Source organism: Echinimonas agarilytica (assembly GCF_023703465.1).
GTDB lineage: Bacteria > Pseudomonadota > Gammaproteobacteria > Enterobacterales > Neiellaceae > Echinimonas > Echinimonas agarilytica.
Genome location: NZ_JAMQGP010000008.1, coordinates 1 through 56,074, shown reverse-complemented (window position 1 = coordinate 56,074; position 56,074 = coordinate 1). Strand labels below are relative to the sequence as shown.

Here is a 56,074-nt window from a genome sequence, read left to right as displayed (position 1 = left end):
GTTGCTCGCAAACACGTGATGTACAAAGAAGGCAAAATCAAGTAAATCTTGATTCAGCTTTCGATTCAAAAACCCGGCTTCGGCCGGGTTTTTTATTGTCTAAAAAAGCTCTAAGCTGTAGCTCTTGTCAATTCATAGTTGAATACTGATGGCCATTCGTTTGTCTCGTAAAGGTTGGAATAATGTGTTGATGCTGGCTGTAGCAGCATTCATTGTGATTATTCAATTCTCACACCAACAACTGTTCACGACCCAAGACTCTCACGCACCACTTATTATGGAGGAGGCGGTAGTGATGGACGTGAAAGTCGCGAATCTCCATCTTCAACGCGTCGGGAATGGTTGGCGGGCCAGTGATCAAACTTGGTCGCCTGAGCGTATCGAAACTTGGATCAAGCTTTGGCAGCAGCCTTACGCGGTTCATCATCAAGCTGATTTGCCTGTGTCGAACCACTTTGTAAGCCTTCACCTATTGGCGAAAGCGCGCGCGGATGTGTACTTTTTTGATGCAGAGCAGCAGATAATTTATCGCAGAGATTTGCAACAGGTTTGGCAAATACCCTCCGCCGACTTAAAAAAAATATTAGAACCCATGACTACTGAAGTTGAATAAATAGCATGCCAGAACTCCCTGAAGTTGAAGTCAGCCGTCAAGGCATTTCACCGTACATGATGAATGAAGTCATTGAGCAAATTGTGGTGCGCGACAGCCGTTTGCGTTGGCCCATACCGGATACAATTCAAACGCTAAAAGGTCAGCGCATTGAAAATATTCGTCGACGAGCCAAATATCTACTGATTGATACTCAGATTGGCAGCGCTATTTTGCATTTAGGAATGTCGGGAAGTTTGCGCGTTATTCCCATTGGTACTCCGGCTCAAAAGCACGATCATGTCGACATTCATTTGAGTAATGGCCAAATGTTGCGTTTAAACGACCCGCGCCGCTTTGGTTGCCTGTTATTCAGTGAAGAGCCTCTATTCCATGATTTGCTGGCTAAGCTTGGCCCAGAGCCTCTCACTGAGGAATTTACTGGGCAATGGTTATATGAACGCTCACGAGGTAAAACGTCTGCGGTAAAAACCTTCGTGATGGATAACCGCAATGTTGTGGGAGTAGGGAATATCTATGCCAATGAGAGTTTGTTTCGTTCAGGCATTAGCCCAACTCGTGAAGCGGGCAAGGTGAGCAAAGCTCGCTATATAGAACTGGCAAGCATGATCAAGCAGGTATTGGCTGCGGCTATTGAACAAGGTGGCACGACGCTAAAAGATTTTGCACAAGTCGATGGCACGCCTGGCTACTTCGCACAAACATTGTTTGTTTATGGCCGTGGCGGTAAGCCTTGTTTTAAGTGCGACCGAGAACTCAAGGAAATACGTTTAGGGCAACGCAGCACTGTGTATTGCACGCAGTGCCAGCGATAAATGGAGATTAAGTGGCGTCGGCTTTGAGTCGAAGCGCTTTAGCTACAGCGGGGCACACGAATTGGCTCACATCGCCTTTGTGTAATGCGACTTCGCGAACAAGCGTTGACGAAATAAAGCTATTTTCTTCTGCCGGCGTTAAAAATACGGTTTCCAGATCGGCCATGAGTCGACGATTCATGTTGGCTAACTGAAATTCATATTCAAAATCAGACACCGCACGTAAACCGCGAATCAATACCGTGGCGTCGTATTGTTTTGCAAAATCAACCAATAAGCCCTGAAAGCCTACGACCTCTACGTTGCTTAATCCGGCTAACGCTTCTTTTGCCATCGCCACTCGTTGCTCAACGGTGAACCATGGCTTTTTGCTGGGGCTACCTGCAATGCCTACGATGACATGATCAAATAACATGGATGCGCGTGACACCAAATCGGTGTGGCCATTGGTGATGGGATCAAAGGTGCCGGGATAAATGACGCGAGTGCTCATAGCGATATGACTTTAGTTAAGTTAAAGCGAGTGTATGGGGATTGCGATATAGGTACAAGTCTGCAATCCCCATTTCGTTAGAATCGGTAACTTAAAAATAAGTTACCAGCGTAAATATTGGCCATGGTACTGGTTTGGCCGGGTTTGTAATCAGGTGGTGGATCGCCATCTAGCAAACGATCTCGTTCCAAACTGTCTTCAAAGCGGAACTCCAAGCTGAGATCAACATTTGGCCATAAGTCGATGTAACTCACGCCGCCTCCAAAGTGGTAACCGGTTTGTGAAGCTCCAGTGCGCCAACTCACAGCGCCAATAAATGCACCAACGCGCCAGTTGTGATCTAATGAATATTGATAATCAATAGCTCGGAGCGCGAACATGAAGTCGTCGCCCATTTCGTCAATTTCAATACGGCTGCCTACAAAGTGACGGCCACTTTCGCCAAATTGTTTACGTGCGCCAGCACCAAAGTGATAGCTTACGCCTGTTTCATTAGACGGGTTGTCGAGTGCTGCTGTACCTGTGTTTAAGTCGATCAAGTGGTAGTTAATACCGGCATCAACAAACAACTCTAAATCATCCAACGAGACCGCGGAAGCGGTTGCGGGAGTGAACCATATACAGAGCGCGGTGATGAATGTAAGTGACTTGCGAAGTGTTACCATCTGAGAAATCCTGTTGCTTGAAGAAATGAATCACCGAACACGTCTTTACCGGCAAACATTTGGGCGCCCGCTAAGAATTGAGCGAAACCGTGGGTGTATTCAACGCCCAATTCGTAGCCATTGTCATAATCAGTAGACGTAGATGAATAGCTTTCATTCAAAGTGACACGAGCTGTGGTGGTAATAATTTGGTGGTCACTATATTCCCAAATGAGTTTGCCCATATGTGTGGTTGCACCCACTGCGTCTTCAAATTTACGATTGTTGCCACCCCAGTGGCCAATCACAGAACCTTCGTTGCGTAGCCCATCGCCATAGTTGCTATTCACATACCATGCGTTTTGCCAGTCAGCGAACTCATAGGTGAGATTCAATGTGTCGGTGAGTTTTGGCATGTGAACACCCAACATCAGTGAGGTATTGCCTAAGCGATGTGAGCCGCGGCCGGTGTCTTCGCCGGCATACTCCATATAAACCGCCATCGGAAATTCGCCGGGGAGGGTCAGGCGGCTGGTGACCGATGAGACTTGGTTACCAAAATCGACGCCCTTTTCACCAATGTTGTCTTGCCCTGAAGGGTCGAAAAAGGCTTTGATTAAATCTTTGAAGCTCTCATCGCGATCGCCCCCGCCATATTGCATGAGGCGGTTGAGGCCAATGGCGAAGCCATCTACGGGTTCAAAACTCATGTGAAAGCCAAATAATTTAGGCTTACCGTTCATGCGAACATCACGATCCTGACTGAGAATGAGATCGGACTCAGACATTTCACCCCAGAAAATCTCGTAATTGATGCCAAAGTCGGTCAGTGGCGTCACGTTCGAAAATGTAATCGTCGGTTGTGTTTGAGCATTGGTAGTGATGAGCATATCGCTGTCTTGAAAAGGCCCAAACCAATGCGCTCTAAACCCCAAGTCGACTTGCAAATAATCTTGGCCGAATGACAAAAAACTGCCTTCCAAGGTCGCTTCATCGTCATAGGCATAGCCGCCTAAGTTAACAATTGCCCAATCGGTTGCTGCCCAATATGCAGAACCAGACACTTCGTAGTAACTATCGGTGGTGCGGCCGCGTTTGTTGGCAAGGTATTGGCCATTATCATCCGCGTTACTGACCGAAAGACTGGCATGGGTTAGGCCGGCATCGCCTTTGAAGCGTTCTAAGTACATGCGCACCGAACGGCTTAAGGCTGGATCGGAATCCCCTATTTTATTGAGCGCAGTGTACACTTGGCTAATGGGAATAGGGCGTTTGATAATCGCTTGATTGGCCTGAATAAATAGCCGTTCAATTTTGTATTCAATTTCGGGTGACATTTGTAGCGGGAGGTATGGAGAAACTCCATTTGCCCAACTTAGTCCTGAGATGCACATAAGAGTAAGCGTCAGACTGAGCTGGCGCATTACTTTTGAGGGAAACCGCAACATGAGGGGTAATCCTTTGAGTAGACACAATTTTCCGTATACGAAATGACCGCTTTGTTACCACGAATCTCCGCAATAGCAGCGATTATAAAACGATTTTTGTCATCTGTCAGATTGTGACGCCCTCCAAATTAAAAGCGATCGTTTGGGCGAGACGCCTCATACTCAGTTATATTTAGCGGCTCAAATAGAAAAATCAATAAATACAGGGCGTAGCAGTAGTCTATGAAAACCAAGGATCGAATTATACAAGCCAGCATTGAGCTCTTTAATGAGTTTGGTGAAAGAGCGATTACGACCAATCATATTGCTGCACATTTAGGAATTAGTCCGGGCAATCTGTATTATCACTTCCGCAATAAGGAAGACATCATCAACTCAATTTTTATTGAGTATATTGCCCACATCGACGCGTCATTTCGCCCCACAGAAGGACCAATGACGGTGGCTGATTTGGCACATTATTGTGACGAGGCATTTACCAGCATTTGGCGTTTTCGATTCTTTTATTCCAGTTTGCCTGGAATTTTATTGCGGGATGAATCGTTGCAGCAAAAGTACTTAGCCGTTCAAGAGCAAATTTCAGAACGGACCGGTGTGATCCTAAAAGCCTTTAGAGACTGTGATGTGATTGATATTGATGATGCCTCCATTGTCGATTTAGTGCAGCTGATCAAAATGGTTGTGGCATTTTGGATTAGTTATCAGATGTGTCAATCCAGCGATGTGAAAATTGAAGTTCCAGCAGTGTATGACGGTGTGGTGAAGTTAATTGCTTTGGTGAAACCTTACGCGACAGAAAGTGCCTTGGCTGATTTTGATGCATTGCAAGATACCTACCGAGCCCGAAGTGACTTGTAAGCGTTAGTTTCCATATCCGAAAATGTTATCTGGGCGCAGAACGCGCTCAGAAATTCTTGAAAATGTATCTAACAGGCTAGAATACACCTGACTACTTATTGGTTTGGTGACCTCATGACACAGCCCTTCTATCAATCCCTTGGTGCGCAGTTAAACGAGCTTAAAGAGCTTGGCCTGTATAAATCCGAGCATTTTATTCGTTCAGCGCAAGATGCTGAAATTGACGTTCAGGACCAACAGAAGGTTGTGAACTTCTGTGCCAATAATTATTTAGGACTGGCAAACCACCCTGAATTAATCCAAGCGGCAAAGCGCGGTTTGGAGAAATATGGTTTTGGGATGGCGTCTGTTCGCTTTATTTGTGGCACTCAAGATCAACATAAAGAGCTTGAGTTGAAGTTATCTGACTTTCTGGGCACTGAAGACACCATTTTGTATTCATCATGCTTTGATGCCAATGCAGGCTTGTTCGAGACCATATTAGGGCCAGATGACGCTATTATTTCTGATGCACTCAACCATGCATCCATTATCGACGGTGTAAGGCTGTGTAAAGCCAAGCGATTCCGTTACAAAAACAATGATATGAGCGACCTCGAAACGCAACTCAAAGCGGCCGATGCAGCAGGCGCTCGATATAAATTGATTGCAACAGATGGCGTGTTTTCCATGGACGGTATTATTGCAAACCTGCCTGGTATTTGTGACTTGGCAGAGCAATACAACGCCTTGGTCATGGTGGATGACAGTCACGCGGTAGGGTTTGTTGGAGCGTCTGGTCGAGGGAGTCATGAGCATCATCAAGTGATGGAGCGTGTTGATATCATTACCGGCACGCTAGGCAAAGCCATGGGAGGAGCATCGGGTGGCTTTACCTCGGGCAAAAAAGAGGTCATTGATTGGCTTCGCCAGCGCTCGCGGCCCTATTTGTTTTCAAATTCGTTGGCACCTTCAATCGTCAGCGCTTCTATTCGAGTACTTGAGTTACTTCAACAAGGCGATGCGTTGCGACATCTGTTGAAGCAAAACTCCCGTTATTTTCGTGAGCAAATGACCGCTGCAGGTTTTACATTAAGCGGAGCTGATCATGCCATTATCCCAGTCATGCTGGGCGATGCGAAACTGGCCGGAGAAATGGCCAAGCGCATGATGCAGCGCGGCGTTTACGTCGTTGGCTTTTCGTTTCCTGTAGTGCCACAGGGCCAAGCGCGTATTCGCACACAAATGTCTGCGGCACACTCTCAAGCACAGCTTGATCATGCAATTTCAGCATTTATCGAAGTGGGTCAAGAGCTCGGAGTTATTCCATCATGAGCCAAACCATGAAAGCTCTCGCTAAGTTAAAATCTGAGCCTGGCATTTGGATGACGGAAGTGCCCATTCCCGAAGTGGGTCACAATGATTTACTGATCAAAATCCATAAAACTGCGATTTGTGGTACCGACTTGCACATTTATAAGTGGGACGAGTGGTCTCAAAACACCATTCCTGTTCCTATGGTTGTGGGGCATGAATATGCCGGTGAGGTGGTGGCTATGGGTCAAGAGGTTGCAGGCTTTTCTGTCGGGGATCGTGTTTCAGGTGAAGGCCATATTACTTGTGGGCATTGTCGAAATTGTCGCGCAGGACGCAGACATTTGTGCCGAAATACATACGGTGTAGGTGTAAATCGCGCGGGCGCCTTTGCCGAATATTTGGTGATCCCGGCATACAACGCTTTTAAATTACCAGACGACGTTAGTGATGATTTGGCGTCGATTTTTGACCCCTTTGGCAATGCAGTGCACACCGCTTTATCGTTCGATTTAGTGGGAGAGGATGTGTTAATCACCGGTGCAGGTCCAATTGGTATTATGGCCGCAGCAGTGGCTCGCCATTGTGGGGCCCGCTATGTGGTGATCACCGATGTGAATCAATACCGCTTGGATTTGGCTCTGGCGATGGGGGCGACTAGAGCGGTAAACATTGGCGAACAGGCACTTGACGATGTGATGACCGACCTTGGCATGACGGAGGGGTTTGATGTGGGAATGGAAATGTCGGGTGTGCCGAGTGCATTCAGTGACATGCTCGACAAAATGAACCATGGCGGAAAGATCGCGCTGTTGGGTATTCCACCTTCAACCATGGCGATAGATTGGAATCAGGTGATCTTTAAAGGCTTAGTGATTAAAGGCATTTATGGCCGAGAAATGTTTGAAACCTGGTATAAAATGGCCAGTCTGGTTCAGTCGGGGCTGGATCTGGAGCCAATGCTGACCCATGAATATGCCGTGCACGACTTTCAAAAAGGCTTTGATGCCATGCTGAGTGGCCAGTGCGGTAAAGTTATTTTGAATTGGACGTCATAAATTCACCATGTAAGTGTCATGGTGATGTCTTAATCTGTCGCTACGCTTGGGCGCTTAACTCAATACTGACGGAGTGTCGAGATGGAAGTGTGTCCTGAGTGCGATGGAGCCGGTTCGCTTGTATTAGTTGGAGCAAACGGTCACCAATCTTATCGAGAAGCTTATACATGCTCGCTGTGTCGTGGCAGCGGCAGCGTAGTGAGCCAACAGCAAGTGGTGTTCGACTACATCACTGACAACCTTCAAGAAGCACGCGCAATACAGTCATAATCGCCTGTCTTCCTCAAGGCTGATACAATTACTCTATTAACGCATAGGAGTTTTTGATGTCAGCCTTTCAACACATTTCACCGGCAGATGCTTGCCAACTTATGAAAGACCATGAAGTGCAGATCGCAGATATTCGTGATCCGAAAAGTTTTAGTACAGCCCGAATGCAAGGAGCACAGTCATTAAATAACGATAACGTGTCTGACTTTGTCTTAAATGGCGAATTCGAAAACCCGCTGATCGTGTGCTGTTACCATGGTATTTCAAGCCAGCCCGCCGCTGAGTTTTTGGCCTCCCAAGGGTTTGAGCAGGTCTATAGTTTAGATGGTGGTTTTGACGCTTGGTCTCAACAATTCCCTGAACTGATGGATACTGATGCATGAACCTTGTCGGTCGACTCAATGACCCCAGAATAGCGCAATCTTTCGTAGATTATATGGCGTTAAAAAATGTGCAATGCCATATCGCTACGCAAGATCAGTACTTTGTTATCGGCGTTGAAAATAACTCAGATTTGGACGCTGCACGGGCTGAATTTGAAATGTTTGCTGAAAACCCAAGTCATGCGCGTTACCGAAGTGCTTCGTGGGAGCGAACAGACTCCAGTCGAGTACAATTTAATTATGGCAGCTCGGGTACACCGCTATTGCATCAGCTTTGGGTGCAGGCTGGCCCTGTCACCTTAGTCATTCTTGCCGTGACTCTGATCATCGGATTGCTGAGCCAGATTGGTTTGGCTCAAGATCTGTTTTCGATGTTGCACTTTCCGGCACCATTTGATCAACAGGTGAGCCAGATCTGGCGACTTTTTACGCCTGCAATTATGCATTTTGCGTTAGCGCACTTGCTGTTCAATTTAGTGTGGTGGTGGTATTTGGGCGGCCGAATTGAACGCGAAGTCGGGGCGGGCAAGCTGATAACTTTGTTTTTGGCGGGCGCATTGTTGAGCAACGGTTTGCAAGGTGTTGTTGTGGGCCCTAACTTTCTCGGCTTGAGCGGCGTGGTTTATGCTTTATTGGGGTATGTTGCCGTGGCGCATCGGCGTTATCCTGCACTGGCACTGCCACCCGCATACATCGGCTTTATGTTGGTGTGGCTTGGCTTGGGATTCGCAGGATTATTAGGCAGTCATATCGCCAACTTTGCGCATTTGGGCGGGCTGTTAGTTGGAGCTGTGCAAGGTTTTATCGACACGCGACAAAAGCAATCTTGAACAACTCCTGAGCCTTAATGATAGAGATATTTGGTAAACAGGAGATCGGCAGCGAGTGGCCGGCCGGTTTCTTGTTCTAATAAATCATTAATAGCTTGTAGGCATTGACGACGAATCTCTTCACGGCCGGCAATCGATTTCACTTTTTCTTCGGCTTGTCGGCCAAAAATTTCAACCACGGCGGCACGCAGCAACGGCGCATGATGTTCAATAATTTCCAGGTTGGAATTGCCATCAACCATGATTTCAGCGGTTAATCTGATGTACCCTAAATCACTGCCTTTACGAATGTAATTAGTCACAATGTCCGGTTCAAAGCCATAGTAAGCCAAGTCTCCAGCGGCTTGTGCAGGTGCACTGTGCATGGTTGAAACTAAGGCTATTACGCTCAATAAAGCGACATTAATACTGTGTCGTAAATGGGTCCACATGGGGCAAATAAATTCGTTTGATGACATGATGTTGCTAAGTGTACTTAGTTGAGTTTAACTTTGCCACGTGAAAGCAGATAATTACCCATATAGCGACGTAATTGCATGATCGAGCTCAGGTTGTTCAAATAGTGATATGACTGATAATTTAAAAATAATAAAAAAAACGCACAATATTTCGTTAATACAGGGGCTTATCGAGTTGTGTAGACTCGATAAGCCGGTGGGCATCTTGCTCTTAATGTGGCCTACATTGTGGGCGCTGTGGGATGCAGCCATGGGGGTTCCGCCGATGTGGATTCTGACAGTATTTGTATTGGGTGTAGTACTAATGCGGTCGGCGGGATGTGTGATTAACGATTATGCGGATCGCCACTGGGATGGTGCGGTGGAACGTACCCAAAACAGGCCTCTGGTGACAGGGCAAGTCACTGAAAAACAAGCTCTGTGGCTCTTTGCTGGTTTGTGTGCAGTCGCATTTGGTTTAGTGCTGACATTGAATGTACTCACAATTCAACTGTCATTTGCTGCACTGGCACTGGCGACTGTTTATCCGTTTACCAAGCGAGTGACGCATCTACCTCAGTTCGTTTTAGGTGCCGCTTTTAGCTTTGCGATTCCTATGGCTTATGCAGCGATACTCGGCGATGTACCAATGCAAGCTTGGATACTTTTTGGCGCCAACCTAGCTTGGACAGTCGCATACGATACCGAATACGCCATGGTCGACCGAGCTGATGATGTTGAGGTGGGCATTAAGTCTACCGCCATTCTTTTTGGCCGATTTGATATCGCTATGATCGCATTGTTGCAAACTATCACGTTGGCATTGCTCGCGACTTTTTGTTTCGTGCTCGACTATATGTGGTTCGCCTCGGTGGTGTTGATCTTGGTGGGGTTGATGTTCATTCATCAATTGTGGCGGATCAGAAACCGCGACAGAGCGCATTGCTTTGCCGCGTTTCGAGCCAATAATCGTGTAGGTATGGTGATAACGGTTGGTTTTATTGCATCGATTTATTGGTCTTGATTCAGTAGTTGCACAATCGACTGGTACACCTCGGTGCTCACCAATTCAGAGGTGAGCTGACGTAAACCTTGCAGTCCTTGGCGTGCCTCTTCGGTTTGTTCCAATAGCTCCATGTTTTTTAGCTTAATACAAAGGCTGGCAAACAATTGCTTATCGAAAAATTCCGGCGCGCGTATACCGTGTAAACGACCGAGTTGCTCAGCAACTGCTCGGCTTAGTTTTTCGAGCTGATTACGACTTAAGTCGGGATTACGCGTTAATAGCTCAAGTACCACGGAGTAGCGTTGAATGGTCTCGGCCGATATTTGCCCTAAATGCCTTAACTGTACGCGCTTTTCGCTGCGTTTTTCTGGGGGCGTGATGAGTCCCTCCGCAGACATTTCAACCAACTGTTGGCGCGCTAAATCTTGAAGGATTGCGTCCACATACTCGGTTAGCGTCATTGCGTTTTTACCTAAAAATAACTCGGCTTTTAGCAATGGGTACAATTGCTTAACGCAGAACAGCAGATCGTGCTTGCTAGTGCTGTCGCGCGCATCGATTAGCGCAGCAACCAGTGAAGGAATGATAAATACATGGATGATGTTATTGCGGTAATAAGTCATTACCACTTGACCATATTTATCCAGACTCACAACGTTGCCAAAGGTGTCTTTGGTCACGGTGAGTTTTTCTAGAGCGAGAGTTTGTTCTAGTAACTGCTGCCCCGTTTGCACTGGCACTGTGGTATTTTCGTGGTAAGGCGCATTGCGCGCTAGGCTTAAACATACATCCATAAATGTTGCGAGGCTTTGTTCGCTCAGCGCTCTTTTCTCGCAGCTCAGTAAGCTCAATGTGCTTAAAGTCAGGCCGTTGACGGCGGCCGAGTTGTTGATTTCGGTCATCACATTCTCAGCCAATGAGTTGACCGCTTGGGACATCCATTTGGGCCGGTCCTCCATACGTTCCTGGCGCCACTGCGGGGCGATTTTGGTGAGGTGTTCGTCGAGTGATACAGGCGTACCAAAATTGACAAAACCTTGTCCATAATTGCGCAGTTTGCCAATAATCTTCAGGCTGTTCCAAAGGCTTTCTTTTTCTTTATCTTCGCCTTTTAATTCCTTCAAATAGGTGGTGACTTCCATGACGTGCTCATACCCTAAATAGATAGGCACAAATACAATCGGCCGAGATTCAGAAACCAATTGGCTTTGAACTGTCATGGCGAACATACCGGTTTTAGGCGACAGCAATCTGCCCGTGCGGCTGCGACCCCCTTCGGTAAAATATTCGACAGGAAAGCCTTCTTTAATCAACCAACTCAAATACTCCCGAAACACGGTTGAATACAACTTGTTACCCCGGAATGAACGGCGAATAAAGAATGCTCCTCCGCGGCGAAATATTGGACCTGCCGGCCAGAAATTTAAGTTAATACCGGCTGCAATATGAGGGGGAACCAAGCCTTGTTGATAAATCACATAACTAAGCAGCATGTAATCCATATGGCTTCGGTGGCAAGGTACGTAGACGATTTCCTTCCCGGATTCAGCGAGTTGGCGTACCTGTTCCATGTTGTTGATGTTGATGCCGCCATAAATGCGGTTCCATAACCACGTCATGAAGCGATCTAATATCACCACCAAAGTATTAGAATACGTAGCAGCAATCTCCTTCATATACACTTGAGCTTGTGCGCGCATCTGCTCTTGTTTGCCCGGATCTGCATCGGTGATTTGCGCAATTGCTGGGTTTTTCGACAGCTCTTTAAACATGCGCTTATGATTCGGTAAACGAGGACCCGTAGAGGCCAAACGTTGACGATAAAAATGGGCGCGGGCCAAACGGGCAATACGGTGAGCACTTTTGTCATTGTCGCCAAAGCGCTCGGCAAATTCGTGTAATGATACAGGTGTGGCTAAACGCACGAAATGAGAGCGTCCAAGAAACAGAACCGTCCACGCTTTACGGAGCCAACCCGGGGTTGGGCGTTCGGCCAACCAAGACAATAATCCAGCTTTTGTCTTGCCGGGATTTCTCCCCCAAAAGTGCTGCACCGGCAGCAGCTGAATATCGAGTTCGGGGGAAGCCTTGTGAGCTTCCAACAAGGCGCGAAGCGCTTTTTTCAATCTAGTTTGGTGAGTCCTACCAAATCGCTTACCACTAATAAATAAAACAGACGGATGTGCGCTGTGACTATATGGACTGGGAAGGCCAGCTTTGGAGGTAATCTCAGCAAGCATCATGGTATCAACGGCAGAATCGTTCTCCATGACATAAACCACGGGCTGTTTGGTTTCAGCCAGCGTTTCAATCGCGTCAGAACAAATTGGACGCGTATGAACCAATAGTTTCAATGGCCACTTCATAATAGAGGCGAAGAACTTGGAGTGATGAATCATTTTTGAAGCTGCAAAGTAGGTACAAGAACCGCAATTATAACAAAGCTTGAAAACAATATTCTGTTGTTATTTTGTGTTGCGATCATGGCAATACTGTATTACTGTACAGTGGTACTGTATAAAACAACAGGCATAAAGATGCGACCTTTAACCCCAAGACAAGCTGAAATTTTTCAACTGATTAAAGACACAATTGATGCGACAGGCATGCCTCCAACACGAGCTGAAATTGCTCGCCAGTTGGGCTTTCGTAGCGCGAATGCTGCTGAAGAGCATCTAAAAGCCCTGGCACGAAAAGGCGTTATTGAAATACTTGCAGGTACCTCGCGAGGGATTCGAATTCTCGGCGAAGAAGCATCGAATGATGAGTCTGGCTTGCCGCTTATTGGTCAAGTTGCAGCAGGGGAGCCAATCTTAGCTCAAGAGCATGTTGAGTCACATTACGCAGTAGACCCATCGATGTTTAGTCCCAAGGCTGATTTTTTGTTACGTGTTCACGGCGATAGCATGAAAGACATTGGCATTCTTGATGGTGATTTGTTGGCCGTACATCGCACTCAAGTCGCACGAAATGGGCAAGTAGTAGTTGCCAGAGTTGAAGACGATGTCACGGTAAAGCGTTTACAACAAAAAGGGCATCACGTGACCTTGCTGGCAGAAAACGAAGACTTTGCACCAATCGAAGTCGATTTGAGAACGCAACCTTTTAATATTGAAGGGTTGGCCGTTGGTGTGATTCGTAATGGGAATTGGTTATGAAACATTTACTGCAGACAAAGATTAAACACCCGGGTGTTTGGCACCCAAATGGACTTAATACTGTTAAAACAGTGACATCTGGTCATGCATTTATTGATAGCGAGCTACCTAATGGTGGGTGGCAAAGTGGTCATATTTATGAAGTGTTGGCAGGCCAACACAGTGCCGTATTCTCACTGCTAAAACTGACTCTCAAAGCGTTAAGTCAGCAACGCCGGTGGTTGGTGTTACTCAATCCGCCTAAATGGGTTTTAGATGAAATCTCAGAGATGAAGGGCTTGCGACCTGAGCATTTACTGATTGTTCATGGCCGCCGCGAATCAGATACGCTTTGGGCCACTGAACAAGCGATGCGAAATGACAATGCAGCATGTATATTGGCATGGCCTGATTCTTTAGATGAGCGGGATATCAAGCGGCTAAAGCTTGCTTCTAAAGGAAAAAACGCATTGAGTTTTGTATTTCCTATGGAAGATACCACTGCAAGCTGCGGCTCTCAGTTAAAAATCATTGCTCATCAGCATAGTTCTGATGCCCAAAAAATAGTGCTTCCATGTTTGGAAAACAATCAGTTAGACGCAAGTAACGATAATCTGCATTAAATCTGCGTTTACTCTTGCTCAGAAAGAAGTCGAGCAAGAGAAGTAGATCACCTTTCTAACAATTAGTTTTTATCCATTGTTAAAAATATTTAACAATCGAATAAAAAACAACCAATTCAAAAACAGCTAGTTAGCTAAATTCCAGCAATAGAGCTTCTGCTCTATCTAATTGAATCTTAAGTTTGAAATACGGTTCTGCTAGAGAGATCTCTAGACTAAACCTAAGATTTACTTAATTCTTTAAATGTAACCAATAACGTTTTTATGTCTTCGGCATAATGCTGTCTACGTTATCTGATACCGCTCGTTTATCACGTGCTGGATGGAGGAATTAACGTGAGCGTTGTACGAAAAGGACTGTCTGCGGTTGTAGCCTTACTGATTCAAAGTAAAGTTATGGCAGAAGATATGCCGTTAAACCTGACCAAAGGCGTTACCGAAGTAAGCGGCCGTGTGTATGACCTACATATGACCATTTTTTACATTTGTTGTGTGATTGGCTTCATTGTGTTTGGCGCAATGTTTTACGCCATCATTAAACATCGTAAATCTAGAGGCGCTGTTGCCGCCAATTTCCATGAAAGCACCAAAATAGAAATATTGTGGACAGCAATTCCGCTTGTGATCCTCGTGGGTATGGCCATCCCAGCGACGAGCACGCTCATTGCAATGGAAAATACTGATGATGCCGATGTCACCATTCAAGTTACAGGAAGCCAGTGGAAGTGGCATTACCGTTATTTTGAGGATGACCTAGAATACTTCAGTGTACTGGCGACACCTCGCCAACAGATCGATAATAAACTCGAAAAAAGTGAGAATTACTTACTTGAAGTCGATCGGCCCCTCGTTATTCCCATCAACAAAAAAGTGCGTTTTTTAATGACCTCAGATGATGTGATTCATTCTTGGTGGGTCCCTGAATTTGCAGTTAAAAAAGACGCTAACCCCGGCTTTATTAATGAGGCTTGGACTAATGTACCCAAGCCCGGTATTTACCGAGGTCAATGTGCCGAGCTATGCGGCAAAGACCACGGGTTTATGCCCATCGTTGTGATTGCAAAAGAGCAAGCGGATTACGACCAGTGGATGGCTGAGCAAAAAGCTGAACAAGCCGCGGTTGCCGAAGAAGAGCAACGTTTGCTAGCGCTACAAATGAGCGAGCAAGAGCTGATGGAGTTGGGTGAGCAAGTCTACCTAGCGTCATGTGCAGCATGTCATCAACCAAATGGGCAAGGGCTGCCGGGAATGTTTCCGGCGTTGAGAGGAAGTCCAATGGTGCTTGAAGATAAGGTCGCTCATATCGATATTGTGCTCCATGGTAAGGCTGGCACTGCCATGCCTCCGTTTGGTAAACAGCTTGCACTTAAAGAGTTGGCCGCCGTGGTGACATACGAACGTAACGCTTGGGGTAACGACACCGGTGAACTCATTCAAGCGTCTGACATTCAATCTCGCCGAAACGCGTCAAATTAAGGGAGTTAATCGTGACGACACTGACCGAATCAAACACGACCGATGACCAGCACGCTGGTGAGCATGAGCACCACGGTGCACCCAAAGGCATTATGCGGTGGGTATTGACCACTAATCACAAAGATATTGGCACTCTATATTTGTTGTTTGCCTTTGCCATGTTTTTACTTGGCGGCGCGATGGCCATGATCATTCGCGCTGAGCTATTTCAGCCCGGCCTACAACTCGTAGAACCCAATTTCTTCAACCAAATGACCACTGTTCACGGCCTCATTATGGTGTTTGGTGCGGTAATGCCAGCATTTACCGGATTGGCCAATTGGATGATTCCAATGATGATCGGAGCACCTGATATGGCGCTACCGAGAATGAATAACTGGAGCTTTTGGATACTACCGTTTGCATTCACCATGCTTGTGGCTTCGTTGTTCATGGAAGGCGGTGGGCCAAACTTTGGTTGGACTTTTTACGCGCCTTTATCGACAACCTACTCGCCTGACAGCACCGCGTTATTCGTATTCGCTGTTCACATCATGGGTATCTCATCGATCATGGGGGCCATCAACGTCATAGTGACCATTGTGAACCTTCGCGCTCCAGGCATGAATTGGATGAAGTTACCCTTGTTTGTTTGGACGTGGCTCATCACCGCATTTTTGCTGATTGCGGTGATGCCGGTGTTGGCTGGGGTCGTCACCATGGTGCTCACCGATAAATATTTTGGCACCAGTTTCTTTGATGCTGCTGGCGGAGGCGATCCTGTTATGTTCCAGCATATCTTTTGGTTCTTTGGGCACCCAGAAGTTTACATTATGATTTTGCCCTCATTTGGCATTGTCTCTGCAATCATTCCCGCTTTTGCCCGCAAACCCCTGTTTGGTTATGCATCAATGGTGTATGCCACCGCTTCAATTGCAGGGTTGAGTTTCATTGTGTGGGCACACCATATGTTTACCACTGGAATGCCCTTATTTGGCGAGCTCTTCTTTATGTACTGCACCATGCTCATTGCGGTTCCAACCGGTGTGAAGGTTTTCAACTGGGTGGCAACCATGTGGCGGGGTTCAATGACGTTTGAAGTGCCCATGCTGTTTGCATTGGCCTTTGTTGTGTTATTCACCATTGGTGGTTTTAGTGGCTTAATGTTGGCCATCACGCCGGTTGACTTCCAATATCACGATACCTATTTCGTGGTCGCTCACTTCCACTATGTACTGGTGACAGGTGCAATCTTTTCTATCTTTGCTGCGGCGTACTATTGGTTGCCCAAATGGACTGGACATATGTATCACGAAGGGTTGGCTCAGGCGCACTTCTGGTGTTCATTAATTTCAGTCAATGTGCTGTTTTTTCCGATGCATTTTCTGGGGCTTGCTGGTATGCCAAGACGTATCCCTGACTACGCCTTACAGTTTGCGGATGTGAATCAGATTGTTTCGATTGGTGGATTCGCATTTGGAGTATCTCAATTCATCTTTTTAGCGGTCATTATCAAAGCGGCAAAAGGGGGCGAAAAATCACCTGCGAAAACGTGGGAAGGAGCAGAAGGACTTGAATGGGACGTGCCTTCTCCTGCGCCATATCACACCTTTGAAACGCCGCCAGAGATTAAATAATGACAGAGCATTCGAATGGTCAGTCACACGCGTCGCTGGTAAAGCGTTTGCTTGGGGTGGTGATTGGAATGTTTGCATTTGGTTTTGCGTTGGTGCCGCTATATGACGTGTTGTGTGATGTCACTGGCATTAACGGAAAAACCAACACCACAGCTGCGAGTTTGCCCATACAAGAAAGCCAAAGCACGCGGGAAATACGGGTTCAGTTTTTAACACGAACATCAAGCGGATTGAGCTGGCCGTTTTTAGCGCTAACACGTTCAGTGACGGTTACACCTGGCAAGTTAACGCGTGTCGATTTTGTTGTCGAAAATCCCAAGGATGTACCGGTCGTTGCGCAAGCTATTCCGTCGGTATCGCCGGGGTTGGGCGCTAAATATTTACATAAACTCGAATGCTTCTGCTTTAACCAGCAGCCACTGGCGCCGGGTGAGCGAAAAGTCATGCCGATGCAGTTTTACGTTGATGAAACCTTGCCTGACGACATTGGCACATTAACGTTGGCATACACGTTATATGACATCAGCGACCGTTTGCAGGAAAGCACTGCAGCGGTTGTTGAGACAAAGAGGACCACGGAATGAGTCAAGAATATCAACGTTACTATGTTCCCGCACAAAGCGTTTGGCCGATTATAGGTGCCGTTGCTTTATTCATGATTGCAGTGGGGGCTGGCACAACGGTACAGCAAATGGATGAAGGGGGTGGTTACGGTCAGTGGATTTTACTGGGGGGCGCGACTCTGCTTATTTTCATGCTCTTTGGTTGGTTTGGAAATGTCATTAATGAATCTATGAGTGGCATGTATAGCGAGCAAATGGATCGTTCATTCCGGCAGGGCATGAGTTGGTTCATTTTTTCTGAAGTGATGTTCTTTGCTGCTTTTTTTGGGGCTCTATTTTACGCCCGAATGATTGCTTTACCTTGGTTAGAAGGCGGCTCAAATAATGCCATGACACATGCGGTGCTTTGGCCAGAGTTTGAAGCGCATTGGCCTCTTATCAAAACTCCCAGCGGCACTGAAACAACCGCTATGGGATGGACGGGACTGCCGCTTTACAACACCATCATTCTTCTGATTTCCTCGATTACGCTGCATATGGCACATGTCAGTTTAGAGACCGGAAAGCGTTCGGCGCTCAATGCGTGGTTGTTCTTCACCATCGTCTTGGGGGTGTGTTTCCTATTTTTGCAGGTCGAAGAATACATCCATGCATATCAAGAAATGGGGCTCACACTCGATGCGGGAATATACGGGAATACATTCTTCCTGCTGACAGGGTTTCACGGCATGCATGTGACGCTGGGAACCATCATATTAATTGTTTTATTTTTTAGGGTGTTGAAGGGGCATTTTTCACAAGACAATCATTTTGCATTTATGGCAGGGAGTTGGTACTGGCATTTTGTAGATGTGGTGTGGCTCTGTTTGTTTATTTTTGTATATGTCATTTAGTGTCAGTAAGGCCGAGGATTGAAACCAAGACCGCCAAATATTGCTAACACGACGATGGCAACAACGATGGCCGCCGAGAACATTAGCCTTCGCCCAATGTACTGAGACATCGATTTATTAGGAGAAGGCTTAATCATTGTTTTAAGCGCTAACGCAAGGTTCACTAATACCGTCAGCAGCAAAAGGACGATGATAAGTTTGATAAGCCAAAGCATGATGTTAGATATCCAAAATAAGCGTCAACAGTCGTCGCGTTGGCGACTGCTTAGTTTCATGGTGTTTACAGTGATTGTGATCGCTGGCCTCGTCAAGCTTGGACTTTGGCAAAGCGAGCGTGGCGCACATAAGGAAGCTTTGGAACGTCAACTTTTAACGCATCAGCATCAGTCACCACTCTCTTTAACAGATATTAAGAAAATGCCCTACGACAAAATAACGGGCCTACCCATGTCGGAACTTGTAAACCTTCACCCAAGGGTTCGATTGTTGTTGGACAATCAGCGTTTTAATGGCGTGATTGGGTATCAATTGTTAGTGCCCGCAACCGTAGCCTCAGAGAGTTTTCTGATTAACATAGGTTGGCTTCCAGCCGATTTAAGCCGAGATGTATTACCTGAAATTCCGCCGTTGCCTAAACGTATCAATGTAACCGGATGGGTCAAACCGGCAAGCCAATTAGTGGTGTTAGATCAGGCGTATCTGATGGAGCAATTTGGGTCGGTATATCGAATTCAAACTGAAGACCTCGCAGCAATTTCTGATCAGCTTGATATCGAGCTGCTCCCTTGGGTGTTGTTGCTTGATGAACAGCAGGATTGGGGCCTTCCTCGTCAGTGGAACTGGGTCACTATGTCAGCGGAAAAACATTATGGTTATGCTATCCAATGGTTTGCAATGGCGTTGGCATTAACGGTTGCGCTGGTTGTTGTTGTGATGCGTAGCCGGAGGAGAGAGCCATGAAATTACACGCGGGTCATGGAATATTATTGGCATTTGTTGCACCGGTTTTACTTGCCTTCATTGTATTGAAGTTTGAATGGTTTGAGGGCGGAGCAACATCCGGTGGCGTGTTTTTAGACAAGCCGCTGCTTCAACAAAATTGGCAACAAGGCGCGTGGCAGCATAAATGGGCTGTGTTTGGGATTTGCGACGCGCATTGTGATGCTATGCAAAGCTTTCTGGCCCGGGTAAAGACAACATTAGGTCAATATCAATCTCGCGTTGTGGGTGTGGCAGTGGGTCCCAGTGCCCCGAGTGTTGATGCTCAAGGTATTTATTGGCAAGCAATGCTAGAGGACTTACCTGAAGGTTGGTCTCAGCAAGGCACTATTTTTGTAATGGACCCCATGGGGCAAGTGATGCTGATGTATCCGGCTCCTCTGTCCATGGAAGAAGCCTTGGCGCAAGGCAAAGCAGTGAAGTCTGATTTGTACAAAATGCTTAAATTATCGAGAGTGGGGTAGTGCATGATGAAAGCGTTTGTATGGTTCTCAATTGTATTAGCCTTGGGCGTGATCCTACTCGGAGCCTATACCCGCCTGACCGATGCTGGGTTGGGATGTCCGGATTGGCCCGGATGTTATGGAACAATCAGTGTGCCCGATACTCAGCAAGCCATTGAGCGCGCAAACCAAGCCTTTCCTGAACGACAAGTTGAACCGCAAAAAGCATGGAACGAAATGATTCACCGCTATTTTGCAGGGGCGCTTGGCGTATTCATTGCCGTCATTGCGGTTATGGGGTTCAAGCGTCCCAAAGCGATACGACTATTGTCTTCTTCACTGTTGGTTCTAGTGATATTTCAGGCCTTGCTGGGGATGTGGACCGTGACGCTCAAGCTTATGCCACTGGTTGTGATGGGACATCTCTTGGGGGGATTCAGCATATTTGTACTGCTGTGCGTGTTAGCCACTCGGTTGCAAGCTCGTGAATCATCTGACATCACAAGAGTGAAGGGGCGATGGTGCCTCATTGTGGCGGCATTTGTGGTGTTTGTGCAGATTTCATTAGGCGGGTGGACATCAGCGAATTACGCCGCTACTGCATGTACTCAATTTCCCATTTGTGAGGGCGACTGGCAGCAGAAGTTAGACTTTGCGGGTGGCTTTAGTTTACCTAAGTCGGACGATGGCAATTACGAGTATGGGCGGCATTCATATGCCGAGCGAATGACCATTCACATAGTGCATAGAGCTGGTGCTGTGGTGGCAACACTGTTTGTGATTCTCGCTGCTTTTTCACTATTTCGGCAGGGTTGGCTTAGCTCTGCAAGTTGGCTGCTCTCGCTGATAGTCGTTCAGGTGGGGCTTGGTATTACCAATGTTGTGGCCAGTTTACCGTTGTCGGTTGCGGTTGCACATAATGGTGTCGCTTTAATGTTATTGGCAAGTTTAGTGGTGTTCTGGGTGCGTACCGCGCCCCAGACGATTTTTGGAGATTCTCAATATGGATAAGTCAGCCTCAATCCAAACATCCCAAGCGGTTGAAACCGTCCCTAAATCGCACTCTGATCGCTCAGTTAGTCAACCTCACTGGTTGCTTGGAAATGCATGCTGGAATGACTACTACCAGCTGACAAAGCCAAATGTGGTGATGTTACTCTTGTTAACAGCGCTGGTTGGAATGTGCCTTGCGACTCAAGGATGGCTGCCTTGGAAACCCGCGGTATTTGGTATGTTAGGTATTGGTTTTGTATCGGCAGCTGCGGCTGTCGTCAATCATGTGGTGGACCGTCGCATTGATGAAAGAATGGCGCGGACTCATCAGCGCCCTCTACCACGGGGAACAGTTACAAGGCCGAGGGCAATCGCATTTGCTACATTACTTGCAACGCTTGGAAGCGCGATGTTGTGGTGGCTGGTTAATCCGCTTACTGCGATGCTCACTTTTTGTGGTTTGGTGGGTTATGCAGGAATTTACACCATGTATCTGAAGCGCGCTACGCCTCAAAATATAGTCATTGGAGGGATTGCGGGTGCTATTCCGCCGCTATTAGGTTGGACTGCGGTGACAGGCCAAATTGACGCCTATCCAATCTTGCTAGTGATGATCATTTTTACATGGACGCCGCCTCACTTTTGGGCGTTGGCTATTCACCGGAAAAATGATTATGCGCGGGTCAATATTCCCATGCTACCGGTGACGCACGGCATAGAATTTACTAAAAATGCCGTGTTTTTATACACTTTGTTATTGTTTGCTGTTGGGTTGTTGCCTTATATAGCGGGGATGGCTGGAACGGTTTACCTCATTGGTAGTAGCGTGCTCAACGCTATATTTATGTACTACTCAATTCGACTCAAATGGGGAGATGAAAAAATTTGGGCGATGAAGACCTTTCGTTTCTCGATCGTTCACCTTATGCTTCTCTTTGTCGTTTTGTTGGCCGACCACTTTGCTAAATTTTAATGCAACGCTCGCTCGGCCTTAGTCTCACTAAGGGATTGTTTTGAAGCATCAATTGACGCTTGTTTTGGCGGCTATGTTCGCTTTACTGATAGGTATTGCGACCTATGTGTGGTTGTTGTCGCCTAAATCTTCCGAGGATATGCCCTCGACTCGCTTATTGAACGAGCAACCAGCCTCTGCCGTGTCTGAACAGGTATTGCTGTATCAGCCAGAAAAAGCGCTGGCGCCGTTTGTACTTCAAGACCAACACAATGCGCTGTTTAATCGCACATCATTGGAAGGGCGTTGGTCATTGGTCTTTTTGGGATATACCTATTGCCCAGATGTGTGCCCCACCACACTGGCAATGCTCAATAGCGTATACCCGAAGCTACAAGATGTATCAGACAAACCTGTTCAAATCGTATTTGTGAGTGCCGACCCTGAGCGTGACACTCCGGCACGGCTTAATGAATACATTGGCTATTTTAATCCTGAGTTTGTTGCAGCTACAGGGCCACATCCTGATCTATTTCCGCTAACTCGCAACCTAGGGTTAGCCTATGCAATGTACGACGGCGAAACTCCGGATTCATATACCGTCGATCACTCTGCTTCAATAGTTTTGGTAAATCCTAACGGCAATATTCAAGCGGTGTTCAGGCCCCATGCCGAACCTGGTCAACTTGCGACTATTCGTTCTAAACAACTCGTCTCAGACTTTAAAGACGTACTTTCGGCCGTTCAATGACAAATCTGACTTGGCGATCTGCCGTGTTGCATCGGCAGATTGGTTCTATTGCAATTCCCATGGTGTTGGCCAATCTCACTGTTCCATTATTAGGGCTAGTTGATACCGCTGTCATTGGGCACCTCGACAGCGTGGTGTATCTCGGCGGTGTCGCCGTAGGCTCTATGGTGGTTACGCTTATTTACTGGCTGGCGGGCTTTCTTCGGATGTCGACGACAGGTTCGACAGCGCAAGCATTGGGTCGCAATGATGCAGTTGGTCAGTCTCAGATCTTGTTGCAAGGCTTGGGTATCGCGTTCAGCTTGGGTTTAATGCTTGTTGTGTTTTGGCAGCCCATCTGGTGGTTGGCGCGAGAACTGATGCAAGCATCTGTTGAGGTGGCCGAGCAGGCGAAAGTTTATTTCAGTATTCGTATTTTCGGCGCGCCCGCGGCACTGGCCAATTTGGTGTTTATTGGCTGGCTCATTGGTCGCCAAAAAAGCCAAGCTGTGATGCGTTTGGTCATATTGACAAATGTGGTGAACATTACTCTAGATGTCGTATTTGTGGTGTTTCTAGGGTTCGGCGTTGCTGGCGCAGCGAGTGCTACAGTGTGTGCCGACCTTTTCGCTATGTTGTTTGCGGGGCGGCTGTGTTTCAAACAATTGCCCGACATCAAGCAGCAAATCCCATTTTATAGACAGTGGGGAGCTTGGCAAAATATCAAACCTTTGCTGAGCATGAATCGAGATATTTTAATGCGCTCATTGGCGCTGCAAATGTGCCTTGCATTTATGACTGCTCAGGCCGCCCGGCTGGGAGACGTAACCGTTGCAGCAAACGCTGTGCTTATGAATTTTTTGATGTTAATTAGCTACGGTTTGGATGGTGTTGCCTATTCAGCTGAAGCGATGGTGGGACAATCCGTTGGCGAAAGAAATCAGCAAAGATTAAAAACATCCATTGCGGCGAATGCATTTTGGAGCTTAGCGCTGGCGATTATTTTCGCATTTGGTTTTGCCTTTGGCGGAGCGCCTCTCATTAATTTGTTGACGAATTTGCCTGATGTTCAACATGTGGCGAGCGAGTACCTTATTTACATGATTATTATGCCGTTGGCGGGTGTCGGGTGCTTTTTGTTGGATGGTATTTTTGTTGGGCTTACCGCGACTAAAACGATGCGAAATACTATGGTTTTGTCATCTGTTGGTGTGTTTTTTCCGGTTTGGTGGGCGACTCAGTCGTTGGGTAATCATGCCTTATGGATCGCATTTTTGAGCTTCTTGGCAGCACGTAGTTTGACGCTGGGCTTTTGCCTAATAAAACGTATTAGTCCTGAAAAAAATTAAGTAGCCGGTTGATGAGTAAAGCAACATAGCTGGTGGCGCAAAGTACAAAAGCTGGAGCCAATAGAAGTGTACCCACACGGGTGAGCCAGATATTGTGATTGAGGCCTGCGTAAAGCAAACTCAAAGCCGCTGCAAACAGGCATAGACCTAGGATAAATAAACGAAATCGCCGACGAGGGTTGCCGGCGATTTGATTCAGTTTTTGCTGAATGAGCATAGGGGGTGTGACTGGAATAATATCACGAATACGAATGGTCGCCATGTTGGTGTTCAGTCATGTCACGTACACCGTTTAGTTCATCAGGGAAGCGTTCGAGCAACTGCTTTTCAATGCCTTCCTTGAGCGTTACGTCTACCATTGAACACCCGTTGCATCCGCCGCCAAATTGAAGCACAGCAATTCCCTCGTCTGTAATTTCCATGAGCGAAACATTGCCGCCATGGCTGGCCAGCTGTGGGTTCACTTCACTTTGAATCAAGTAATCAACACGTTCAACTAAAGGCGCGTCGCTGTCTACTTTGCGCATACGTGCGTTGGGAGCTTTTAGAGTTAACTGAGCCCCGAGCTTGTCTGTCACGTAGTCAATGGTCGCATCTTCTAGATATTGCTTACTGTCTTCATCAACAACGGCTTCAAATCCCTCATATGGGAAAAATGTGTCATTCTCTTCGACTGCGTTTTCTGGGCAGTATGAAACACCACATTCAGCACTCGGCGTACCTGGGTTGATCACAAACACACGAATGCGAGTGTTTTCAGGCTGATTGCTCAATAGTTTTACAAAATGGCTTTGAGCGTCTGGTTTAATATCGATCATTACGAATCCTAGTCACCGGAATACTTGAGGCTTTTACTTGGTTATTGTACCGCTTTCTGTGTTGGATAAACAAGCAAAGCTAAGGTGTTCGCGCTAAACACCACATGTCTACGCGAGTGGCGCCTAGCTTAATGAATTGATTCGCCAGCGTAAAGCTAGTGGCTTGGGATGTCACCACATCGTCGACTAAAACTATGTGTTGATGCTCTGATTGGCGAATTTGGTAACAATCTTGTATTTGCAGCGACCGTTCTTTTCGAGTTTGCCCTGTAAGTGACTGGCCAGCCTGAACACGTGTGCAAGTATGAGTGTCCACTGGAATACCAAGCGCACGCCCCAACTCATGTGCGATGACAGTGGCTTGATTGAATCCACGCTTGGCTAATTTGGTGCGATGCATCGGTACCGGAACCAAGCAGTCGGGTTTATCGTTGACGGTGCAACGATGTATCCACGACTGAGTCAGAGCTTTGCCGGCGACCCAATCTGAGTGGTATTTAAAGCGAGTGACCAAATCGCGCATCGAATGGGTATAAAATCCAAGGGCTTTTGTTTGCGCGATAGGCGAGGGGGTGGCCTGACAATATCCACATACTAAATCATGGTCAGACAGCGGCATGGCACAGCATGAGCAGCCTGTTTCAAATAAAGGTAATTGCGCATAGCAGGTTTGGCATATGGGCCATTGCGAAGTTTGAGCCTGCATTTGGCACAAACAACATTGCGGACGTACGGCGCTATAAAGCAACTTTGATAATCGTGATTTGGCATCCATGCCATTAATCCCTAACATATCCGTGTTTTTAGATAACAAGAGTATGGAAGGGAAATGGCAGTCTCGCGAGTTGGAACAGGGCCCAATTTAGTTTTACTGCACGGGTGGGGTATGAACAGTGCGGTATTTCAAGAGTTAGTGGACGCGCTCCAACAGCAGTATTGTTGCTCGCTGATCGACTTACCTGGATTTGGAGATCAACCCGAATGTGAGGCAGCAAGCTCCATCGATGCTTGGCTCGAACAATTATTGCCGCAACTCCCGGAGCGAGCTATTTGGCTGGGTTGGTCGCTGGGAGGTTTACTTGTTCAACGAGCAGCACAGTGCTACCCAGAACGTATTATTGGACAACTGCTGGTTGCATCGTCGCCTTATTTTCAAGCCGTAACACAGCAGTCTTGGCGTGGAATCAAACCGGAAGTTCTTGCTCTATTTGCTGAGCAATTGTCACACGACCCGAATCAGACCATCGAACGATTTTTGGCGATTCAAGCCATGGGAAGCGAGACACTGAAATCTGATATTAAATCGCTTCGAGCGCAGGTTTTATCTAAACCAAGCCCCTCCCAATCCGCTTTAGCTGATGGACTTTCGTTTTTAGCCAAAGTTGACTATCGCAATGTCGATACGCTATCCCAGCCCCCGGCTGCATGGTTATTGGGGCGCAAAGATGGACTCGTGCCCAAAGCTCTGGCGACTTGGTTGCGAGAATATCGTCCTCATCAACCCGTTACCGTCTTCGCGGCGTCTTCACACGCGCCTTTTATCAGTCAGTTAGGAGATACCGTGGATTGGATCGTTGACGCGAGCACAGGCTTTGACACTGAGTAAAGTCAGGGCTTATTCAGTTGTGGTTCAGGCTCAATCGGTATAATTGAGATCAAAGGGGTTTAAAATATCTTCACTTTGTACGATAATTGAACAGTTGAGGGTTTGAGAATTTACCATGAATAGTATTGGTCAATCAGGTTTATATGCGGTCAATCAAGCACAGTTTACTGCTGCGACAAGCGCACAAACAATTGCCAGTTCGATTGTTGAACCCGCGCAAGCTGAAAGTTCTGCCGTGACCGAGGCATTGGTGAATTTAACATTGGCTGAAGTACAAAGTCAGGCCGGTGCCAAATTGATCAAAACGGCCGATGAAATGGTTGGCACTTTAATTGATGTAACGGTTTAGCGAGAACATCGTATGAACTTGGTTTCTAATTATGCACATGTCCCATTGAGTCCGGTTAATCCGCAGACTCAGGCTTTGGCGCATGACAACCAAGTTCGAGAGGTGATTCGCCAGCCTTCACAAGTGGAACCTTTTCCGCGAGAGCCAGGTATTGCGAAAGACCAAGAGCAACAGCGCGGAAACACCAAAGAGCCTCGTCAACGCGCCGGTGGGGAAGCTGCTCTGTCTGATTCGAGTTCTCGATTAAATCAAAGCACGGATGTGGTGGATGCCATTGAGGGCGATCCGGAATCTCAACAGCAAAATGCAAGTGACCAAGACCAGCAGCCCAATGGTGGCCAGCGCGATTCAAACGCCAGCGCGCAATCAAAAAGTACATCTGAAGAATCAGCTCAAGACGTTCGAGAGCAGGTAGAGCTTGCTGAACTGCAAAGCCGTGATTTGGAAGTTAAAGCGCATGAACGTGCTCATGCATCGGTTGGTGGTCAGTATGCGGGGGCACCTAACTACAGCTATGAGCGTGGCCCTGATGGGCGTCAATATGCTGTAGAAGGCACTGTTTCAATTGATTTAACGCCCATTCAAGGCGACCCTCAAGCAACAATTACTAAAATGCGTCAGGTTCGTGCTGCTGCAACGGCACCGGCTGAACCTTCTGCACAAGACTTAAAAGTGGCTGCTGAAGCCAATCGCCAAATCGCACAGGCTCAGGCTGAGCTGTTGTCTGGCGAGGCGTCATCGTCTCAGCCCAATGCGGCGCCAAGGGAGTTTTCTGGAGAGAATTCTACGACCTCAAGTGCGATAAATAGTGCGCTAGAGTCGAAAGAGACTGCCGGTTTTTCTGCTCCAGCTCAAGTGAATAGCGCAATTGCTGAAATGGCCAAACGTAATGACGTTATTTCAGCTGTGTACCGCAACAGCTCTGTGTCGAGCGTGGCAAAATCTTCATTCCAATTGAGCGCTTAAGGCTTCATTCAAACGTCCTTTGTTGCAAGACAACCCGCAGATTCATTCTAGAACCCGCGGGTGGGTGACTAGTTCTTCTTTGCTTTTGCAAAGGCATCTGCAAAGGCATTCCCAAAGCCTGAATTGTTTGAGTTTGCTTGATTCGATTGAGTACGGTTCGGGGACGACTTTCGAGGTTTAGATGCGCGTGGTTGAGTCTTTTTGGTTTCGTGGTCTTGCGCATCGTCCGACATGCGCATGGTTAACGCAATTCGCTTGCGCGGAATGTCCACTTCCAATACTTTCACGCGGACGATTTGTCCGGCTTTAACGATGTCGGCTGGATCTTTAACAAACCCGTCGGCCAACGCGGAAATATGAACAAGACCGTCTTGATGAACGCCAATGTCGACAAATGCGCCAAAATTAGTGACGTTACTGACCACACCTTCGAGCACCATGTTGAGCTTTAAATCGGCTAATGTTTCAACGCCATCTTTAAATTCGGCCGTTTTGAATTCAGGTCTCGGATCGCGCCCAGGCTTTTCAAGTTCCGACAAAATGTCGGTAATGGTGGGAATGCCAAATTGATCATCCACATAATCGGCAGCACAGAGCGTGGCTAGTTTGCTGGAATTGCCCAACACATCGTCAATGGTCCATTGTTTCGCTGCCAGAATTTTATTCACCAAAGGGTAAGCTTCCGGATGCACTGAGGATGTATCGAGCGGATTATTACCTTGGCTGATTTTCAAAAAACCGGCGCATTGTTCATAGGTTTTTGCCCCTAATCGTGCCACTTTTAGCAGCTTTTTTCGGGTTTCAAATGCGCCGTTTGATTCTCGAAATGAAACGATATTCTGTGCTAAAACTTTATTCAGACCGGCCACATGAGTGAGCAATGGAACCGACGCCGTATTCACATCGACACCCACGGCGTTCACACAGTCTTCAACCACTGCATCAAGGCTTTGGCCCAGTGCATTTTGATTTACATCGTGCTGATATTGACCCACGCCAATACTCTTGGGGTCAATTTTCACTAACTCTGAAAGCGGATCTTGCAAGCGGCGGGCAATCGACACGGCACCCCGAATAGAAACATCCAGATCTGGAAATTCGTTGGCGGCAAACTCAGAGGCCGAATAAACCGATGCGCCAGCTTCGCTGACCATGATTTTTTGTAAATGAGGTAATTGATTGAGCTTAATTAGCTCGCCAGCAAGTTTGTCGGTTTCACGCGAAGCCGTGCCGTTGCCAATTGCAATTAGGCTCACCTGATGTTTCTTACACAATGCGCTCAACACCGACAAGGACTGCGACCATTGCTTTTGCGGTGCGTGCGGATAAATAGTCGTGTGATCGAGAAGTTTTCCGGTGGCGTCAACCACGGCGACCTTGGTACCGGTTCGTAACCCAGGATCTAGACCGATAGTGGCCTTGTGACCGGCAGGGGCCGCCATGAGAAGTTCTTTTAAGTTGCGCGCAAACACTTGAATGGCTTCGAGTTCACTTTGTTCGCGTAGTTTTCCAACTAGCTCATTTTCAAGTTGAAGCAGTAGCTTTACCCGCCATGTCCACTGCGCCAATTGCTGGCGCCATTTAGCTATAGCAGAACCATTGTTGTTAAATTGTAGGTGGTTTGCTACCAAACCTTCGCCCGATTCCACATCATCTGGAAGCAATAACTTGAGCTGAAGAATGCCTTCGTTTCTGCCACGAAGCATCGCAAGAGCGCGATGAGAAGGTACTTTTGATAAAGCCTCAGAATGTTCAAAGTAATCGTTAAATTTTTGCCCCGCCGTTTCTTTGCCTGCAATCACGGTCGCGGTGAATTGTGCATGATGGGTGAGGTGACGACGAGCTTTCCCCACGAGAGCCGCATCTTCAGCAAAACGTTCCATTAAAATGTAACGAGCGCCCTCAAGCGCAGCTTTCACATCGGCTACGCCTTTGTCTGCGTTAACATACGAAGCGGCTATCTGCTCGGGCGCACCATCGGTTGACTGAAAAAGCGCATCTGCCAACGGCTCTAAACCGGCTTCCTTAGCAATGTGCCCTTTGGTTCTGCGTTTAGGCTTGAAAGGAAGATATAAATCTTCCAGGCTCGATTTATTGTCGGTATTTTCAATGGCCACACGCAGGGCGTCGGTCATTTTTCCTTGTTCATCAATCGAATTCAAGATGGTTGAACGTCGGTCATTCAACTCCCGCAAATACGATAGGCGCTGCTCAAGCAAACGTAATTGAGTGTCATCTAGGCCGCCTGTTAGCTCTTTTCTGTATCGAGCGATAAAGGGAACCGTAGAACCCTCGTCCAATAGTTGAACCGCGGCTTTGACTTGCTGTGCCGACGCGTTTACTTCACTTGCGATTTGTTTTTCTATGGATTGCATTATTCGACTATTTGATTGAATGAGATAAGAAGTGTTTGATGGCTAGGAAGCTTCCGGTGCATCAAACGGAACATACTGAATGCGATTGACGATCCAGTATTGCTCACCTTTCGGGGTCATCACTTTGATTTCATCATCGACTTGCTTACCGATTAAAGCGCGCGCCATTGGCGAATTGATTGTGATGTAGCGTTTTTCAACGTCAATTTCATCGGTCCCTACAATTCGGTAATTGGCCCGTTCGCCTGCTTCATTTTCGACCTCAACATAAGCGCCAAAGAATACTTTGCCATCTTGTTGTGGCGAATGGTCAATAATCTCTACTGCATCGAGTCGCTTCATTAAAAAGCGCAGGCGCCGGTCAATCTCGCGTAATTTTTGTTTCCCATATTTGTATTCGGCATTTTCACTGCGATCGCCCAAAGCGGCTGCTTCAGAAACCGCTTGGGTCACTTCAGGTCGTTTGACCTTCCACAGGTATTTAAGTTCTTCGTCTAGCTTGTGCCAGCCGGCTCGGGTGATTAAATTTGTTTTCATGTCACTATCAAACGCTAAATTAACTGCTCAAGCATACGATGTGCGGGGCCTGAACTCCACGTATCACGACGCCTAATTGATCTGAGTACGAACAATTTGTAACAAAAGTCTCAGAGTCGTTGCATTTGTTGTTTTGCACCAAGGTATTAAAGCGCTCTATAGTGAAGGTGTATAAAGGAGACTGTAATGACTCAGGAAAGTACGAAGATACTGGTCGTAGATGACGACATGAGATTAAGAGCGCTACTAGAGCGCTACTTAGTAGAGCAAGGATATGTGGTTCGTGTTGCGCCCAATAGTGAGCAGATGGATCGTTTATTGGAGCGAGAAAACTTCCACATGATGGTACTGGATTTAATGTTGCCCGGAGAAGATGGCTTGTCGATTTGCCGACGCTTGCGTCAGCAACAAAATGAGTTGCCTATCATTATGCTGACCGCCAAAGGTGATGAAGTCGATCGGATTATTGGCTTGGAATTAGGCGCCGATGACTATTTAGCTAAGCCGTTTAACCCGCGTGAATTACTCGCGCGTATTCGAGCGGTGCTCCGCCGTCGGACTCAAGATGTACCCGGCGCACCTGCGACCGAAGAAAGTATTATTGAGTTTGGTGAGTTTAAATTGAACTTAGCCACTCGAGAAATGAGCCAGAATGACCAACCACTGACCTTAACCAGTGGAGAATTTGCGGTACTCAAAGCTTTGGTGACTCACCCCAGAGAGCCGATGTCGCGTGATAAGTTAATGAACCTAGCACGCGGTCGGGACTATTCAGCATTAGAACGTTCGATTGATGTGCAAGTCTCACGTTTGCGCCGAATGCTAGAAATAGACCCCTCCAACCCGCGTTATTTACAGACTGTATGGGGCTTAGGGTACGTGTTCGTTCCTGATGGAAGTGGTGTTTAATGATTCGTATTGGGCCACGTAGTGCTTTTGGTCAAACGGTATTATTGATTGGTAGCTTGTTGCTGCTAACTCAGGTGGTGTCTTACCTGATTGTGGCCTTGTATGTCATTAAGCCAAGCTATGAACAAATCATGCACTTGATTGCTAACCAAGTGCGTCTTGTACTCGACGACCGGACTCCTGGTAATCGTCAACTTTCCAACGATCTTAAATTACGTTTGCTGGACAATACCGGAATTGAACTTTATTTGGAGCCAATGGCGGAAAAAGCTGGGCTTAATGATGCCAGCCCGTATGATTTATTGTCCGATCAAATGAGTGATGAATTAGGGGGGCATGCTGAAGTTAGAATCGAGCAAGGGTTGAATTATATCGTATGGGTAAACCCACCGCAGGCGCCAGAGCTGTGGTTGCGAGTGCCCATGAAACAGCTTGAAGAAAGCGATTTTTCGCCTTTACCCATGTATTTAACCGTGATTGGTGTATTGAGTGTTTTGGGTGGATGGTTGTTTGCTCGGCAATTGAATCGACCGCTAAAGGCTTTACAAAGAGCGGCGCTGAAAGTAGCTCGTGGTGACATTCCCGAGCCCTTGAGTGAGAGTGGTACGCAAGATGTGGTGGAGGTGACTCGCGCATTTAATCGCATGGCTGATGGCATTCGCCAACTCGAAAGTGATCGAAACCTGCTCATGGCAGGCGTGTCTCATGATTTAAGAACCCCCTTAACCCGCATTCGCTTATCTAGCGAAATGATGTCGGATCAAGACACTTGGCTGCGTGAAGGCATCGTGCAAGATATTGATGACATGAACGCCATTATCGACCAATTCATAGACTACATTCGTCATCATAAAGACGAAGCACCAGAATACGGACAGCTCAGTGATTTGGTCGCCGAAGTGGTACAGGCCGAAGAGGTGCGTGATATTGATATCTCTCTCTACTCAGAGCCGAAGATTCCCGACATTCCTTTACGTCGAATATCAATCAAGCGAGTCATCACCAATTTGATTGAAAATGCGATTCGTCACGGTGAACCGCCTGTTGAACTTAAAGTCGGATCTGACGCGCAACGTAAAATAGTGTGGTTAGAAGTGGTTGATCACGGCAAAGGCATTCCAGAAAATCAACTGGAGTCTGTATTCGAACCCTTTACGCAAGGCGACCATGCCCGTGGAACCGAGGGAAGTGGCTTAGGTTTAGCTATTATTCGACGGGTTATTCAAGCGCATGGTGGCGATGTTACTTTGAGCAATGGCATGCAGCACGGCTTGGTGGCTCGAATCGAATTACCGCTCGACTAAATGATGTATAGGGCTTAATTCAATTCATCATCACGTATAAAAAAACCCGCAATTGCGGGTTTTTTGAGAGTGAATATTAGAACGCTAGCTATTTGAGCTGAGGCCCCGCTGCAACGAGTGATGCACCTTCATCGTTGTCAGTGTATTGCGCAAAGTTCTTAATGAAGCGCTGAGCAAGATCTTCACCTTTCTCGGTCCACTCTGCTGGATTTGCATAAGTATCGCGAGGATCTAAAATCTTGCTATCGCAATTTGGCAGCGACATTGGCACTTCCAAGTTGAACAATGGAATCACTTTGGTTTCAGCTTTCTCAATTGAACCGTCGAGAATGGCATCAATAATGGCGCGCGTATCTTGAATTGAAATACGTTTGCCTGTGCCGTTCCATCCAGTGTTCACCAAATAAGCTTCTGCACCCGCTGCTTCCATACGCTTCACTAATACTTCTGCGTATTTGGTTGGGTGTAGCGTTAAGAATGCTGCGCCAAAACATGCTGAGAATGTGGGCGTAGGCTCAGTAATGCCACGCTCCGTGCCAGCAAGCTTAGCAGTGAAGCCACTGAGGAAGTGATATTTGGTTTGCTCTGGTGTCAATTTAGACACAGGTGGCAATACCCCAAATGCATCCGCTGTTAAGAAGATCACCTTGTTCGCATGGCCTGCTTTAGATATTGGCTTAACGATATTGTCGATATGATGAATGGGATACGACACGCGTGCGTTTTCGGTTTTCGAACCATCATCATAATCAACACTGCCATCATCGCGAACAACGACATTTTCAAGCAGTGCATCACGACGAATTGCATTGTAAATATCAGGTTCAGCTTCTTTGCTGAGCTTGATTGTTTTCGCGTAGCAACCGCCTTCAAAGTTGAAGACACCACCGTTATCCCAACCGTGTTCATCATCGCCGATGAGCGCTCGTTTTGGATCGGTAGACAGTGTTGTTTTACCGGTGCCAGACAAGCCAAAGAAGATTGCGGTGTCACCGTCCATGCCGACATTGGCAGAGCAGTGCATGGATGCAATGTCTTTTTGAGGAAGGTAGTAGTTCATCATGGCGAACATGCCTTTCTTCATTTCGCCGCCGTACCAAGTACCACCGATGATTTGCATTTTCTCGGTCATGTTGAAAGCAATAAAGTTTTCTGAATTAAGACCGTGCTTTTCCCAATCTGGATTGGTTGTTTTGGACCCGTTCATCACCACAAAGTCCGGCTCACCGAATGCTTCAAGCTCTTCTTCGGTTGGGCGAATGAACATGTTGGTGACAAAATGAGCTTGCCATGCCACTTCTACAATGAAGCGAACCTTGAGGCGAGTATCTGGGTTGGCGCCGCAAAAAGCGTCGACCACGTAAAGAGGTTTGTTGGAGAGTTCACTGACGACGAGCTTTTTAAGATCGTTCCAGACTTCAGGGGTAATTGCCTTATTATCGTTTTTACCTTGATCAGACCACCACAGAGTATCGCGCGTGACGTCGTCACGAACAATGAACTTATCTTTGGGTGAGCGGCCTGTGAAGATGCCTGTGTCAACTGCGACAGTGCCAGACTCTGTTACTACGCCGCGTTCATAGCCTTGTAGTGTGGGGTCTGTTTCTGCATTGAAAAGTTGATCATAAGACGGATTATGGACTACATCTACAACATCGTTAATGCCGTATTTGCTGAGATCAAGACTCTTTATTGGAGCGTCTACAATCATGTCGTTCTCCTAATTTTTTTTGTGTAGGGATTTGGTAATTTTTTGTTCTATTCGTTTTATTAGTTCTGATTATTATTGTTCTCCCCTGACTGCCTAGCTTCTTGTGGCTAGATCAATAAATGAGGCGTTTTCGGGTCAGGGTACCGATCAACGTCACAAAAGCGCTGCAAACCACACAGCGCAAATTCTTTCCTTAATGAATGTTTAAATTTGTCTTACCAAATAACGCCGGTAAATCCTCTTGTGAAAAGACATAATGGCTATTGCAGTACTGGCAATGAATATCAATTTTCTCTTGTTCCGCAAACAATTTGGAGAGTTCTCGTTCACCCATTGCAGAGAGAGCTGAGGTAGAACGCTCGCGTGAGCAACTGCAAGTAAATGCGACGGTTTGCGGTTCGTAAAGAGTGACTTCTTCTTCGTGAAATAAACGAAACAAAAGTTGCTCTGCTTCTAAGTCAAATATTTCATCTGCTTTGAGCGTGGCCGACAAAACACTCAAGTGCTCGAAGTCTTGTTCTTTTTCGGCCTGATCTCCGGGTAATGCTTGCACCAACAAGCCACCGCACTGTTGTGATTCAACATCAGCAAAGAGCATGAGTTTTGTGGGTAATTGCTCTGAGCGGGCAAAGTAGTCCTCAATGCAGCCGGTAAATGTGTCGGCTTCTAAAGGAACAATGCCTTGATAGCGTTCGCCTTCATCTGGTGAGATGGTGATGACCATCTGGCCTTGACCAATGATTTCTTGAAAGCTCGAATCGGCGCAGACATGTGACTGCACTCGCGCAATGCCGCGCATGGTTTGATCATTTCTGCCGTTGATCACAAGTAAAGAAAGAGGGCCGTTGCCTTGGATTTGAACGGTAATTTCACCTTCAAATTTCAATGTTGCCGTGAGTAAGCAAGTTGCGGCTAGGGCTTGCCCCAGCATTTCTGATATGACTGGAGGATAGTCGTGGCCTTCTAACATGCGTGCGTAAGTGCTATGCAATTGCACAAGCTCGCCACGGACATGACGCTTTTCAAACAGATATCGATGCAGTTTGTCTGAATTACTTTGGATCACTCTACGATTCCTTTATTGATCAGAGCGATGAAAATTAAAGCTCTGAATGATTGGAGTGTACCGAAAAGATCCAGGTGGTGGAAATTTTCGTAATAATTTGTTATTAAAATTTATTATTGGCTGAATTGACAGGCATTTAGCGCTGGAAATTAATGCTGTTGAAGTTAATTATAGTGCTGAAATGATTACCGCGCGATGGCTGTCATATAAGTGTCACTGTTCGTCAGCTAGACTCCGCCTTTAAAGTTGTTTTGCCTTTAAGCCAAGTAGTGTTCGGCGTTGCTTTTTATCGGGCTTATGCTCCGGCGCCAAGCGAGTTTGGTAGGCAAGTTGATGTTGAGTTTTGAGTCGCGCGCGTTTTTCTTCGCTTTCAGGGGTTTCTTGGTAAAGCAATTGTGCTTCAGGAGCGCTTCGACGCACTTCGCTCAGCCCTTTGACTTCAACTGTTTTTTCAATTTGACCGATTGTGATGCGGATTAGAGCGCCTATATCGACGCTTCTGCTTGGCTTACTGCGTTGATCGTTATAGCGTACTTTACCGCCTTCAACCATTTGACGAGCAAGCGCTCGAGTCTTGTAGAAGCGGGCAGCACACAACCATTTGTCGAGGCGTACTTTAGAACTTTCAGTCATAAACTTAACGTTTTGTGATGTGAGTACTGTGAAAGTACCAGAATTATTACAATTTCGCATCGGGACAGCGCGATCTGCGCTTGTTGCATTTCTACCGCTCGTTTAACATGGCTAGTCGTAGAAAATTGCGCCCTGTAGGCACAATATTAACAAGAATGTAGTTGAATGACTTGGGAAGCAAAAACGAAAGCTTGGTTGTCGGCCATACCGGTCGCAAAAGTTCGCTTAGCAATGACAGCCGTGCTGGTTGTGTTAATTGCCTATCTGTTGGCTGAACTGACCGGTATCTTGTTACCGAACGCTGACAGCAAAGGAGAATGGATTCCTCCACAAAAAGCCAGTGCTCAAAAAGCAGAGGAACTGGACGTTAGTGCATTGCAGGCTATGTCGTTATTTGGTGAAAGTAAGCCAGCTGAGCAGGTTGAAATTGTTGAGGTTCAAGATGCGCCCGAAACTAAACTCAATCTGAAACTCACAGGCGTGGTTGCGACGATGGACCCTGAAATTGGTTTGGCTGTCATTGATTCCAAAGGCAGTCAGGCTACATATAGTGTGGATGACCGAATTGAAGGTACACGCGCATCGATTAAAAATATTTATCCAGACCGAGTCATTATTAGCAACTCCGGTGTGCTTGAAACGTTGATGCTCGACGATGAGTATTTACAAGATAACTTTCCGAAAAAAGCCACTCAGCGAGCAACGACTAAACGGGCGACCGCTAGAACGGTGAATCCCAAACTTAAAGCGGCACTTGCGAGTGTGGGTGATCCATCCATGTCACCCGCCGACAAAGTCGCGAAGCTCACTGATTACATCAAGATCTCACCGGTACGAGAAGGTACTGATTTTAAAGGGTTCCGTGTGAATCCGGGTGTTGATCGAGAGATTTTTGAATCTGCAGGTCTGAAACCTGGAGATTTAGCTGTTGCTTTAAACGGTTATGATTTAACCGATCTTTCTCAAACTGCTGCTGTCATGCAGGAGTTAGAAACGATGTCCGATTTGGCGCTCACGGTCGAGCGAGACGGACAATTGTATGAATTCTTATTCGAGTTGCCTGCGCTGTGACCATTATTAGAAATAAAATCATGAACGATAAAATTTTCAAGCCTGCTCTGCGTCAGGCACGTCGGGCGTTATTTGCCGCACTTATGGGAGGCGTTGCTTTTGCCTCATTTGCTGCTGAATACACGGCCAGTTTTAAAGGAACGGATATTAATGAGTTCATTAATATCGTGGGCAAGAACCTCAATAAAACCGTCATTATTGACCCTGCGGTACGGGGTAAAGTAAACGTTCGCTCCTATGACTTGCTGAGCGAAGATCAGTATTACCAATTTTTCTTAAATGTGTTGGAAGTCTACGGCTTTGCAGCGGTTGAAATGAACAACAACGTGTTGAAAATTGTGAAGGATAAAGATGCCAAGTTCGCACCTAATCCGGTGATTGGTAAAGATGGTTTCGCGCAAGGCGATGAATTTATAACTCGAGTTGTTCCTGTTCATAACGTGTCTGTTCGTGAGTTGGCCCCGCTTTTACGTCAATTGAACGACAATGCTGGTGGCGGGAACGTAGTCCACTACGACCCCTCAAATGTATTGATGATCACAGGCCGAGCCGCTGTCGTAAATCGTTTGGTCGACATCGTTGACCGAGTTGACCAAGCTGGTGACCAGCATGTTGATATTGTTGATCTCGAGTATGCATCTGCGGCTGAAATGGTTCGCATTGTTGAAAGCTTAAATCGATCCGGCGGCAAGCAAAATTCAGCTGATTTTTTAGTGCCTAAGTTAGTGGCAGACGAGCGCACCAACAGCGTGATTGTAAGCGGTGAAGAAAAAGCCCGCGTTCGCATTGTGAATTTGATAAAGCGTCTCGACAAAGAGCTGGCAACAAGTGGTAACACGCGAGTTTTTTATCTCAAATACGCCAATGCTGAAGACTTGGTAGGCGTGCTTCAAGGAGTCAGTGAAAGTATTGCCTCTGAAGAACAAGGCGGTAGCGCTAAAAATACGCGGAAACAAAAAGAAATTAACATCGAATCACATGCAGACAGTAATGCGCTTGTGATTACAGCTGAACCTTCGATGATGCAGTCATTGGAAGCTGTGATTCGTCAACTGGATATTCGTCGTGCTCAGGTTCATATTGAAGCGATTATTGTTGAAATCATGGAAGGTGATGGAGCCAGTTTAGGTATTCAATACTTCAGTGAAGATGCTGGTGTGATGCAGTGGACCGATGGCACTCAAGTGCCTGTTGCTGGCTTGTGGGCCGGTAAGAAAGAAGCCGAAGATCAACCTGCAAACAATACTTGTAGCAGCGAAGGTTGTACCGACAATGATGTGACTCCGGGCGATTATACGTTGCTGGCGGGTTTGTTGGGGCAAGTTAACGGCATGATGCTAGGCGTGATTAAAGACGACTGGGCAGCGGTGATCCAAGCAGTAAAAAGCTCGACCAATTCAAATATCTTATCTACGCCGTCTGTGACAACGTTGGATAACCAAGAAGCCTTCTTCATTGCAGGTCAGGACGTTCCAATTTTGACGGGTGCAACGTCGAGTTCATCGAACGATAACCCGTTCCAAACCATTGAACGTCAGGAAGTGGGTGTTAAATTGAAAGTCACGCCTCAAATCAACGAAGGCGATGCTGTTCAACTCATTATCGAACAAGAAGTATCAAGCGTCAGTGGCACCACTGCTGTGGATATCACGATTAATAAGCGTGAACTTAAAACAACAGTCATGGCAGATAATGGCGCCACTGTCGTATTAGGAGGCTTGATTGACGAAGATGCGCAAGAAAGTATTTCTAAAGTGCCATTGTTGGGTGATATTCCAATTTTAGGCGAACTCTTTACATCAACTTCAACGAGTAAGCGCAAACGCAACCTCTTGGTGTTTATTCGTCCTACGATTGTGCGCGATGCAGCAACCATGAGCTCAGTGAGCCACCGTAAGTACAACTACATGCGAGCACAGCAACTGAGTACAGGCGAAAATGAACTGCCAATCATCAACAAAGAAATTCCTGTATTGCCGAGCTGGGAAGATCTGAAGGAATCTAAGTATTTAGAATCAGAAGAACAGCTCAAAGCGCTAGAGAAAGCAACCGATGAGTGAACAGCAAACGATTGAACCGAGCGCAGCAGAAGCGTTGGTGGAGTCGGAGCAAGGTGTAGTAGAAACAATGCCTCATGCTGTTCTGCCATTCCCATTTGCGCGTGAGTATGGCGTATTGCTGGACTTGCAAGAAGAGCCCGCTACTTTGTACTACCGAAATGGCGCGCAATGGCAGTATATTGCCGAGTCGCGCCGTATTGCTGACCAAGCATTAGTCTTGAACGAAATAGATGAAGCAACGTTTGAATTAAAGCTGACTGAGTTCTATCAACGTGATTCTGGAGCGGCACAGCAATTGATGGAAGATATCGGAAATGATGCCGATTTCTATACCCTTGCTGAAGAACTACCTGAAACAGAAGATTTACTCGACTCTGATGACGATGCACCGATTATTAAATTGATCAATGCAATGTTAGGCGAGGCCATTAAATTTGGTGCATCGGATGTTCACGTTGAAACTTATGAGCAAAGCTTAGTTATTCGATTCCGAGTCGACGGCGTTCTTCGTGAAATGCTAAAACCTAATCGCAAGCTGGCATCGTTATTGGTCTCTCGAATTAAAGTGATGGCGCGCTTAGACATCGCTGAGAAGCGCGTGCCGCAAGATGGCCGTATTTCACTTCGAATTGCAGGCCGAGCTGTTGATGTGCGTGTTTCAACCATGCCGTCGAGTCATGGCGAACGAGTGGTCATGCGTTTGCTCGACAAAAATCAGGCTCAGCTCGATTTAGAGAGTTTAGGCATGACACGCTCTGTGCATGACAATTTTGCCGAAACCCTCAAAAAGCCTCACGGGATTATCCTAGTGACGGGTCCTACCGGCTCCGGTAAAAGTACCACCTTGTACGCAGGGCTCACCCAAATTAACAACCGTGAACGCAATATTTTGACGGTTGAAGATCCGATCGAATATGCCATTGAAGGTATTGGTCAAACGCCCGTTAACAATAAAGTTGATATGACATTTGCCCGCGGCTTGCGCGCTATTTTGCGTCAGGATCCTGATGTCGTAATGGTTGGCGAGATTCGAGATCTCGAAACCGCCCAAATCGCGGTGCAAGCTTCTTTAACTGGCCACTTAGTGTTGTCTACGCTGCACACGAATACAGCGGTGGGTGCCATTACTCGTTTGCATGATATGGGTGTAGAACCTTTCTTGCTCTCGTCGAGCCTGTTGGGTGTTCTTGCCCAGCGATTAGTGCGTACCTTGTGTACCGAGTGTCGTGAACCGTATGCAGCGAATGCGAGCGAACTCGCGTTACTGGATATGCCAGCAGATAAAGATCAAATTCTATATCGAGCAGTAGGTTGCGAACATTGTAATCAAACAGGTTATAGAGGCCGAACCGGAATTCATGAACTGCTTATCGTCACCGATGAAATTCGAGAAATGATTCACAACGGTGAAACAGAGCAACGCATTGAACGTTTGGCACGCGAACACTGTCCAGGTATTCGACATGACGGCTTCGATAAAGTGATGGGTGGTGAAACCACGCTCGAAGAAGTGATGCGAGTGACGCGCGAGGAATAGCACTTGGCGGTATTTCAATATAAAGCCATTAGCAAGGCGGGTAAGCCTGTTAAAGGAATAGAAGAAGCTGACACAGCACGCCAAGCTCGCCAAAGCTTGCGTGAAAAAGGCTTAATGCCTACCGAAGTATCGGAAGTTACAGGCCAAAAAAGCAAAACCAATGATAGCAAAGCGCAAACCAAGAGCTTTCGTGGCCGAATTTCCACCGCGGATCTGTCACTGATCACTCGTCAACTTGCAACTCTGGTCGCGTCTGGTCTTCCGCTTGAAGAAAGTTTGCATGCCGTTGCTCAGCAAAGTGAAAAAGCCAAGCTGGGTAGCATGATTATGGCCGTGCGCGCGCGCGTGCTTGAAGGGTATTCGCTGGCTGATAGTTTGAGTGGTTTTCCTCAAATCTTTGATGAATTATTTTGTGCGACGGTTGCTGCTGGCGAAAAATCCGGTCACTTGGATACAGTCCTGAATCGACTAGCCGACTTTACTGAAAAGCGCGATGAAACCAAAGGCAAAGTGACCCAGGCCATGGTGTATCCCATAGTCTTGACCGTCATTGCCATTGCCGTTGTCAGCGCACTGCTTGCTGTTGTCGTTCCGAAGGTTGTTGAGCAGTTTGTCACCATGGGGCAAACATTACCTTTGGCGACGCGGATTTTGATGGGAGCGAGCGACTTTGTCATCGACTACGGCATCTTTGTATTAATTGGCTCAATGCTGTTTGCAGTCGGTGTTCAACGATATTTATCAGTTCAATCAAATCGGCTGAAATGGCATCGAGTGCAACTCAAATTACCGGTTATTGGAAAGGTTGTGCGCGGTATGAATACTGCCCGATTTGCGCGTACGTTGAGTATTCTAACGGCAAGCTCAGTGCCATTGCTTGAGAGCATGAAGATTGCTGGCGACGTGCTACTAAACTTGCATATGAAACAAGCGCTGGTAAAAGCGACTGAACGTGTCAGAGAAGGCTCCAGTCTGCGAGCTTCTTTGCAAGAAACCAAATTATTTCCACCGATTATGCTTCACATGATCGCGAGTGGTGAAAAAAGTGGTGAACTCGAACAAATGTTAGGGCGCGCTGCTGATAACCAAGATCGCGAGTTTGATTCTCAAATTACCATTGCACTCGGCCTCTTAGGGCCCTTGGTATTAGTGTTAATGGCCGCAGTGGTTTTGTTTATTGTCATTGCAATCCTGCAACCTATTCTCGATATGCAAAATTTAGTCGGCTAGTAAAACTAAGCCATAAAAGGAGATAAATAATATGAACAACAAACCTCAACGCCAATCTGGTTTTACCCTTCTTGAAGTGATGGTTGTGATCGTAATTCTTGGCGTGATGGCCAGTATGGTTGTGCCGCGATTACTTGAAAGCACAGGCAAAGCGCAAACTCAAAAAGCGGTGTCAGATATTGCCAAGCTTGAAGAGATTTTGGACATGTACAAGCTCGATAACCACCGTTACCCCACAACAGAACAAGGCTTGGAAGCGTTAGTTGAGCGCCCAACTAGTTCACCTGAGCCGCGTAATTACCCAGAAGAAGGTTACTTGCGTCGTTTGGAAGTTGACCCTTGGGGAAATCCTTATTTGTATGAAAGCCCGGGCACCAATGGCAAGGTCGATATTTATACCTTGGGCGCTGATGGTGAAGAAGGTGGAGAAGATGCTGATGCAGATATTGGCAATTGGAACCTGCAGGATTTCCGTTAAGTATGAAGTTTAGACCGCATGGCTTTACGCTCATGGAGGTGTTGGTAGTGCTGGCCATTATGGCAACAGTAGCGACCGGCCTTGTGATGTCTATGGGGGGCAATAGCTCCCAAAAAAAACTGATTAAAGAAGCGCAACGATTTCGTATTGCGATGACGATGGCCACCGACCGGGCTATGCTCACGGGCGAGGAACTTGGCCTTTTAGTGGCCGAAAATGAATATCAATTTGTACGTTGGCAAGATACGGAATGGATACCCATCACCAACGACAAAGCGCTGCAAACACATCAGCTTAGTGAAGAAATAACGCTAGAGCTTTCCCTTGAAGGTTTAGATTGGGAAGAACAGAGCATGTTTGAAAGTGATGGCTTATTCGAAGATGTGTTTGCTGATGATGAAGATGAAGAAAAGCTGATGCCGCAGGTCTTCATTTATAGCTTTGGAGAGTTCACTGACTTTAGTTTGGAGTTCACCTGGGATTCTGAAGATGACGAGCCAGTATCAGAAATTGTGGAAGGCCTCACTTATAAAGTGCAATTAAAGCGTGATGAGGTAGACGAGTGAATAAATCTCGCGGCATGACCTTGTTGGAAGTTTTAGTTGCCTTGGCCGTGTTTGCCTATGCAGCGATTAGTATCGTTACCGCCACGTCGCAAAACCTTCGCTCGCAGTCGCGGCTGATGGATAAAACGCTAGCCAGCTGGGTCGCACAGAATCAGCTGGTTGAGTTTCAGCTCACGTACAAGCCGGGTCAGAAATCTGCCAAAGGTAAACTCAAAGGAACATCTGATATAGCAGAACAAACCTTCTACTACACCGTAAAGGTTGAAGATACGGGCAACCAATGGTTGTCGTCAGTCATGGTCAATGTCAGCTCGGATGCTGCCGGCAAGTATGTGGTTGCGTCAGTCACCGGTTTTGTAGAGAAGCCATGAAGAGTCAAGGTTTTACACTCTTAGAGATATTGGTTGCCGTGGCAATTTTTGCCCTGCTAGGGGTCGCTGCATTATCTACCTTAACAACGGTACAAAAAGCCGACCAATCGTCCATGCGCCATAGTGAAAAGCTAGAACTTTTACAGCGTGCATACTGGACTATGGAACGCGATTTTTTGCAGGTAGCGGTACGTCAAAATCGGCTGGATGGGAATGAACCCTCCACCTACATTTTTCGTGCAGAAGAAAACTTAATGGAATCCGAAGGCCAAGGTGTTGCATTCACTCGGCACGGATGGACCAATCCATTCCATTTATTGCCTCGTGGCAATGTACAAGGTGTGGTTTATCGGTTAAGAGAGGGCAATTTAGAGCGTTTGCACACGCTCTACCCAGATGTTGCAGGCGGCACAGAACCCAAGATTCGAGTGTTGTTGGAAAATATTGAAAGTGTGAAATACAAGTTCTATCGCGGCACCACATGGCAAAACAATTGGACAGTGGAACGCGAAGTTCCCAAAGCCATTGAAGTGACGCTAGAAAGTGACGCATTTGGCGAGATTCGTTGGGTGTTTTTGATGACAGGAGCAAAGCTTGAAGCCACGCAACCTGCCACCACATAAACATAAAGGCGTTGCTTTAATCACCGTACTATTGGTGGTTGCAATAGTGTCCTTGATTGCGGTTCAAATGAGTGAACGACTTCAAGTTCAGTTGCGTCGGACCTCAGCAATGTTGACACTGAATGATGCCAAGTGGGTAAATATTGGTGCCGAAGGCTTTGCTAAGAAAGTATTGGATCAGGACTTTAGTGACAGCTCAGAAAAAAGTCATTTAGAGCAATACTGGGCCAGCGGTGATGTGACCTTCCCGCTTGAAAACGGGGGGATGTTTTCCGGTCGCATTAAAGACTTACAAGGCTGTTTTAATCTAAACGGCGTGGTGAAGCTCGAGAGTGAAGTCGCTGAACTGCGTCAAACCGGCGAACGTAATTTAGGCGCCAAGCAGTTTTTGGCTTTGCTTGAAGCGCTCGAAGTTGAGAGTTATCAAGCGGAAATAATGGCGGACTCGCTCCAAGATTGGCTTGATGCTGATGACTATGTGGACCAAAGCACCGGTGCGGAAGATAGCGAATATCTTAGCCGTTCTCAGCCTTACCTTGCGGCGAATGGGCCATTAGCGGATGTTGGCGAAATGAGAGCGATTAATGGCTTCACACGAGAAGCGGTGAAAAAAATATGGAATTACGTGTGCGTAATACCGGGAACGAGCCGTCAGCAAATCAACGTCAACACTGTTGAGAAAGCGCAGGTATTTATGGCGATGTTCACACCGAACCTAACGCGTGAACAAGCAGAGCAACTGATCAGTGATAGGCCATCAGATGGCTATGACTCGATTGAAGATTTTTTTGCGTCCGCTGCACTAAGTGGTGTGGGCGTGACAGACCGAGTGAAAGGCCAATTTACGGTGCTTTCCGAACATTTTTTAGTGGAGTCTGAAACACGACTCGACTCTGGAACAACACTCTATACGCAATCGACATTGAAGCGTAATAGTAGCGAATGGGCGGTAACAAGCCGCCGCTTTGGAGGACAAGGTGAACGAGTACCTGATACTGAGGTTAGCGAGTCAGGCTTCTGAGTCCATGCCTTGGTTGGTCTGGTCAACGCAATCACAAGAAGTTATTGCTTCGGGTGAAATAGCGAACGCCGACAACTTGCATGAGCTAGAACAGCGCTTTTCGGGAAGAGAAGTGATTGCATTAGCACCCGCTGTGGATTGTGCGGTGCGTCGATTACCTGTGCCAAAGAAAAACCGTCGGCAGGCGTTGGCCGCCTTGCCTTACATGCTCGAAGATGAGTTGGCCGAAGACATCGATGCGATTCATCTGGTGCACTTTGCACAGCACGAAGAAACTGTCGATGTGGCTTATGTTAGCCATGCCAAAATGGATTTGTGGCTTTCTTGGTTTAGCCGTGCGGGACTTGCAGTAGGTAAAGTGCTACCTGAATTTTTAGCCTTACCCGATGTAAAGGAGCCTAGCGATGATGAAAGTACGCACTGGCATATGGTCCAAGTTGGAGATCATTGGCTTGTTCGGCAAGCGCATGGAATTGCATTAGGTTTTGAAAATGAAATGATGGCCAAGTTCTGGTTGTCATCGCAAGACTTGGAACATGTTGAAATCACCAGTTTCACACCGTGGCCTGAAACCTTTAGCCCGTTGATTGAGGCGCATGTCGATTTACCTGAATTACCCATGTCAGCGTTGGTCAATGGCGCTATAAATAGTGCGTGTAACTTGCGTGCTGGTGACTATAAAATTCGTCGTCAACGTGGGCAACAACCTTGGCGTCCTTGGTTGAATGTTGCTGTGTTGGCTGGCGTAGCGCTGGTGTTGTATTTATCGGGGGTGGCATTGCGGTTGAGCGAATTTAAGCACATTGAAACTGTCACGCGTGCTGAGATCGTGAAAACTTACAAAATAGCGTTTCCGAATGAAAAGCGGGTTAACAACCCTAAAGTGCAAATGAAACGCAAGCTTGCTCAGCTTGGCTCGGGCGATGGTGCAAGCAGTGGTCTATTGATGTTCTTGCATGATATTGGCCCTGCATATCGTTCTGTTTCAGGCATTGTATTTCAGTCATTGCGCTATGATGAAAAGCGTCAGGAACTTCGTATCCAAGCATCCGGATCAGATTTCCAGAAGTTCGAGCAACTAAAAGCTGCCATCGGCAATGGTTACTCGGCTGAGTTGGGCGCATTGAACTCTAAGAATGATCAAGTAACTGGAACCATTACAGTGAGGAAAGAATCATGAGGGAACGTTGGGAACAACTTCAACCTCGAGAACGTCAATTAGTTGCGGGGATGGGTGTATTCTTTGGCTTGCTGTTATTTTATGTCTTGGTCTGGGAGCCCCTACATGACGGCGTTGAGCAAGCGCAACAGCGAGTAGAAACGCAACAGGATAATCTGATTTGGATGCAGCGCAGTGCCGCCCGTGTGATTTTGTCTCGTGATACCAAGCCGTCGGCCGCAAGCAAAGTGTCGGGTAGTATCTCGCAGCGCATTAACCGCACAGCGAGTCAGCTCAACATTAAATTAAGTCGTATTCAGCCGCAAAAAGATGAAGTGAATGTTCGTATCGACAGTGTAGACTTTAACTCATTCATGACATGGGTGCAGACCCTTGAAAAACAGCGTGTCGCTGTAGTTTCTGCAGATGTGAGCCGTGGTGACCTTCCTGGGCACGTTGAAGTTCGCAAATTATTATTGAGGTCGCTTTAATGAGTAAGTGGAAGTGGTTGGCATTAGCGGCAACGTTATACCTCATTTTCTTCATCATGATGCTCCCTGCTCAATTTGGTCTCTGGCTCGTCGATGTGCCCAAAGGCCTGCAAGTAACGGGCGTATCTGGATCGTTTTGGAATGGGCGTGCGAACCGGGTGTCTTGGAATGGGCGTACCGTTGATGATGTGTTTTGGACCGTCAATCCCGGGTCTATGTTCGCCGGAACATTGGAATTGGATGTTGTTGCTGGCCAAAGCAGCATGAGTAACATCAAATTGGATGGCACGGTCGGAGCAAGCTCGTCAGGTTGGTTTGTGAATAACTTAGAGTTTGAAATGCCCGCGAACGTGGCGTCTGAATTTGCGCCAGTGCAACTCCAGTTGAGGTTGGGCGGTTATGTAGTTGGCAAGATTGCCACTGCCAGCCAAGGCGAACCTTGGTGTGAACAATTGGACGGTAAACTCACTTGGGTGAAGCCAACGGTTGCCAGCACAAGTGTCAGTAACCCACTGAAACTGGACGATACGCGCGCCAACTTATCGTGTAATGCGGGTAATGTTGTGGCAGATGTGTCTGATGATGGTCGCGTCTTGGGCTTGGACGTGAAAGGGACATTGGCAGAGGGCCAATTTATTGTAGATGGTTCACTCAAGCCGGGCCGAGAGTTTCCACAAAGCCTTGAGCAAATGTTGCGATTTGTTGCCACCCCCAAGGGGGATGGCAGTTATCTGATTAATTTAGACGGCCCGCTCTAGTGTGATGATTCATCGGAGTGACTGTGGCGCTTGATATCGTCAATCAGCGTTCTAAAGTCGGTTGTAGATTCAAAGTCATCAACACTGTTTGATGGCTTTTTGCTATCTGGATTCGCAACCGCTAACAGATGTTGAATACCAAAGCGCTCAGCGGATTTTAACACTGACAGACTATCATCCACGAAAAGGGTGTCGGCTGGATTGATATCGTATTGCTCACAGACTTGCGTCCACATGTCTTGGTGCTCTTTGGGTTGGCCAAATTGATGGCTGGTGAGCAATGTGTCGATGTGTTGGTCGAGGCAGGTGAGTTCAACTTTTAGCGCTAAACTGCCCGGATGTGCATTGGTTAGCAATATCACCCGACGGCCGGAGGCTTTAAGTGCATCTAAAAAAGGAATTGCGTCTGGGCGCATTTGAATCAAGTGAGCGACTTCGCGCTTCAAAGCCACTAAATCAAGACCCAGCCGGTCATTCCAATAATCGAGGCAGTACCACTCCAATTTACCCTGTAATTGCTGATAAGCACGTTCTAAATATTGTTTGGCTTCAAGTTTCGACATTCCTTTTTCTTTCGCATAACACTCTGGCAAGTAGTCCAACCAGAAGTGATTATCGAAGTGAAGGTCGAGTAATGTGCCGTCCATGTCAAGTAACACGGTTTTTATGGTGGACCATTGAGGCATAACACTGGAATCTTTATTGGGAATTGGGTGTAATGGAAGCAAGTTTTTAACCGCAGATCAATGAATCAAAAAAGAAATGGACGAAATGGATCTCCAAAAGCTGAAACTGCCCACCATTCACGCACGACGCGTGGTGGCAAAAAGCCGATTATTTCAAATTGAATCATTGGATTTAGAGTTCTCAAATGGTGAAACTCGGCAATACGAACGCCTAGGTGGAAATGGCCGAGGTGCTGTGATGGTCGTACCGATTACGGAAGACGGTGATCTCATTTTGATTCGAGAGTATTCGGCAGGTACCGAGAGTTACGAGCTTGGATTCCCTAAAGGGCTCATTGATGCTGGCGAAACCGCAGAACAGGCTGGGTTACGCGAGTTGCAAGAGGAAGTAGGGCTTGGCGCCAAGCGTCTCACTCCATTAAAAAAAGTCACCTTGGCCCCAAGTTACTTTGCCGCACATATGCAATTATTAATGGCACATGATTTATACCCATCTAAATTAGAGGGCGACGAACCCGAACCCCTCGTGATTGTAAAGTGGCCGCTGAATCATTGGCAGCAGCTACTCGATAGTGATGAATTTACCGAAGCGCGGAGCGTGAACGCCCTCATGCTGGCCGCTCGTTTGCTTGGTTTATGGGAGACTACAAATGGAGCTGATTGAGCTTTTAGAGCCTGTGATTAAACTTGCAAGCGAAGCGGGTAAAGCAATTGCCGCTATTTATGAGTCAGGTGATTTTGAAGCACTTGAGAAAAGTGACGATACACCAGTTACTACGGCTGACTTAGCTGCAAACGATATTATTATGGCGGGGTTACAGCAGTTAGCTGTCAGTTACCCTATCCAGTCGGAAGAAGAAGAAATCTTGCCACTCGCCGAGCGTGAACATTGGCACCGATATTGGCTGATTGATCCGTTGGATGGAACCGGCGAATTTATCCAGCGCAGTGGCGACTTTGCAGTCAATATCGCACTGATTGAAAATAACCAACCGGTTATGGGAGTTATATTCGCCCCCATCTCCGGGGTGGTTTATGCCGCAGTGAAAGGGAAGTGCGTATTCAAGCGCGACGCGAAAGGCACTCAAACAGATATTAGTGCTCGTAAATTAGCGGGTGAAGATATCGGTAAATTGCGCTTTGCAATTAGTCGCCGTCAAAAACTAGAAGTGATTACCGACTGTATTCCTTCAGATTTACCCACAGAATTTATTCCATTTGGAAGTAGCACACTGAAGAGCTGCATGGTGGCGGAAGGTGCTGCCGATTGTTATGTGCGTTTTGGCCCAACTGGCGAATGGGATACAGGAGCTGCTGAATGTATTGTGCGGGAAGCTGGCGGAACAGTCACTAATTTAGCGTTAGAGCCGCTGAGCTATAACGAGCGAGAGTCGTTGGAAAACCCTAATTTTATGGTGGTAGCGGATGCGGATTACCCATGGGGAGACGTGATTCGTTACCGATAGCTGAATTGCGAAGACATTTCAATTTGACGTGCAAGCCACCTGAATTTCAGGTGGCTTTTTTAAAGGCAGCTGAACTTTCTGTCCGACTAGAACAGGCGATTCAAACCATTTAAGGCTGCAACACGATATGCCTCGGCCATGGTTGGATAGTTGAATGTGGTATGCACAAAATACTCGATGTTATTGCCACTGCCGTTTTGTTCCATAATGGCTTGGCCAATGTGAACAATTTCTGCAGCGCGCTCGCCAAAGCAGTGAATACCCAAGATCTCTTTTGTGTCACGATGGAACAAAATTTTCAGTGTGCCCACAGGCTGCTCAGATATTTGTGCCCGAGCTAAGTGTTTGAATTGAGCACGGCCTACTTCGTAGGGAACTTTCAATTCAGTGAGTTCTTGCTCGGTTTTACCCACCGAGCTGATCTCAGGAATGGTATAAATACCCGTTGGAATATCTGCGATCAGTTTGGTTTCGCAACTGCCTAATACCATGGCATCTGCTGCGATTCGTCCTTGGTCGTAGGCCGCACTTGCAAGGCTTGGATAGCCAATCACATCACCCACTGCATAGATGTTGTTGACTTCAGTGCAATAGTGCTCATTCACTTTGACTTGCCCGCGAGAGTTGGCTGCCACACCCACGGTGTCGAGATTAAGAGTATCGGTGTTGCCGGTTCGGCCATTGGCAAACAAGAAGCAATCGGCACGCATGCGTTTACCCGATTTGAGCTTAACAACCACGCCAGTTTCATCTCCTGTCACGCTTTCGTATTCTTCACAGTGGCGAATAATGGCACCGTTATTACGCAGGTGGTAGCTCAATGCATCTGATATTTCAGCATCCAAGAATGAAAGCAAAGCGTCGCGGCTATTGATCAAATCTACCTTGACGTTTAAACCACGAAAAATGGATGCATATTCACAACCAATGACACCCGCACCATAAATAATGATGCTACGAGGATCGTGCTTCATGTTCAAAATACTATCGCTGTCATACACGCGCGGATGCTCAAAATCGATATCTGCTGGACGATAGGGGCGAGACCCTGTGGCCAACACAAATTGCTTTGCGGTAATGCGGTCGGTGGTGCCATCGGAACGTTTCACATCAATGGCATGGCCATCTACAAACTGCGCTTCGCCGTGAATAATGCGTACGCCATTTCGCTCATAAAAGCCATGACGCATGCGAATTTGCTTACCTACTACGCCTTGAGCATGTGCGAGAATATCGCGGAACTTTAAATGCAAAGTTTCTCGGCGGCTTGAAAACAACGGGCTATTATTGAATTCGATCAGTCGTTCTACACTATGGCGCAGCGCTTTAGACGGGATAGTTCCCCAATGAGTACAGCCGCCACCGACGTCGCTGTGGCGTTCAACAACGGCGACGTTAAGGCCCTGTTTAGTGAGGCTCATGGCCGCACCTTCGCCGCCAGGGCCAGTACCAATTACAATTGCATCATAATCAAACTGGGTAGGAACTGAGGTTGATTGTTGTTCTTTTTTGCTCACGTTTAGTCCTGATATGCCGCGTTGGTCTTAGTTTGGCGACATTTTATCAGGACTAGGTGTTAAATCCGAGTGATCAAGCTGGTTGTAAGCCCTTCACCTGTGAAACAATTTCTTGCCAGCGTTGTTGTTGCTGCTGAAATGCTGTTTTGAGCGAATCGAGTTTTTCGTTTAATTCTTCCAATTCGTGTTGGCATGTGTCGCTCAACTTACGTTTCTTCAAGGTGAATAAACGCTTTCTGACTGCGTAAAAGGCGAGCATTTTCTCAATCATTTGGTCGTATTCAGCTTGCAATGACTCACGCATTTTTTCGGTCTGTTCGACTAAATCCAACTGTGTTTCTAAACGCTGTTTTTGTAAATCTAGTTTGGCTTTTAGAATACGCTCGCTAGGTACAGTTCTTAAATTTCTGGTGAGGCCCAATTTATTCATGGTCCAAATAAACCACTTGCTGGGATCAAACTGATACCAGCGAATGCCATTGCGGTAGTCGTATTCAAACAAATGATGAAAATTATGGTAACCCTCACCGTAGGTTAAGAAGGCCAAAAAGCCGTTATCACGGGCTGAGTTTTTTTCTGTATATGTTCTTTTACCCCAGATATGAGCAAGAGAGTTAATAAAGAAAGTGAAATGATGACTCAAAACGAGTCGAGTGACACCAATCAATAAGAAGCCACCAATGGCATCGCCTAACGCCCATCCTAACAATAAAGGTAAACCTAAGTTTAAAGCCCAAGTTAATCGCCAATAGTATTTATGCTGCCACATAACGATTTTATCTTTTTGCAAGTCTCGGCAATTGCTGTAGTCCGAATAACGTAGAGGTTGGTATTCACGAAGCATCCACCCAATATGGCTATACCAAAAACCTTTGGGCGCCGCATAGGGGTCTTTTTCTGTGTGATCAACATGGCGATGGTGCACGCGATGATCGGAACTCCAGTGCAAAGCGCTATTCTGCAGTGCAAAAGCTCCGCCTATGGCCAGAACAAACCGAACGAACGGATGTGCGTCGAATGTTTTGTGCGCCCAAAGACGATGATAACCCACCGTTATCGACATGCCGCAATAACCTAAGCAAAGCACTGTGGCGATCCATAAAGGTGCGCTATATCCGTGAGTTAGGCCATACCAAGGAACCAAAGTAATGGTTGCGAGGAAGGTTCCAGCGAAAAGGATAACGTTGGCCCATATAATGGCAGGTTTTTTCATCGTAAAAATATTTCAGCTAACAAGTGTGCGCTCATTAAACCTGACTCAGCGGTGTTGATCAAGCTTGAGTTCATGATTGCGGGCACTGAATTTGAGACATAACGGATATTTGTTTAACGATTCGCTGACGTGACCCAATATTCTGGTTAGAATCGAAACACCTTTTTTGGTAAGTGGAATGCTGTATGTCTGGAGTGCGAGCCCAACAAAAAGAGAAAACGCGTCGAGCGATTATCGATGCCGCGTTTAGCCAATTGAGCGCTGAACGTAGTTTTTCGGGTCTTAGTCTTCGCGAAGTATCAAGAGAGGCGAGCATTGCGCCTACTTCTTTTTATCGACATTTCAAAGATATGGATGAGCTAGGCCTGACGATGGTGGATGAGGCTGGCCTTGCATTGCGCCAATTGATGCGAAAAGCACGGCAGCGGATCGCCGACGGCGGAAGCATTATTCGTATATCGGTTGAGACTTTCATGGAGTTCGTGCAGAACCATTCGAATGTGTTTCGACTGCTACTTCGCGAGCGTTCCGGCACTTCTGCCGCGTTTCGTGCTGCGGTGAACCGCGAGATTCGTCATTTTGTGGCTGAGCTGGCAGACTACTTGGAAGCCTATTCAAAATGTTCGCGTGAGTTAGCCATGACTCAAGCAGAAGCCATGGTGATTCTGGTCTTCAATGCGGGAGCTGAGGCACTCGACTTACCGAACCACGATCGAAAAGAACTTTCCGACCGCCTGATTAATCAATTACGACTGATTGCCCGTGGTGCGACCACCGCGGTATTGAGAGACCGTCGCACCTAGCGACGGACATTAGTTACGCGTTGCGCTCGAGCAATACACCCATTTCAGCGTGATGGGTAAATGGAAATTGGTCGAATAGCGCCAAACGTTGTACTGTATAAGTGTCTTTGAGGTCATCCAAATCGCGGTATAAAGTGTCAGGGTTGCACGAGATGTAGATAACGGTTTGAAAGTTTTTTGCCATCTCACGCGTTTCTTCATCTAGCCCTGAGCGTGGAGGGTCTACAAATAAAGTGTTCAGTTCATAATGCTCTAAATCAATATCGGCTAAGCGTTTAAATTTACGCTTGCCGGTCCATGCTTCAGTAAACTCTTCACTGGATAAGCGGACAATTTGTAAATTATCGATCTTGTTTGCGGCAATGTTGATTTGTGCAGAGTCCACCGAAGGTTTCGCAATCTCAGTTGCCAGAACCTGATTGAAGTTCTGACTCATCGGAATCGAAAAGTTGCCATTGCCACAATACAGTTCTAACAAATCACCTTTAGAATCACGGGTACAATCAATGGCCCACTCCAACATCTTTTCACAAACAACAGCATTGGGCTGTGTGAAACTGTTTTCTACGTGGCGATAAACATACTGACGGCCATGAACGTTAAGTGTTTCATTGACATAATCGCGTGATAAACACATTTTCTGTTTACGAGCGCGGCCAATAATAAAGGTGGGACAAAATTCAGACAGCCGCTGTTGGAGTTGTTGCGCTTGCTTCTGCCATTCATCATCAAGCTGTTTGTGGTACAGCATGCTAATTAACAGTTCACCTTGTTGCGATGATAAGTAATCAACTTGGAACAGTTTGTGGCGAAGACTTCGATTATCTCGAATTAAATCAAGCAGCCGAGGCATGGCATCATTAATCAGCTTTGAGGCTGTTGGAAAAGCGTCAACACGATACTTTTGTTTGGTTTCCTGATTGAACATGATGTGGTAAATATCATCACCCTCATGCCAAACTCTAAATTCAGCACGCATACGATAGTGGCTAGGAACTGAATCGAAGACTTCCAGCTCTGAATGCGTCAAATCGGCGAATTGTTGTGTAATACGAGCCGCTTTGGCTTGAAGTTGTTGCTGATAGTCTATTGTATTTGCCATAGTGTACCCCGTAAAAAACGGGCAAAGTCTTATATCATTGAAGGCCATGTCTAACATTGTGCATCAGATTGGCGAAATGGAGTTGTAGTGAACCCGAAAAAAGTGATTATATTTGATTCCGGTGTCGGTGGCTTGTCCATTCAGCGCGAAATATCAAAACGATTGTCATTTTTAGAATGTCATTACCTATCAGACAGCCTATTTTTTCCTTATGGTGAATTAGATCCCGCGACCGTAATTGAACGCGTATGCCTGTTAATTCCAACATTGGCACAACAGATCAATGCTGATGCTGTCGTGATTGCTTGCAATACAGCGAGTACAGTTGCATTGGAGTCCTTGCGTGATGTGCTCAAAATCCCAGTAGTGGGTGTGGTGCCAGCAATGAAACCTGCGGCACAATTATCAAAGAGTAAGCACATCGCTCTTATCGCAACCCCAGCGACAGTAAATCGCCCTTATACGCATCAACTCATCCAAACTTATGCGATGCAATGCAGCGTCACGTTAATTGGTAGTTCAGAGTTAGTCCGAATTGCAGAGCAGTTTCTATTGGGGGAGGAACCCTCAGCCGCAGCGCTGGCAGAAATAGTAAAGGACATTAATATCCAACCGACGATTGATACAGTCGTGCTAGGTTGTACCCACTTCCCACTTATAAGGCGGTTTCTCAAAGTTGCCATCGCCCACCCAGTCACTTTTGTGGACTCAGGTATTGCGGTGGCCAAACAACTTGAGCGTGTTTTGTCTGTTCGACCGGAAGGTCAATGTATTGGGCGGCGGGTGTATTATTCAACGAGTAACGATGTTGCGAACCAGCGAATACAGGATGTATTTGTGAGATTAGGTTATAAAAAAGGCCGAGGTTTTTAAGCTCGGCCTGTTTATAAGGATGTGCGAACTACTTCGCGTTTTTATCCTTCGCTTCACGTACCTTTAAAGTACGCTCTTGGAATTCACTTTCGTTGAGAGCAGAAATTGCACTTTCAGCATCATCCTCCGCCATTTCGACAAAGCCGAAGCCTCGGCGCTTACCGGTTTGACGATCTTTCATTAATCGCACAGAGAAAACTTGGCCGTGCTCAGAAAACAATTGTCTAATAGCGGCCTCGTTTGCGCGATATGGCAGGTTGCCTACATATAACGTACGTGAATTTTGCACTGCTTCACTTGTTTGTCCGCGAGAGCTTGCAATAGCAGCAGTAATTAACGCTGCGACTAATGCAATAATTGCGGTTGTCCAATCTGGAGCAAGATAAGTGGTTAAGGTTGAGAATGAGAATTTAGCAACGATTGCCAACAATACGGCTGCCATTACTGCAAATCCTAAACGTCTCGATTGCACTGAAGAGTTCATTTTTATTATCACCTGGTTCTAGGTCTGTATATGAAAATCCGGTTGAAAATCGAACACTGCAGTGAAGGATTAGCCTTCAGTTAACAAAAATGCAGCATTTCGCACCGGATTTGGACAGATTATCGACACTTAGAAAAAAATTATAGATTCTTACTTGACTCTGTGAGCTGTGTCTCTAAAATGCGCCCCCACAGCAACGGGCAAGGCGGCAACGTTAGAAGTTAAGGCTTCAGCCCGAAGCGGTGAAGAAAATCGGTTAGCAAAAAAGATTCATTGAATCGCTTGACACTAACCACCGGAAGCGTATTATACGCCTCCCGCAACGGCAACGCCGAAGCGACGCTCTTTAACAATTTAGCAAGACAATCT

At 46.8% G+C, this 56,074-nt stretch carries 62 protein-coding genes (1 of these 62 cut by a window edge); 43 read left to right on the top strand and 19 right to left on the bottom strand.

What is annotated here, in order from left to right:
- The 3 genes from rpmG to mutM all read left to right on the top strand — a co-directional run.
- On the top strand, positions 1-45 hold the 3' end of the coding sequence (gene rpmG / locus NAF29_RS14875; RefSeq protein WP_087507669.1) for a 50S ribosomal protein L33. The gene continues 126 nt to the left of window position 1, outside the view; the window shows 45 of its 171 coding nt (coding positions 127-171); its start codon lies off the left edge, out of view; the stop codon is at positions 43-45.
- Between the two features lie 103 nt (positions 46-148).
- Entirely contained in the window at positions 149-613 is a 465-nt protein-coding gene (locus NAF29_RS14870) for a hypothetical protein (protein WP_251262415.1), read from the top strand.
- 5 nt (positions 614-618) lie between these two features.
- The gene (mutM, locus tag NAF29_RS14865; protein ID WP_251262414.1) at positions 619-1,428 is read left to right on the top strand and encodes a bifunctional DNA-formamidopyrimidine glycosylase/DNA-(apurinic or apyrimidinic site) lyase; all 810 of its coding nucleotides are present in this window, start codon (positions 619-621) and stop codon (positions 1,426-1,428) included.
- Positions 1,429-1,435: 7 nt separating this feature from the next.
- On the opposite strand, the gene coaD is transcribed toward mutM, so the two are convergent.
- From coaD to NAF29_RS14850, 3 genes are all read right to left on the bottom strand, one after another.
- Positions 1,436-1,921, bottom strand: coding sequence for a pantetheine-phosphate adenylyltransferase (coaD, locus tag NAF29_RS14860; protein WP_251262413.1), 486 nt, complete (start codon positions 1,919-1,921; stop codon positions 1,436-1,438).
- 77 nt (positions 1,922-1,998) lie between these two features.
- Positions 1,999-2,586, bottom strand: a complete 588-nt coding sequence (locus NAF29_RS14855) for a porin family protein (protein ID WP_251262412.1) — start codon at positions 2,584-2,586, stop codon at positions 1,999-2,001.
- Complete coding sequence (locus tag NAF29_RS14850; protein ID WP_251262411.1) at positions 2,580-4,013, bottom strand: capsule assembly Wzi family protein; 1,434 nt, start codon at positions 4,011-4,013, stop codon at positions 2,580-2,582. The genes NAF29_RS14855 and NAF29_RS14850 overlap by 7 nt, the downstream gene beginning before the upstream one ends.
- A 222-nt stretch (positions 4,014-4,235) precedes the next feature.
- Between NAF29_RS14850 and NAF29_RS14845 the strand changes: the two genes are divergently transcribed.
- The 6 genes from NAF29_RS14845 to glpG all read left to right on the top strand — a co-directional run bounded on the left by NAF29_RS14845 (position 4,236) and on the right by glpG (position 8,705).
- The gene (locus NAF29_RS14845; RefSeq protein ID WP_251262410.1) at positions 4,236-4,871 is read left to right on the top strand and encodes a TetR/AcrR family transcriptional regulator; all 636 of its coding nucleotides are present in this window, start codon (positions 4,236-4,238) and stop codon (positions 4,869-4,871) included.
- A 114-nt stretch (positions 4,872-4,985) separates the two neighbouring features.
- Entirely contained in the window at positions 4,986-6,185 is a 1,200-nt protein-coding gene (locus NAF29_RS14840) for a glycine C-acetyltransferase (protein ID WP_251262409.1), read from the top strand.
- A gap of 8 nt (positions 6,186-6,193) precedes the next feature.
- A complete protein-coding gene (gene tdh, locus NAF29_RS14835; protein WP_285817813.1) occupies positions 6,194-7,222 on the top strand; it encodes an L-threonine 3-dehydrogenase in 1,029 nt (342 codons plus the stop codon).
- An 81-nt stretch (positions 7,223-7,303) separates the two neighbouring features.
- Positions 7,304-7,492, top strand: coding sequence for a hypothetical protein (locus tag NAF29_RS14830; RefSeq protein WP_251262407.1), 189 nt, complete (start codon positions 7,304-7,306; stop codon positions 7,490-7,492).
- 56 nt (positions 7,493-7,548) lie between these two features.
- On the top strand, positions 7,549-7,875 hold the full coding sequence (glpE, locus tag NAF29_RS14825) for a thiosulfate sulfurtransferase GlpE (protein ID WP_251262406.1): 327 nt from the start codon (positions 7,549-7,551) through the stop codon (positions 7,873-7,875).
- Positions 7,872-8,705 carry a rhomboid family intramembrane serine protease GlpG gene (glpG, locus tag NAF29_RS14820; protein WP_251262405.1) on the top strand — a complete coding sequence of 278 codons (834 nt, stop codon included), beginning with the start codon at positions 7,872-7,874 and terminating at the stop codon, positions 8,703-8,705. The genes glpE and glpG overlap by 4 nt, the downstream gene beginning before the upstream one ends.
- Before the next feature lie 14 nt (positions 8,706-8,719).
- On the opposite strand, the gene NAF29_RS14815 is transcribed toward glpG, so the two are convergent.
- Positions 8,720-9,070, bottom strand: coding sequence for a flagellar basal body-associated protein FliL (locus NAF29_RS14815; RefSeq protein ID WP_251262404.1), 351 nt, complete (start codon positions 9,068-9,070; stop codon positions 8,720-8,722).
- Positions 9,071-9,377: 307 nt separating this feature from the next.
- Between NAF29_RS14815 and ubiA the strand changes: the two genes are divergently transcribed.
- Positions 9,378-10,166 carry a 4-hydroxybenzoate octaprenyltransferase gene (ubiA, locus tag NAF29_RS14810; RefSeq protein ID WP_251262584.1) on the top strand — a complete coding sequence of 263 codons (789 nt, stop codon included), beginning with the start codon at positions 9,378-9,380 and terminating at the stop codon, positions 10,164-10,166.
- On the opposite strand, the gene plsB is transcribed toward ubiA, so the two are convergent.
- Entirely contained in the window at positions 10,154-12,547 is a 2,394-nt protein-coding gene (gene plsB / locus NAF29_RS14805) for a glycerol-3-phosphate 1-O-acyltransferase PlsB (RefSeq protein ID WP_251262403.1), read from the bottom strand. The genes ubiA and plsB overlap by 13 nt on opposite strands.
- 138 nt (positions 12,548-12,685) lie before the next feature.
- Between plsB and lexA the strand changes: the two genes are divergently transcribed.
- From lexA to NAF29_RS14775, 6 genes are all read left to right on the top strand, one after another.
- A complete protein-coding gene (lexA, locus tag NAF29_RS14800) occupies positions 12,686-13,306 on the top strand; it encodes a transcriptional repressor LexA (protein ID WP_251262402.1) in 621 nt (206 codons plus the stop codon).
- Positions 13,303-13,908: a SulA-like leucine-rich domain-containing protein gene (locus tag NAF29_RS14795; RefSeq protein WP_251262401.1), complete on the top strand. Its 606-nt coding sequence runs from the start codon at positions 13,303-13,305 to the stop codon at positions 13,906-13,908. The genes lexA and NAF29_RS14795 overlap by 4 nt, the downstream gene beginning before the upstream one ends.
- A gap of 396 nt (positions 13,909-14,304) precedes the next feature.
- Positions 14,305-15,384: a cytochrome c oxidase subunit II gene (coxB, locus tag NAF29_RS14790; RefSeq protein ID WP_432763239.1), complete on the top strand. Its 1,080-nt coding sequence runs from the start codon at positions 14,305-14,307 to the stop codon at positions 15,382-15,384.
- Positions 15,385-15,404: 20 nt separating this feature from the next.
- Positions 15,405-17,000 (top strand): cytochrome c oxidase subunit I, encoded by a 1,596-nt coding sequence (gene ctaD, locus NAF29_RS14785; RefSeq protein ID WP_251262582.1) that lies wholly within the window; start codon positions 15,405-15,407, stop codon positions 16,998-17,000.
- Complete coding sequence (locus NAF29_RS14780; protein WP_251262400.1) at positions 17,000-17,584, top strand: cytochrome c oxidase assembly protein; 585 nt, start codon at positions 17,000-17,002, stop codon at positions 17,582-17,584. Before ctaD ends, NAF29_RS14780 begins: the two co-directional genes overlap by 1 nt.
- A complete protein-coding gene (locus tag NAF29_RS14775; protein WP_251262399.1) occupies positions 17,581-18,456 on the top strand; it encodes a cytochrome c oxidase subunit 3 in 876 nt (291 codons plus the stop codon). Before NAF29_RS14780 ends, NAF29_RS14775 begins: the two co-directional genes overlap by 4 nt.
- A 2-nt stretch (positions 18,457-18,458) precedes the next feature.
- On the opposite strand, the gene NAF29_RS14770 is transcribed toward NAF29_RS14775, so the two are convergent.
- Entirely contained in the window at positions 18,459-18,671 is a 213-nt protein-coding gene (locus tag NAF29_RS14770; RefSeq protein ID WP_251262398.1) for a DUF2909 family protein, read from the bottom strand.
- Between NAF29_RS14770 and NAF29_RS14765 the strand changes: the two genes are divergently transcribed.
- From NAF29_RS14765 to NAF29_RS14740, 6 genes are read left to right on the top strand one after another with little or no spacing between them, the layout of a single operon-like run.
- Positions 18,670-19,416 (top strand): SURF1 family protein, encoded by a 747-nt coding sequence (locus NAF29_RS14765; RefSeq protein WP_251262397.1) that lies wholly within the window; start codon positions 18,670-18,672, stop codon positions 19,414-19,416. The genes NAF29_RS14770 and NAF29_RS14765 overlap by 2 nt on opposite strands.
- On the top strand, positions 19,413-19,919 hold the full coding sequence (locus NAF29_RS14760; RefSeq protein WP_251262396.1) for a redox-active disulfide-containing membrane protein: 507 nt from the start codon (positions 19,413-19,415) through the stop codon (positions 19,917-19,919). The genes NAF29_RS14765 and NAF29_RS14760 overlap by 4 nt, the downstream gene beginning before the upstream one ends.
- Positions 19,920-19,922: 3 nt before the next feature.
- Entirely contained in the window at positions 19,923-20,909 is a 987-nt protein-coding gene (locus NAF29_RS14755) for a COX15/CtaA family protein (RefSeq protein ID WP_251262395.1), read from the top strand.
- Entirely contained in the window at positions 20,902-21,864 is a 963-nt protein-coding gene (gene cyoE / locus NAF29_RS14750; RefSeq protein ID WP_285817795.1) for a heme o synthase, read from the top strand. Before NAF29_RS14755 ends, cyoE begins: the two co-directional genes overlap by 8 nt.
- A gap of 40 nt (positions 21,865-21,904) precedes the next feature.
- A complete protein-coding gene (locus NAF29_RS14745; protein ID WP_251262394.1) occupies positions 21,905-22,594 on the top strand; it encodes an SCO family protein in 690 nt (229 codons plus the stop codon).
- Positions 22,591-23,922 carry an MATE family efflux transporter gene (locus NAF29_RS14740; protein WP_251262393.1) on the top strand — a complete coding sequence of 444 codons (1,332 nt, stop codon included), beginning with the start codon at positions 22,591-22,593 and terminating at the stop codon, positions 23,920-23,922. The genes NAF29_RS14745 and NAF29_RS14740 overlap by 4 nt, the downstream gene beginning before the upstream one ends.
- Here NAF29_RS14740 and NAF29_RS14735 read toward each other — a convergent pair.
- From NAF29_RS14735 to NAF29_RS14725, 3 genes are all read right to left on the bottom strand, one after another.
- Complete coding sequence (locus NAF29_RS14735) at positions 23,903-24,184, bottom strand: hypothetical protein (protein ID WP_251262392.1); 282 nt, start codon at positions 24,182-24,184, stop codon at positions 23,903-23,905. The genes NAF29_RS14740 and NAF29_RS14735 overlap by 20 nt on opposite strands.
- Complete coding sequence (nfuA, locus tag NAF29_RS14730; protein ID WP_251262391.1) at positions 24,162-24,740, bottom strand: Fe-S biogenesis protein NfuA; 579 nt, start codon at positions 24,738-24,740, stop codon at positions 24,162-24,164. Before nfuA ends, NAF29_RS14735 begins: the two co-directional genes overlap by 23 nt.
- A 79-nt stretch (positions 24,741-24,819) precedes the next feature.
- The gene (locus NAF29_RS14725; RefSeq protein WP_251262390.1) at positions 24,820-25,515 is read right to left on the bottom strand and encodes a ComF family protein; all 696 of its coding nucleotides are present in this window, start codon (positions 25,513-25,515) and stop codon (positions 24,820-24,822) included.
- Positions 25,516-25,569: 54 nt separating this feature from the next.
- Between NAF29_RS14725 and bioH the strand changes: the two genes are divergently transcribed.
- The 3 genes from bioH to NAF29_RS14710 all read left to right on the top strand — a co-directional run bounded on the left by bioH (position 25,570) and on the right by NAF29_RS14710 (position 27,661).
- Positions 25,570-26,346, top strand: coding sequence for a pimeloyl-ACP methyl ester esterase BioH (bioH, locus tag NAF29_RS14720; RefSeq protein WP_251262389.1), 777 nt, complete (start codon positions 25,570-25,572; stop codon positions 26,344-26,346).
- A 115-nt stretch (positions 26,347-26,461) separates the two neighbouring features.
- Entirely contained in the window at positions 26,462-26,695 is a 234-nt protein-coding gene (locus NAF29_RS14715; RefSeq protein ID WP_251262388.1) for a hypothetical protein, read from the top strand.
- Positions 26,696-26,707: 12 nt separating this feature from the next.
- Positions 26,708-27,661: a putative metalloprotease CJM1_0395 family protein gene (locus NAF29_RS14710; protein WP_251262387.1), complete on the top strand. Its 954-nt coding sequence runs from the start codon at positions 26,708-26,710 to the stop codon at positions 27,659-27,661.
- A 68-nt stretch (positions 27,662-27,729) separates the two neighbouring features.
- Here the strand turns inward: NAF29_RS14710 and NAF29_RS14705 are convergent, their stop codons facing one another.
- On the bottom strand, positions 27,730-30,036 hold the full coding sequence (locus NAF29_RS14705; RefSeq protein ID WP_285817794.1) for a Tex family protein: 2,307 nt from the start codon (positions 30,034-30,036) through the stop codon (positions 27,730-27,732).
- 42 nt (positions 30,037-30,078) lie between these two features.
- Positions 30,079-30,573 (bottom strand): transcription elongation factor GreB, encoded by a 495-nt coding sequence (gene greB, locus NAF29_RS14700; RefSeq protein WP_251262386.1) that lies wholly within the window; start codon positions 30,571-30,573, stop codon positions 30,079-30,081.
- 186 nt (positions 30,574-30,759) lie between these two features.
- Here greB and ompR point away from each other — a divergent pair, with 186 nt between their 5' ends.
- Positions 30,760-31,482, top strand: a complete 723-nt coding sequence (gene ompR / locus NAF29_RS14695) for an osmolarity response regulator transcription factor OmpR (protein WP_251262385.1) — start codon at positions 30,760-30,762, stop codon at positions 31,480-31,482.
- Positions 31,482-32,786, top strand: coding sequence for a two-component system sensor histidine kinase EnvZ (gene envZ / locus NAF29_RS14690; protein ID WP_251262384.1), 1,305 nt, complete (start codon positions 31,482-31,484; stop codon positions 32,784-32,786). The genes ompR and envZ overlap by 1 nt, the downstream gene beginning before the upstream one ends.
- 88 nt (positions 32,787-32,874) lie before the next feature.
- Here the strand turns inward: envZ and pckA are convergent, their stop codons facing one another.
- The 3 genes from pckA to NAF29_RS14675 form a co-directional block, all read right to left on the bottom strand.
- Positions 32,875-34,479: a phosphoenolpyruvate carboxykinase (ATP) gene (gene pckA / locus NAF29_RS14685; protein WP_349665592.1), complete on the bottom strand. Its 1,605-nt coding sequence runs from the start codon at positions 34,477-34,479 to the stop codon at positions 32,875-32,877.
- Between the two features lie 211 nt (positions 34,480-34,690).
- Entirely contained in the window at positions 34,691-35,560 is an 870-nt protein-coding gene (gene hslO, locus NAF29_RS14680) for an Hsp33 family molecular chaperone HslO (RefSeq protein ID WP_432763238.1), read from the bottom strand.
- 243 nt (positions 35,561-35,803) lie between these two features.
- Positions 35,804-36,196, bottom strand: coding sequence for an RNA-binding S4 domain-containing protein (locus tag NAF29_RS14675; protein ID WP_251262381.1), 393 nt, complete (start codon positions 36,194-36,196; stop codon positions 35,804-35,806).
- A gap of 165 nt (positions 36,197-36,361) precedes the next feature.
- Here NAF29_RS14675 and gspC point away from each other — a divergent pair, with 165 nt between their 5' ends.
- From gspC to NAF29_RS14615, 12 genes are read left to right on the top strand one after another with little or no spacing between them, the layout of a single operon-like run.
- Positions 36,362-37,267 carry a type II secretion system protein GspC gene (gene gspC, locus NAF29_RS14670; RefSeq protein ID WP_251262380.1) on the top strand — a complete coding sequence of 302 codons (906 nt, stop codon included), beginning with the start codon at positions 36,362-36,364 and terminating at the stop codon, positions 37,265-37,267.
- 20 nt (positions 37,268-37,287) lie between these two features.
- Entirely contained in the window at positions 37,288-39,327 is a 2,040-nt protein-coding gene (gene gspD, locus NAF29_RS14665) for a type II secretion system secretin GspD (protein ID WP_251262379.1), read from the top strand.
- The gene (gspE, locus tag NAF29_RS14660; protein WP_432763237.1) at positions 39,320-40,864 is read left to right on the top strand and encodes a type II secretion system ATPase GspE; all 1,545 of its coding nucleotides are present in this window, start codon (positions 39,320-39,322) and stop codon (positions 40,862-40,864) included. The genes gspD and gspE overlap by 8 nt, the downstream gene beginning before the upstream one ends.
- Before the next feature lie 3 nt (positions 40,865-40,867).
- Complete coding sequence (gspF, locus tag NAF29_RS14655; RefSeq protein ID WP_251262378.1) at positions 40,868-42,094, top strand: type II secretion system inner membrane protein GspF; 1,227 nt, start codon at positions 40,868-40,870, stop codon at positions 42,092-42,094.
- Positions 42,095-42,125: 31 nt separating this feature from the next.
- Positions 42,126-42,572, top strand: a complete 447-nt coding sequence (gspG, locus tag NAF29_RS14650; RefSeq protein ID WP_251262377.1) for a type II secretion system major pseudopilin GspG — start codon at positions 42,126-42,128, stop codon at positions 42,570-42,572.
- Positions 42,573-42,574: 2 nt separating this feature from the next.
- Positions 42,575-43,138, top strand: a complete 564-nt coding sequence (gene gspH / locus NAF29_RS14645) for a type II secretion system minor pseudopilin GspH (RefSeq protein ID WP_251262376.1) — start codon at positions 42,575-42,577, stop codon at positions 43,136-43,138.
- On the top strand, positions 43,135-43,509 hold the full coding sequence (gspI, locus tag NAF29_RS14640) for a type II secretion system minor pseudopilin GspI (protein WP_251262375.1): 375 nt from the start codon (positions 43,135-43,137) through the stop codon (positions 43,507-43,509). The genes gspH and gspI overlap by 4 nt, the downstream gene beginning before the upstream one ends.
- The gene (gene gspJ / locus NAF29_RS14635; RefSeq protein ID WP_251262374.1) at positions 43,506-44,132 is read left to right on the top strand and encodes a type II secretion system minor pseudopilin GspJ; all 627 of its coding nucleotides are present in this window, start codon (positions 43,506-43,508) and stop codon (positions 44,130-44,132) included. Before gspI ends, gspJ begins: the two co-directional genes overlap by 4 nt.
- Positions 44,104-45,153 carry a type II secretion system minor pseudopilin GspK gene (gene gspK / locus NAF29_RS14630; RefSeq protein ID WP_251262373.1) on the top strand — a complete coding sequence of 350 codons (1,050 nt, stop codon included), beginning with the start codon at positions 44,104-44,106 and terminating at the stop codon, positions 45,151-45,153. The genes gspJ and gspK overlap by 29 nt, the downstream gene beginning before the upstream one ends.
- Positions 45,110-46,333: a type II secretion system protein GspL gene (gene gspL / locus NAF29_RS14625; protein ID WP_251262372.1), complete on the top strand. Its 1,224-nt coding sequence runs from the start codon at positions 45,110-45,112 to the stop codon at positions 46,331-46,333. Before gspK ends, gspL begins: the two co-directional genes overlap by 44 nt.
- On the top strand, positions 46,330-46,803 hold the full coding sequence (locus NAF29_RS14620; protein WP_251262371.1) for a type II secretion system protein M: 474 nt from the start codon (positions 46,330-46,332) through the stop codon (positions 46,801-46,803). Before gspL ends, NAF29_RS14620 begins: the two co-directional genes overlap by 4 nt.
- The gene (locus NAF29_RS14615) at positions 46,803-47,561 is read left to right on the top strand and encodes a type II secretion system protein N (RefSeq protein WP_251262370.1); all 759 of its coding nucleotides are present in this window, start codon (positions 46,803-46,805) and stop codon (positions 47,559-47,561) included. The genes NAF29_RS14620 and NAF29_RS14615 overlap by 1 nt, the downstream gene beginning before the upstream one ends.
- Here the strand turns inward: NAF29_RS14615 and yrfG are convergent.
- A complete protein-coding gene (yrfG, locus tag NAF29_RS14610) occupies positions 47,558-48,247 on the bottom strand; it encodes a GMP/IMP nucleotidase (protein WP_251262369.1) in 690 nt (229 codons plus the stop codon). The genes NAF29_RS14615 and yrfG overlap by 4 nt on opposite strands.
- Before the next feature lie 85 nt (positions 48,248-48,332).
- On the opposite strand from yrfG, the gene nudE reads away from it, so the two are divergent.
- Positions 48,333-48,911 carry an ADP compounds hydrolase NudE gene (nudE, locus tag NAF29_RS14605; protein WP_251262368.1) on the top strand — a complete coding sequence of 193 codons (579 nt, stop codon included), beginning with the start codon at positions 48,333-48,335 and terminating at the stop codon, positions 48,909-48,911.
- Complete coding sequence (cysQ, locus tag NAF29_RS14600) at positions 48,898-49,713, top strand: 3'(2'),5'-bisphosphate nucleotidase CysQ (RefSeq protein WP_251262367.1); 816 nt, start codon at positions 48,898-48,900, stop codon at positions 49,711-49,713. The genes nudE and cysQ overlap by 14 nt, the downstream gene beginning before the upstream one ends.
- 86 nt (positions 49,714-49,799) lie before the next feature.
- Here the strand turns inward: cysQ and sthA are convergent, their stop codons facing one another.
- Positions 49,800-51,230, bottom strand: coding sequence for a Si-specific NAD(P)(+) transhydrogenase (gene sthA / locus NAF29_RS14595; protein ID WP_251262366.1), 1,431 nt, complete (start codon positions 51,228-51,230; stop codon positions 49,800-49,802).
- A 73-nt stretch (positions 51,231-51,303) separates the two neighbouring features.
- Positions 51,304-52,443 (bottom strand): fatty acid desaturase, encoded by a 1,140-nt coding sequence (locus NAF29_RS14590; RefSeq protein ID WP_251262365.1) that lies wholly within the window; start codon positions 52,441-52,443, stop codon positions 51,304-51,306.
- A 185-nt stretch (positions 52,444-52,628) separates the two neighbouring features.
- Between NAF29_RS14590 and fabR the strand changes: the two genes are divergently transcribed.
- Positions 52,629-53,246: an HTH-type transcriptional repressor FabR gene (fabR, locus tag NAF29_RS14585; protein WP_251262364.1), complete on the top strand. Its 618-nt coding sequence runs from the start codon at positions 52,629-52,631 to the stop codon at positions 53,244-53,246.
- Between the two features lie 13 nt (positions 53,247-53,259).
- Here fabR and trmA read toward each other — a convergent pair whose 3' ends face one another.
- The gene (gene trmA, locus NAF29_RS14580) at positions 53,260-54,348 is read right to left on the bottom strand and encodes a tRNA (uridine(54)-C5)-methyltransferase TrmA (protein WP_251262363.1); all 1,089 of its coding nucleotides are present in this window, start codon (positions 54,346-54,348) and stop codon (positions 53,260-53,262) included.
- An 87-nt stretch (positions 54,349-54,435) separates the two neighbouring features.
- Here trmA and murI point away from each other — a divergent pair, with 87 nt between their 5' ends.
- Complete coding sequence (gene murI, locus NAF29_RS14575; protein WP_251262362.1) at positions 54,436-55,221, top strand: glutamate racemase; 786 nt, start codon at positions 54,436-54,438, stop codon at positions 55,219-55,221.
- A gap of 28 nt (positions 55,222-55,249) precedes the next feature.
- Here murI and NAF29_RS14570 read toward each other — a convergent pair whose 3' ends face one another.
- On the bottom strand, positions 55,250-55,705 hold the full coding sequence (locus NAF29_RS14570; protein ID WP_251262361.1) for an RNA recognition motif domain-containing protein: 456 nt from the start codon (positions 55,703-55,705) through the stop codon (positions 55,250-55,252).
- Positions 55,706-56,074 lie beyond the last annotated feature (369 nt).

Excerpts from the sequence above, each read along its gene's own strand:
- NAF29_RS14870 (WP_251262415.1), top strand. The coding sequence starts at position 149 with ATGGCCATTCGTTTGTCTCGTAAAGGTTGGAATAATGTGTTGATGCTG.
- mutM (WP_251262414.1), top strand. The coding sequence starts at position 619 with ATGCCAGAACTCCCTGAAGTTGAAGTCAGCCGTCAAGGCATTTCACCG.
- coaD (WP_251262413.1), bottom strand. The coding sequence starts at position 1,921 with ATGAGCACTCGCGTCATTTATCCCGGCACCTTTGATCCCATCACCAAT.
- NAF29_RS14855 (WP_251262412.1), bottom strand. The coding sequence starts at position 2,586 with ATGGTAACACTTCGCAAGTCACTTACATTCATCACCGCGCTCTGTATA.
- NAF29_RS14850 (WP_251262411.1), bottom strand. The coding sequence starts at position 4,013 with ATGTTGCGGTTTCCCTCAAAAGTAATGCGCCAGCTCAGTCTGACGCTT.
- NAF29_RS14845 (WP_251262410.1), top strand. The coding sequence starts at position 4,236 with ATGAAAACCAAGGATCGAATTATACAAGCCAGCATTGAGCTCTTTAAT.
- NAF29_RS14840 (WP_251262409.1), top strand. The coding sequence starts at position 4,986 with ATGACACAGCCCTTCTATCAATCCCTTGGTGCGCAGTTAAACGAGCTT.
- tdh (WP_285817813.1), top strand. The coding sequence starts at position 6,194 with ATGAAAGCTCTCGCTAAGTTAAAATCTGAGCCTGGCATTTGGATGACG.
- NAF29_RS14830 (WP_251262407.1), top strand. The coding sequence starts at position 7,304 with ATGGAAGTGTGTCCTGAGTGCGATGGAGCCGGTTCGCTTGTATTAGTT.
- glpE (WP_251262406.1), top strand. The coding sequence starts at position 7,549 with ATGTCAGCCTTTCAACACATTTCACCGGCAGATGCTTGCCAACTTATG.
- glpG (WP_251262405.1), top strand. The coding sequence starts at position 7,872 with ATGAACCTTGTCGGTCGACTCAATGACCCCAGAATAGCGCAATCTTTC.
- NAF29_RS14815 (WP_251262404.1), bottom strand. The coding sequence starts at position 9,070 with ATGCACAGTGCACCTGCACAAGCCGCTGGAGACTTGGCTTACTATGGC.
- ubiA (WP_251262584.1), top strand. The coding sequence starts at position 9,378 with ATGTGGCCTACATTGTGGGCGCTGTGGGATGCAGCCATGGGGGTTCCG.
- plsB (WP_251262403.1), bottom strand. The coding sequence starts at position 12,547 with ATGATTCATCACTCCAAGTTCTTCGCCTCTATTATGAAGTGGCCATTG.
- lexA (WP_251262402.1), top strand. The coding sequence starts at position 12,686 with ATGCGACCTTTAACCCCAAGACAAGCTGAAATTTTTCAACTGATTAAA.
- NAF29_RS14795 (WP_251262401.1), top strand. The coding sequence starts at position 13,303 with ATGAAACATTTACTGCAGACAAAGATTAAACACCCGGGTGTTTGGCAC.
- coxB (WP_432763239.1), top strand. The coding sequence starts at position 14,305 with ATGGCAGAAGATATGCCGTTAAACCTGACCAAAGGCGTTACCGAAGTA.
- NAF29_RS14780 (WP_251262400.1), top strand. The coding sequence starts at position 17,000 with ATGACAGAGCATTCGAATGGTCAGTCACACGCGTCGCTGGTAAAGCGT.
- NAF29_RS14775 (WP_251262399.1), top strand. The coding sequence starts at position 17,581 with ATGAGTCAAGAATATCAACGTTACTATGTTCCCGCACAAAGCGTTTGG.
- NAF29_RS14765 (WP_251262397.1), top strand. The coding sequence starts at position 18,670 with ATGATGTTAGATATCCAAAATAAGCGTCAACAGTCGTCGCGTTGGCGA.
- NAF29_RS14770 (WP_251262398.1), bottom strand. The coding sequence starts at position 18,671 with ATGCTTTGGCTTATCAAACTTATCATCGTCCTTTTGCTGCTGACGGTA.
- NAF29_RS14760 (WP_251262396.1), top strand. The coding sequence starts at position 19,413 with ATGAAATTACACGCGGGTCATGGAATATTATTGGCATTTGTTGCACCG.
- NAF29_RS14755 (WP_251262395.1), top strand. The coding sequence starts at position 19,923 with ATGATGAAAGCGTTTGTATGGTTCTCAATTGTATTAGCCTTGGGCGTG.
- cyoE (WP_285817795.1), top strand. The coding sequence starts at position 20,902 with ATGGATAAGTCAGCCTCAATCCAAACATCCCAAGCGGTTGAAACCGTC.
- NAF29_RS14740 (WP_251262393.1), top strand. The coding sequence starts at position 22,591 with ATGACAAATCTGACTTGGCGATCTGCCGTGTTGCATCGGCAGATTGGT.
- NAF29_RS14735 (WP_251262392.1), bottom strand. The coding sequence starts at position 24,184 with ATGGCGACCATTCGTATTCGTGATATTATTCCAGTCACACCCCCTATG.
- nfuA (WP_251262391.1), bottom strand. The coding sequence starts at position 24,740 with ATGATCGATATTAAACCAGACGCTCAAAGCCATTTTGTAAAACTATTG.
- NAF29_RS14725 (WP_251262390.1), bottom strand. The coding sequence starts at position 25,515 with ATGGATGCCAAATCACGATTATCAAAGTTGCTTTATAGCGCCGTACGT.
- bioH (WP_251262389.1), top strand. The coding sequence starts at position 25,570 with ATGGCAGTCTCGCGAGTTGGAACAGGGCCCAATTTAGTTTTACTGCAC.
- NAF29_RS14715 (WP_251262388.1), top strand. The coding sequence starts at position 26,462 with ATGAATAGTATTGGTCAATCAGGTTTATATGCGGTCAATCAAGCACAG.
- NAF29_RS14710 (WP_251262387.1), top strand. The coding sequence starts at position 26,708 with ATGAACTTGGTTTCTAATTATGCACATGTCCCATTGAGTCCGGTTAAT.
- NAF29_RS14705 (WP_285817794.1), bottom strand. The coding sequence starts at position 30,036 with ATGCAATCCATAGAAAAACAAATCGCAAGTGAAGTAAACGCGTCGGCA.
- greB (WP_251262386.1), bottom strand. The coding sequence starts at position 30,573 with ATGAAAACAAATTTAATCACCCGAGCCGGCTGGCACAAGCTAGACGAA.
- ompR (WP_251262385.1), top strand. The coding sequence starts at position 30,760 with ATGACTCAGGAAAGTACGAAGATACTGGTCGTAGATGACGACATGAGA.
- envZ (WP_251262384.1), top strand. The coding sequence starts at position 31,482 with ATGATTCGTATTGGGCCACGTAGTGCTTTTGGTCAAACGGTATTATTG.
- NAF29_RS14675 (WP_251262381.1), bottom strand. The coding sequence starts at position 36,196 with ATGACTGAAAGTTCTAAAGTACGCCTCGACAAATGGTTGTGTGCTGCC.
- gspC (WP_251262380.1), top strand. The coding sequence starts at position 36,362 with ATGACTTGGGAAGCAAAAACGAAAGCTTGGTTGTCGGCCATACCGGTC.
- gspD (WP_251262379.1), top strand. The coding sequence starts at position 37,288 with ATGAACGATAAAATTTTCAAGCCTGCTCTGCGTCAGGCACGTCGGGCG.
- gspE (WP_432763237.1), top strand. The coding sequence starts at position 39,320 with ATGAGTGAACAGCAAACGATTGAACCGAGCGCAGCAGAAGCGTTGGTG.
- gspG (WP_251262377.1), top strand. The coding sequence starts at position 42,126 with ATGAACAACAAACCTCAACGCCAATCTGGTTTTACCCTTCTTGAAGTG.
- gspH (WP_251262376.1), top strand. The coding sequence starts at position 42,575 with ATGAAGTTTAGACCGCATGGCTTTACGCTCATGGAGGTGTTGGTAGTG.
- gspJ (WP_251262374.1), top strand. The coding sequence starts at position 43,506 with ATGAAGAGTCAAGGTTTTACACTCTTAGAGATATTGGTTGCCGTGGCA.
- NAF29_RS14620 (WP_251262371.1), top strand. The coding sequence starts at position 46,330 with ATGAGGGAACGTTGGGAACAACTTCAACCTCGAGAACGTCAATTAGTT.
- NAF29_RS14615 (WP_251262370.1), top strand. The coding sequence starts at position 46,803 with ATGAGTAAGTGGAAGTGGTTGGCATTAGCGGCAACGTTATACCTCATT.
- yrfG (WP_251262369.1), bottom strand. The coding sequence starts at position 48,247 with ATGCCTCAATGGTCCACCATAAAAACCGTGTTACTTGACATGGACGGC.
- nudE (WP_251262368.1), top strand. The coding sequence starts at position 48,333 with ATGGATCTCCAAAAGCTGAAACTGCCCACCATTCACGCACGACGCGTG.
- cysQ (WP_251262367.1), top strand. The coding sequence starts at position 48,898 with ATGGAGCTGATTGAGCTTTTAGAGCCTGTGATTAAACTTGCAAGCGAA.
- NAF29_RS14590 (WP_251262365.1), bottom strand. The coding sequence starts at position 52,443 with ATGAAAAAACCTGCCATTATATGGGCCAACGTTATCCTTTTCGCTGGA.
- fabR (WP_251262364.1), top strand. The coding sequence starts at position 52,629 with ATGTCTGGAGTGCGAGCCCAACAAAAAGAGAAAACGCGTCGAGCGATT.
- trmA (WP_251262363.1), bottom strand. The coding sequence starts at position 54,348 with ATGGCAAATACAATAGACTATCAGCAACAACTTCAAGCCAAAGCGGCT.
- NAF29_RS14570 (WP_251262361.1), bottom strand. The coding sequence starts at position 55,705 with ATGAACTCTTCAGTGCAATCGAGACGTTTAGGATTTGCAGTAATGGCA.